39 protein-coding genes (1 of these 39 running past the window's edge) are annotated in these 57,671 nt (G+C 46.3%); 32 read left to right on the plus strand and 7 right to left on the minus strand.

Annotated features, from left to right (window positions below; translation table 11 throughout):
* Nucleotides 1-146: 146 nt before the first annotated feature.
* On the minus strand, nucleotides 147-2,183 hold the full coding sequence (locus PY479_RS00005) for an EAL domain-containing protein (protein WP_275482465.1): 2,037 nt from the start codon (nucleotides 2,181-2,183) through the stop codon (nucleotides 147-149).
* Between the two features lie 227 nt (nucleotides 2,184-2,410).
* Here PY479_RS00005 and pnp point away from each other — a divergent pair, with 227 nt between their 5' ends.
* From pnp to PY479_RS17570, 3 genes are all read left to right on the plus strand, one after another.
* Entirely contained in the window at nucleotides 2,411-4,516 is a 2,106-nt protein-coding gene (gene pnp, locus PY479_RS00010; RefSeq protein ID WP_212595644.1) for a polyribonucleotide nucleotidyltransferase, read from the plus strand.
* A gap of 147 nt (nucleotides 4,517-4,663) precedes the next feature.
* Entirely contained in the window at nucleotides 4,664-5,563 is a 900-nt protein-coding gene (gene nlpI / locus PY479_RS00015) for a lipoprotein NlpI (RefSeq protein WP_212595645.1), read from the plus strand.
* Between the two features lie 724 nt (nucleotides 5,564-6,287).
* Nucleotides 6,288-6,482 (plus strand): DNA-binding protein, encoded by a 195-nt coding sequence (locus PY479_RS17570; protein ID WP_040132766.1) that lies wholly within the window; start codon nucleotides 6,288-6,290, stop codon nucleotides 6,480-6,482.
* Nucleotides 6,483-6,533: 51 nt separating this feature from the next.
* Here the strand turns inward: PY479_RS17570 and PY479_RS00020 are convergent, their stop codons facing one another.
* The 4 genes from PY479_RS00020 to PY479_RS00035 all read right to left on the minus strand — a co-directional run bounded on the left by PY479_RS00020 (nucleotide 6,534) and on the right by PY479_RS00035 (nucleotide 9,522).
* On the minus strand, nucleotides 6,534-6,746 hold the full coding sequence (locus PY479_RS00020; RefSeq protein WP_040132767.1) for a hypothetical protein: 213 nt from the start codon (nucleotides 6,744-6,746) through the stop codon (nucleotides 6,534-6,536).
* Nucleotides 6,747-7,032: 286 nt separating this feature from the next.
* Nucleotides 7,033-8,274: an integrase family protein gene (locus tag PY479_RS00025; RefSeq protein ID WP_028870222.1), complete on the minus strand. Its 1,242-nt coding sequence runs from the start codon at nucleotides 8,272-8,274 to the stop codon at nucleotides 7,033-7,035.
* 1 nt (nucleotide 8,275) lies between these two features.
* Nucleotides 8,276-8,545, minus strand: coding sequence for a hypothetical protein (locus PY479_RS00030; protein WP_032479292.1), 270 nt, complete (start codon nucleotides 8,543-8,545; stop codon nucleotides 8,276-8,278).
* A 2-nt stretch (nucleotides 8,546-8,547) separates the two neighbouring features.
* Entirely contained in the window at nucleotides 8,548-9,522 is a 975-nt protein-coding gene (locus PY479_RS00035) for a ParM/StbA family protein (RefSeq protein WP_275482466.1), read from the minus strand.
* Between the two features lie 464 nt (nucleotides 9,523-9,986).
* Here PY479_RS00035 and mobI point away from each other — a divergent pair, with 464 nt between their 5' ends.
* On the plus strand, nucleotides 9,987-10,430 hold the full coding sequence (mobI, locus tag PY479_RS00040; protein ID WP_049544960.1) for a conjugative transfer protein MobI(A/C): 444 nt from the start codon (nucleotides 9,987-9,989) through the stop codon (nucleotides 10,428-10,430).
* Nucleotides 10,431-10,440: 10 nt separating this feature from the next.
* On the opposite strand, the gene umuC is transcribed toward mobI, so the two are convergent.
* Complete coding sequence (gene umuC / locus PY479_RS00045) at nucleotides 10,441-11,709, minus strand: translesion error-prone DNA polymerase V subunit UmuC (protein WP_022614396.1); 1,269 nt, start codon at nucleotides 11,707-11,709, stop codon at nucleotides 10,441-10,443.
* A 7-nt stretch (nucleotides 11,710-11,716) separates the two neighbouring features.
* Nucleotides 11,717-12,166, minus strand: coding sequence for a translesion error-prone DNA polymerase V autoproteolytic subunit (gene umuD, locus PY479_RS00050; protein ID WP_022614397.1), 450 nt, complete (start codon nucleotides 12,164-12,166; stop codon nucleotides 11,717-11,719).
* Nucleotides 12,167-12,820: 654 nt separating this feature from the next.
* Between umuD and PY479_RS00055 the strand changes: the two genes are divergently transcribed.
* The 28 genes from PY479_RS00055 to traD all read left to right on the plus strand — a co-directional run.
* On the plus strand, nucleotides 12,821-13,729 hold the full coding sequence (locus PY479_RS00055) for a 3'-5' exonuclease (protein ID WP_275482467.1): 909 nt from the start codon (nucleotides 12,821-12,823) through the stop codon (nucleotides 13,727-13,729).
* 73 nt (nucleotides 13,730-13,802) lie between these two features.
* Nucleotides 13,803-13,982: a hypothetical protein gene (locus PY479_RS00060; protein ID WP_275482704.1), complete on the plus strand. Its 180-nt coding sequence runs from the start codon at nucleotides 13,803-13,805 to the stop codon at nucleotides 13,980-13,982.
* 203 nt (nucleotides 13,983-14,185) lie between these two features.
* A complete protein-coding gene (locus PY479_RS00065; protein WP_275482468.1) occupies nucleotides 14,186-15,112 on the plus strand; it encodes a WYL domain-containing protein in 927 nt (308 codons plus the stop codon).
* A gap of 9 nt (nucleotides 15,113-15,121) precedes the next feature.
* On the plus strand, nucleotides 15,122-15,721 hold the full coding sequence (locus PY479_RS00070) for a DUF1819 family protein (RefSeq protein ID WP_006788198.1): 600 nt from the start codon (nucleotides 15,122-15,124) through the stop codon (nucleotides 15,719-15,721).
* Nucleotides 15,718-16,320, plus strand: coding sequence for a DUF1788 domain-containing protein (locus tag PY479_RS00075; RefSeq protein WP_275482469.1), 603 nt, complete (start codon nucleotides 15,718-15,720; stop codon nucleotides 16,318-16,320). Before PY479_RS00070 ends, PY479_RS00075 begins: the two co-directional genes overlap by 4 nt.
* Before the next feature lie 17 nt (nucleotides 16,321-16,337).
* Nucleotides 16,338-20,015, plus strand: coding sequence for a BREX system P-loop protein BrxC (gene brxC / locus PY479_RS00080; protein ID WP_275482470.1), 3,678 nt, complete (start codon nucleotides 16,338-16,340; stop codon nucleotides 20,013-20,015).
* A gap of 16 nt (nucleotides 20,016-20,031) precedes the next feature.
* Nucleotides 20,032-21,795, plus strand: a complete 1,764-nt coding sequence (locus PY479_RS00085; protein ID WP_140256558.1) for a DUF262 domain-containing protein — start codon at nucleotides 20,032-20,034, stop codon at nucleotides 21,793-21,795.
* A gap of 15 nt (nucleotides 21,796-21,810) precedes the next feature.
* Nucleotides 21,811-25,410 (plus strand): BREX-1 system adenine-specific DNA-methyltransferase PglX, encoded by a 3,600-nt coding sequence (gene pglX / locus PY479_RS00090; protein ID WP_275482471.1) that lies wholly within the window; start codon nucleotides 21,811-21,813, stop codon nucleotides 25,408-25,410.
* A complete protein-coding gene (gene pglZ, locus PY479_RS00095; protein WP_275482472.1) occupies nucleotides 25,410-28,115 on the plus strand; it encodes a BREX-1 system phosphatase PglZ type A in 2,706 nt (901 codons plus the stop codon). Before pglX ends, pglZ begins: the two co-directional genes overlap by 1 nt.
* A 12-nt stretch (nucleotides 28,116-28,127) precedes the next feature.
* Nucleotides 28,128-30,368: a protease Lon-related BREX system protein BrxL gene (brxL, locus tag PY479_RS00100; protein ID WP_275482473.1), complete on the plus strand. Its 2,241-nt coding sequence runs from the start codon at nucleotides 28,128-28,130 to the stop codon at nucleotides 30,366-30,368.
* An 18-nt stretch (nucleotides 30,369-30,386) separates the two neighbouring features.
* Complete coding sequence (locus PY479_RS00105) at nucleotides 30,387-31,877, plus strand: RNA repair transcriptional activator RtcR family protein (protein WP_275482474.1); 1,491 nt, start codon at nucleotides 30,387-30,389, stop codon at nucleotides 31,875-31,877.
* Nucleotides 31,878-31,970: 93 nt separating this feature from the next.
* Nucleotides 31,971-32,345 (plus strand): hypothetical protein, encoded by a 375-nt coding sequence (locus PY479_RS00110; protein WP_275482475.1) that lies wholly within the window; start codon nucleotides 31,971-31,973, stop codon nucleotides 32,343-32,345.
* A gap of 46 nt (nucleotides 32,346-32,391) precedes the next feature.
* Nucleotides 32,392-33,102, plus strand: a complete 711-nt coding sequence (locus tag PY479_RS00115) for a VWA domain-containing protein (protein ID WP_001963860.1) — start codon at nucleotides 32,392-32,394, stop codon at nucleotides 33,100-33,102.
* Nucleotides 33,103-33,123: 21 nt separating this feature from the next.
* A complete protein-coding gene (locus PY479_RS00120; RefSeq protein ID WP_001963861.1) occupies nucleotides 33,124-33,393 on the plus strand; it encodes a WXG100 family type VII secretion target in 270 nt (89 codons plus the stop codon).
* An 8-nt stretch (nucleotides 33,394-33,401) separates the two neighbouring features.
* Nucleotides 33,402-34,730 carry a hypothetical protein gene (locus PY479_RS00125; protein WP_275482476.1) on the plus strand — a complete coding sequence of 443 codons (1,329 nt, stop codon included), beginning with the start codon at nucleotides 33,402-33,404 and terminating at the stop codon, nucleotides 34,728-34,730.
* Nucleotides 34,720-35,097 (plus strand): hypothetical protein, encoded by a 378-nt coding sequence (locus tag PY479_RS00130; protein ID WP_202594622.1) that lies wholly within the window; start codon nucleotides 34,720-34,722, stop codon nucleotides 35,095-35,097. Before PY479_RS00125 ends, PY479_RS00130 begins: the two co-directional genes overlap by 11 nt.
* Complete coding sequence (locus tag PY479_RS00135; RefSeq protein WP_032475630.1) at nucleotides 35,090-35,311, plus strand: hypothetical protein; 222 nt, start codon at nucleotides 35,090-35,092, stop codon at nucleotides 35,309-35,311. Before PY479_RS00130 ends, PY479_RS00135 begins: the two co-directional genes overlap by 8 nt.
* Before the next feature lie 22 nt (nucleotides 35,312-35,333).
* Nucleotides 35,334-38,489 (plus strand): FtsK/SpoIIIE domain-containing protein, encoded by a 3,156-nt coding sequence (locus PY479_RS00140; protein WP_275482477.1) that lies wholly within the window; start codon nucleotides 35,334-35,336, stop codon nucleotides 38,487-38,489.
* Nucleotides 38,486-40,216 carry a DUF1887 family CARF protein gene (locus PY479_RS00145; RefSeq protein WP_275482478.1) on the plus strand — a complete coding sequence of 577 codons (1,731 nt, stop codon included), beginning with the start codon at nucleotides 38,486-38,488 and terminating at the stop codon, nucleotides 40,214-40,216. Before PY479_RS00140 ends, PY479_RS00145 begins: the two co-directional genes overlap by 4 nt.
* A 1-nt stretch (nucleotide 40,217) precedes the next feature.
* Nucleotides 40,218-40,799, plus strand: a complete 582-nt coding sequence (locus PY479_RS00150; RefSeq protein ID WP_108479644.1) for a hypothetical protein — start codon at nucleotides 40,218-40,220, stop codon at nucleotides 40,797-40,799.
* Nucleotides 40,792-41,520 carry a PP2C family serine/threonine-protein phosphatase gene (locus tag PY479_RS00155; protein WP_001963868.1) on the plus strand — a complete coding sequence of 243 codons (729 nt, stop codon included), beginning with the start codon at nucleotides 40,792-40,794 and terminating at the stop codon, nucleotides 41,518-41,520. The genes PY479_RS00150 and PY479_RS00155 overlap by 8 nt, the downstream gene beginning before the upstream one ends.
* Entirely contained in the window at nucleotides 41,517-43,010 is a 1,494-nt protein-coding gene (locus tag PY479_RS00160; protein ID WP_108479645.1) for a lipopolysaccharide kinase, read from the plus strand. Before PY479_RS00155 ends, PY479_RS00160 begins: the two co-directional genes overlap by 4 nt.
* On the plus strand, nucleotides 43,007-46,444 hold the full coding sequence (locus tag PY479_RS00165; protein ID WP_275482479.1) for an AAA domain-containing protein: 3,438 nt from the start codon (nucleotides 43,007-43,009) through the stop codon (nucleotides 46,442-46,444). The genes PY479_RS00160 and PY479_RS00165 overlap by 4 nt, the downstream gene beginning before the upstream one ends.
* Nucleotides 46,441-48,585, plus strand: coding sequence for a hypothetical protein (locus tag PY479_RS00170; protein WP_275482480.1), 2,145 nt, complete (start codon nucleotides 46,441-46,443; stop codon nucleotides 48,583-48,585). Before PY479_RS00165 ends, PY479_RS00170 begins: the two co-directional genes overlap by 4 nt.
* Nucleotides 48,585-51,290: a chromosome partitioning protein ParA gene (locus PY479_RS00175; protein ID WP_117090077.1), complete on the plus strand. Its 2,706-nt coding sequence runs from the start codon at nucleotides 48,585-48,587 to the stop codon at nucleotides 51,288-51,290. The genes PY479_RS00170 and PY479_RS00175 overlap by 1 nt, the downstream gene beginning before the upstream one ends.
* 3 nt (nucleotides 51,291-51,293) lie before the next feature.
* The gene (locus PY479_RS00180) at nucleotides 51,294-55,337 is read left to right on the plus strand and encodes a DUF2357 domain-containing protein (protein ID WP_001963874.1); all 4,044 of its coding nucleotides are present in this window, start codon (nucleotides 51,294-51,296) and stop codon (nucleotides 55,335-55,337) included.
* Nucleotides 55,338-55,427: 90 nt separating this feature from the next.
* Nucleotides 55,428-57,578: a MobH family relaxase gene (gene mobH / locus PY479_RS00185; protein WP_248347121.1), complete on the plus strand. Its 2,151-nt coding sequence runs from the start codon at nucleotides 55,428-55,430 to the stop codon at nucleotides 57,576-57,578.
* Nucleotides 57,579-57,626: 48 nt separating this feature from the next.
* A protein-coding gene (traD, locus tag PY479_RS00190) for a conjugative transfer system coupling protein TraD (protein ID WP_275482481.1) crosses the window boundary here: on the plus strand, nucleotides 57,627-57,671 show its start. 1,776 nt of this gene lie beyond the right edge of the window; the window shows 45 of its 1,821 coding nt (coding positions 1-45); the start codon lies at nucleotides 57,627-57,629; its stop codon lies beyond the right edge, outside the window.

A 57,671-nucleotide genomic window follows, 5' to 3' on the forward strand; every position in this document is an offset into this window, starting at 1 on the left:
CGTGCGCTTACGGCTTGAGTTAGTTGATGTCGCCATAAAGAAGTCCTCTTTATGTCAACGTATTTCAGGACGGGACACAGTTTCTCGTCAAAAAAGGAGGCATATGCCTCCTTTTTTGATCCAGCTCATTTTACCGTCGGATTTAATTACAGCCCTACCAAGCTGTGCTGGGCAACCACATAGCGCTTTTCAAATTCGTCGAGTGGCAAGGGTTCGCTGAAGTAATAGCCTTGACCTATCGAACACCCATTATTTTCTAACCACGCGAGTTGTTGACGATTTTCAATCCCCTCCGCAATAATTTGCAAATTAAGCTGTTTGCCTAAGGTGAGAATGGTCGAGGCAATTGCCCCGTTACCGGGCAATTCCGAGATAAAGGCGCGATCAATTTTGAGCGTTGTGAGTGGTAGTCTTCGCAGGTAAGACAGCGATGAATATCCGGTGCCAAAATCGTCTACCGCAATGCCAAACCCTGCGGTCTTCAATTGTTGTAGCTTTACGATGGCCTGTTCCACATCATTCATAAATGATGTTTCGGTAATTTCAATCTCCAGACACTCAGGCTTAACCTGATAACGCATTGCAGTCCGTTTGATATGGGGAATGAGGCCTGCATCCGTAAACTGCTTGGTTGAGACATTACAGGCAATCGTGGTTTGAAAATTATAATGTTTCTGCCAGTGATTGAGTGTCTTACAACTCTGTTCTATCACCCATTCGCCAATGGCGATAATAATGCCCGTTTCTTCCGCGATGGGAATAAAAGCCATCGGACTGACCAACTTGTCGCCCCGTTGCCAGCGGATGAGCGCTTCGCAGCCAATCAGTTGGCCGCTTTTTAAATCCAACTGCGGTTGGAAATACAGCAAAAACTCATTATTTTTGATGGCTTCATGTAATGAGGCTTCTGTACGTAGACGGGTCACCGCGCGTTCAGTCATCTGTTGTTTGAAAAATGCCCATTTATTCGAGCCGACCGCTTTGGCACTGTACATGGCGATATCAGCATGGCGGATCAGATCTTCTGCGGTTTCTCCATCGTCTGGGTAAAAGGAAATGCCGACCGAGGCCGCCGGATGAACAGAATGTTCACCCAATTTAATCGGGACTTTCAGCTGTTCTAACAATTTTTCTACGAAATCAGCGACCTGCGTGGGCGAATGTAGATCTTCAGTAACAATGACAAACTCATCACCCCCCAGGCGCACCACTAAGCCATTGTTAGCCACAATCTTTTTTAACAACATGGCTATCCGGATCAGAAATTGATCGCCTAGTGAGTGGCCAAGCGAATCATTGATATTTTTGAAACGGTCCAAGTCAATGAACAGCAGTGCCAGATTATTTTTCCGGATACTCGCGCGCTGAATTGCCACGGAGAGCGTTTCCAGTAATAAGGTCCGGTTTGGCAACCCTGTCAGGGCGTCCCGTGTGGCCAATTTTCGAAGTTTGGCCTGGGTTTTTCCGAACTGCACTAAGATCTGATTGAATTTCGAGGCAAGCAATCCAATTTCATCATCATTGTGATTACTGATCACTGGCAGTAGATTTTCTGAAGGTGACTCTGGATCGATGCGGTCTATCGCTTCACCGATCCTGGCAATCGGTTTGGTCAAAAATCGGTGAAACAATAACGAAAGCACTAGCGTAATGAATAATGAGCGGGCGAGGGTGGCCGTAAAACTGAGTTTCAGTTGAGCAATCAACCCGGCGGTTAGTGCGCGGGGGTTATAGTTAATTTGAATATTGCCAATCAACTGTGGCTTCTTGTCATTTTCCGGATACAGCGGTTGGTAGAGTGGGCGGCTGATTTGCCTGAACTCGCCAAATAATTTCAAACTGATTGCCGAAAAAAGATCATCGGGGAGTGATACGGTATTTCCAGCACTGACAAACGTTTTGCCATCTTCTAACGAGATAGTCGCTGAGCTGACATATTCGATTTTTAACAGACCTTCTAGTGTCTGCTTGGCAAGATTTTCATCTAATGACCACACCGCGTTTTCTAGCGGTTGTTCGACAGAATCAAGTACTTCTTTTTGACTGTGTGTAAGTGATTCTCTTTCGGAAGATGCCACCATGAGGATTTCAACGATGAAGATGGCAACGGCAAAAAATAGCGCAGTGAAAACGACTAGGTTCGTTTGTTTCCAAGTGAGTGACCTGAAACGTCTGGCCTGCATCCGCTTCTTCCTTTGCTCCCGAGTGCTTCTGCGAAGGCTACTTCGGTTGTCGGTGGTATAGTAATAGTGTTAGTTCACAACAGCATATTTTACGGAACGAACGCTAGTTTCCCTACTGTATGGAAAAGTTGTTGTTTTGTCATCCAGTTATGCTCTTTATCTGCACAACTGCTTTGCAGTATACTTACGCGCGAATTCAAGGTTATTGAAATTAAGGAATGGGTCACGTGAATCCAATAGTAAAAAGTTTTAAATATGGTCAACATACAGTCTCTCTGGAAACAGGCGTAATCGCTCGTCAGGCCGATGGTGCCGTTCTGGCTAGCATGGGCGATACCACCGTTCTGGTAACCGTAGTCGGTAAGAAAGAATCAGACCCAAGCCGTGACTTCTTTCCTCTTACTGTCAACTATCAGGAAAAAACTTATGCTGCCGGTAAAATCCCTGGCGGCTTTTTCAAGCGTGAAGGTCGTCCTTCTGAAGATGAAACCCTGATTGCCCGTCTGATTGACCGTCCTATCCGTCCACTGTTCCCTGATGGCTTCACTAATGAAGTGCAGGTCATCATCACAGTGGTTTCTGTCGATCCGCAGATTGATCCAGATATCATCTCTATGATTGGTACTTCTGCTGCATTGGCGATTTCCGGTATTCCATTCAATGGTCCCCTGGGCTCTGCTCGTGTGGGTTACATTAATGGTGAATACGTACTGAACCCAAGCGTTGCTGACTTGGATAACAGCGAACTGGATTTGGTGGTTGCCGGGACCAAAAATGCAGTATTGATGGTGGAATCTGAAGCGAAGATCCTGCCGGAAGAAGTGATGCTGGGGGCAGTTGTTTATGGTCATGAACAGCAGCAGGTAGTTATCGACGCGATTGCTGAATTCCAGAAGGAAGCCGGTAAGCCACGTTGGGACTGGACTGCACCAGTGAAGAATGAATCACTGGCTGATAAGGTCAAAGCCATTGCTGAAGCGGACTTTACTGAAGCCTACCAGATCACTGCTAAGCAGGAACGTTATCAAGCTGTTGCTGACATCAAGAAAGCCGCTGTAGAAAAACTGTTGGCGGAAGATCCGCAGTTAGATGCCACAGAAATTGATAATCTGTTGGGTAGTCTGGAAAAGCGCGTTGTACGTAGCCGTATTTTGAAAGGGTTGCCACGCATCGACGGTCGTGAACCAGATATGGTACGTGCCCTGAGTGTTATGGCTGGCGTTCTGCCACGTACTCACGGTAGCGCGTTGTTTACCCGTGGTGAAACTCAGGCGCTGGTCACTTGTACCCTCGGTACTGAACGTGATGCTCAGAAAGTGGATTCTCTGCTGGGTGAGCGTACTAAACGTTTCATGCTGCACTACAACTTCCCACCATTCTCTGTGGGTGAAACCGGTCTGGTTGGCTCACCAAAACGCCGCGAAATCGGTCATGGTAAGTTGGCTTGGCGTGGTGTCAATGCAGTGATGCCATCAGAAGCTGAATTCCCATACAGTGTTCGTGTGGTATCTGAAATTACCGAATCAAACGGTTCCAGCTCTATGGCCTCTGTCTGTGGTAGTTCTCTGGCGCTGATGGATGCGGGTGTACCAATCAAGACTTCTGTTGCCGGTATCGCTATGGGCTTGGTAAAAGAAGGTGATGACTTTGTGGTACTGTCTGACATTCTGGGTGATGAAGATCATCTGGGCGACATGGACTTCAAAGTGGCTGGTACTCGTGACGGTGTTACTGCACTGCAGATGGACATCAAAATTGAAGGTATCACCAAAGAGATCATGGAGATCGCTTTGCAGCAGGCCTATGGCGCTCGTGTGCACATTTTGAATGTTATGGATCAGGCGATTAATAAAGCTCGTCCAGATATTTCTGATCATGCGCCACGTATCACTACCATCAAGATCAACCCAGAGAAAATCCGTGAAGTTATCGGTAAAGGCGGCGCCACTATTCGTGCACTGACTGAAGAAACCGGTACCACCATTGAACTGGAAGATGACGGTACTGTTAAGATCGCCTCTACTAACGCTGACGCCACTAAAGAAGCTATCCGTCGTATTGAAGAGATCACCTCTGAAGTGGAAGTCGGTCGTATCTACAAGGGTAAAGTTATTCGCATCGTTGATTTCGGTGCCTTTGTAAACATCCTGCCTGGTAAAGATGGTCTGGTACACATTTCGCAAATCGCTGAAGAGCGCGTAGCGAATGTTTCTGATTATCTGCAACTGAATCAGGAAGTCACTGTCAAAGTGATGGAAGTAGATCGTCAGGGTCGTGTACGTCTGTCTATCAAAGAAGCACAGCAAGCTGCTGCCGCTGATTCTGCTGAATAATCGGCTAATGACAGTGTAAAGGAGATCTTCGGATCTCCTTTTTATTTGCCTGCAGTTTTTTTATACCGTAGGGTAAGTTGGCTGATGGCAGTGATTGACCTCTGTTGCTATGATGAACAGCGCATTGGAATAAAGAAGGACTTTTGCATGAAATTTAATTTGCGGGCTGCCGTATTCTGTATTGTGGCTGTTGGCAGTCTCATGAACGGTGGTTGTGCTACAACTTCAGCAGCGGATAACCAGGGACAGTTGCTCGTGGCGCCGTTATTACCCGATTACAAAATGGAAATAGCACTGGCTAAACTGAATGAGATTATTTCCAATGCCAAACTCACTCAGGAACAGCTGGCGCGCTTTCATTACGATCGCGGCGTGATTTACGATCGGTTGGGGCTGCGCATCATGGCGCGAATTGATTTTCATGAAGCATTGAAGCTGCAACCCGATTTGGCTGACGCCTATAACTTTATTGGGATTTATTACACCCAGGAAGGCGAGTTTGACTCGGCTTATGAGGCCTTTGATTCCGCGTTAGAACTCGCGCCTGACTACGATTATGCCTATCTTAACCGCGGCCTGGCACTGTATTACGGTGACCGACCTAAGCTGGCCGTGGATGATATGACTGCATTTTTGCAAAAAGATCCCACCGATGGTTATCGGGCATTATGGCTTTATTTGGCTCAATACCAGGTTGATCCCAAGCAGGCGCTGGCGTCACTACAGCTAAATCGCAGTAAATTGCACGACGAGGCCTGGTCCACCGTGTTAGTGGATTATGTGTTGGGTAAAGCTTCTGATAAACAAGTCTTTGCGTTGGCCAAACGTGGACTGAAAGGGCCTTCTGAATATGCTGAGCGGTTGTGTGAAGCTTATTTTTATCTGGCAAAAGTGGCCGAAGAACAGCAACAGAATGACAAAGCCGCCAACTATCTGCGCTTAGCGCTGGCAACCAATATCTATGATTTTGTCGAACACCGTTACGCCCGGGTTGAGTTGGCATTGTTGGCAAATAAGATGGACAGCCAAAAAGATACGTCTAAGTAATTTAACGCAGTCAGGCGGTAGAATTCGTTGCCGCCTATCACTCGTCTCACAGCTTTTGCCGGAGTTTCGGCTTTGCACGTTGTTTATCCTGTCAAGATCATAGAAAATAGCCGCCTTTAAGATTGGTTATCCGCGTCCGGCCCTACTTTTAATATGTGGTGAACCGGCGCTATTTACGCAGAAGATAGTTCCCATGTCGAATAAGCTTATCCAGCAGGAAGTCGGTAAACGCCGCACTTTCGCCATTATTTCGCACCCTGATGCCGTCCAGCCTTTCAACGCTTAAAATCACCTTTCATTGCACACCACAATCACATCTCTACGTACTGAATTTAAAGGCTTTTTGTCTTTTTCTCGTTTCTTTGCTTTTCAATGATGTTCAAGCGTAACCTCGGAAAGTGTGTACAAACTTGAGTACAAATCTCCATATTTACCGTTTTTAGCCAAATTCCATGACACAAACCTAGCTGTAGGCCTTGTGCCTACTGGGTTTTAGCCAAAACTTACCTATGTTTTTCATGCGAAAAATCGAGAAATGATGGTAAGACGTTCGCGATTATCTCTAATTGTTTACCGGTTGAGTTGGTTACCGGTTTTTTTCCTGCTGTCCTAAAAGTTCATTTGTATGGACCTGATCTTCTGAACAAATCATGCATCTTTCTAACCATCAACAAGTGATGAATCAGGCGATGATAGCTTTACATTGATTTTCAGGAGAATGCAGATGACAGCAGTAGCGCACCAGGTAACCCCTTTTCTCACGTCTTACGAAGTTATGGCTCGATACCACATTAGCTATACGACGCTCTGGCGAAGAATAAAAGATGGCAGCTTGCCGCAACCTCGTATCAACCGAAATACACGAAACAAGCTTTGGCACATTGAAGACTTGAAGGAGTATGAGAACAGTGAAGGTTGAGCAGGGTTTAAGTGTTAAGGGCAAAGTTCCGCCCTTAACCTCTTAACAATATTATTCGTTAATGTTGTCAGGCTTATCGTGATTTGGATTGTTTCGGGCGTACTCCACACCATTGCGCTTATAAATGTGCGTGTCTGGATGTTTACCTTCCTTAACTTCACGAACCAGTGTTTTTCGACTTACTTCGCCGCGCCCTGTAATTGTGTAGCTATCATTTCCACCATTTTTACCGCCATTGCCGTTGATACTTGAACCTTTCGCCATTTGGAATCCTCAATAAATTGAATCTAACTGGAGGTGCATTCAAGAACAGCAATGGAACCCAAGGTTTCACATCCTAAAGCACTACAAATTAAATGTGGTTTCAAACTGAGAAACTCAAGAGTTCAGGCTGAAAAATGACCAGGTTAAACCCTGATGATAGCTATGGGGCTTAAGCCTAGTTTTAAAGCGACCAGTCAAAAAACAACATTGAGAAGGTTTTTGACGTGGTCACAATAAGGAATCCCAATCTCCTGGTAGCGGTAGCGGTAGCGGTAGCGACAAATTCTTACTGTCCGAAACGCCAGTTGAATGGAAAGCCTGTCGGCTCGATGATGGTTTCTAGCTGTTGATACCAAACGTCGTAAGCATGACGCATTTCATCCAGGTACTGATATTGGTTGTAGATAGCATCCAACCCTTTTTTACTGTGGCCAATCATCAACTCGGCAACTTCTTGCGTCGTGATGGCAGACATTCGCGTTCGCATCGTTCTGCGAAGATCATGCATAGACCAATGTTCCATCTCAACACCAAGCGATCTGCGAGCCCAGATTTTCACATTGTTAGGAATAGTGGTATCAAAGCCATTTGTGGCAAGCTCTTCTTGTCCGTTCGCGGGAAACAAGTAAGTTGATTTGCTCATTTGCATCGCCAGTTCAATCAGCTCGATAGCTGGTTTAATTAATGGCCGCATGATCGGCGCTCCAATTTTCTCACCTTGTTTGCGGATCTCTATGGGCACTGTCCACATTGCAGATTGCAAGTCAAAGTGATGCTTTTCAGCTTGAATGAGTTCGCCCTTGCGACCGCCCAATAGCAGAAGCAGTTTTATGTAGATGCGGTTCTTCTCAGTGATTTTTGACTCGTGCAAATAGCGCCAAAGTATCCTGATCTCGTTGTCATTTAGCACCCGAGTTCGTTTGCCTTTCTTGCCGCCGACTTTCTTTGCAGTGATCCCTGCGGCAGCGTTAATTTCCAAAATTTGTTCATCAATCAGCCAGTCATAAAACTTATGCAGCACAGACACTAGGCGCTCTGTGTTCGAAGGGGACGACTCCGAAACCTCACGAAGACAGTTTCGCAAGGACAATTCATTGATGTCAGTTAATGGGTACTTGCCAAGTCGGGGCAGCAAATATATTTCACTGCTGCGTTTTTGGTAGTGCCACGTTTTCTCCTTTAGCCCTTGCTTACCGGCAGAGTCTATCCAGTCTCGAAAAATCGATTCGAAGCTTTGGTTGGCAGAATACTTGGCCCGTTCCTGCTGTAGGTAGAGCTTGGGGTTTCGGCCCTGATCAAGTACCGCCCTTAACCTATCCAGCTCATTCCTAGCTTCAGCAAGCTTCATAAGTGGGTAAGTACCAATGTCTACCCGCTGTTGCTTGCCATCGAAACGATAACGAAACTGAAAAACAATTTTGCCCTTGGGCGATACCCGAGCACTTAGCCCATCACGGTCGGCTTTTACTACGGTTTCTTTTGCTTCTTTATTTAACCTGGCATCGAGCCAGCTAACTGATAACGCCATGTTATAAGCCCAGCCCTAGTTTTGATTTTAATGATTGTTTACGTGATTCTGCTTTGGGTTCTAGCGCTGTACTCACAGAAGTAATTTCAACTTCTGGTGCATGGCCATCCACCGGTGCAGATGTAGTGGATAGATTGGGTTGGCTCATTTGAATTAACCCAAAGGTGGCCAGCATCCGCAGACGCTCAGCGCGTTCCCGTGGTGGCGTCTTTTCCAATTCTTTGAGCAGTTCAGGGTGGCTCCCTGGGGGAATGTTGACGACAACTCTCATAATCATGCCCCATAAAACCAGAAGCCTCGGACGTTCGCCAAAACAGATTGTTCCGGCACGATGATCTTGCTTCGTGAAAAAATCTCCTTGGCCGCTTCCTTATAAGCCATGGCTCCACCTCCGGCGATCAATACCAAGTCCGCATTAATGCTTTCGTCACGCATGGATTGGCGCATGGCTGTAAGAGCAACAGGCGCTACCTTTTTCATGGCAGCATTTAGATAAGGTGAAATATCGACTTTTTCTCCAAATAGCAGCACCTGCAAGTCGCCGGTTCTCATGGCTTTTTCAAGTCGATCCATACCCACTTTGGCACCATGATCTTCCGAAATCAGCTTATCAATGGTTTCCAGTAGCACGGACATTGCCTGAAGGCTGGTTCCTGAAGAGCTGTAACGAATTTCTCCGGCCTCAAGAGCAACCCAATCAACAGAAAAGAAGCCGGGGTCTATGACGACGACGCGACCTTCTTCAATTAAGCCCAAATCACCACCTGTTTGAACCAGATCCATATAGGCACCGGCAGGCTGCGGCAGCACTTTGACGTCATGAACGGTGATGCTGCGCTTAGGCGTCACTTGATGAACACCTTTTAAACGCTTCACAAGGTCAGACTTACGTTGTGGTTCATGAAACTGGGAAACCGGTAATCCAGTGACAACCAAATCGATGGACTCTGTTTCAGCCATTAACAAGGCGGCATGAAAAAGCGCCCTATAGGTTTTTGTGGTGGGATATTCCGGGTGGAGCTCTCGTTCCCAGCCTTGAAGGCGTCCAGCAGGAACACCAGCGGCCCAGCGCTCATTATCGACAGATACATACAAACAAGTGTCATCATCGCCTCCACCGATACGCTCTGGCATACGATCCGCAGGACCGGCACCCGCAGGTAGAATAATGGTTTTCGGTTCACTACCTGATTGGCCAATTGCCAGCTTCAGGTTTGAGTAACCGATATCTACGCCTAGTACAAACATACTTATCTCCTGTGCACTCAAAGTGCTCTAACGGTTTTCAATCAACCGCACTGGTCACGCTTGGGCTTTTCCAAGTGCTCTGGCGGTTCACTCAAATGTCATTATCAGGATTCGGTGCACTGGCGGTGGGCAGAAAGGTGACAAATCCTTTCATCTATCTGCCTATTGCATTTTCGCAAAAGTATGAGAATAGGCTCTGTTTGGCGGCTGGTGACCTAGCCAAAAAAATCGAGACGCCAAACGTCGTTTGCATTCTGGCCTGAACTTGCCAAACGGTTTGTATCTTCATGGCGATACGTCTTTTTAGGTGTTTTTAAGTGAAATCGGCCTGTATCCCTTGTCAGGTATGGGATTGCGCGAGTTGATTTATATCGAGACGCCAAACAGTGATTGTTACGGCAGTTTTACGTTTGGCGTTTCGATCCAAAAGCCAAACGGATAGTGGTTTTGGCTTTTGGGGTTAATTGGATGGGGAAATTGGTTTGGTAGAAATCGTCAATGAACAATGGAAAGCAGATGTATCAGATTTACTTCAGCAAGAAACGGACAGGCTAAAAGCACTGGCACGAGCTGAAGTTGATGACTTTTGGGTTACCCATTACAAGGTTCGTGAAAATGAGCCATTTAAAGATTGGGGGCTGCTTGGTGTCCGTATCAGAGACTTTAAGTATGGCTTTGGCATAGAGTGGTACATCAACAGTTTTCACGGTCAACGAGGCAAGCGCGTTGTCTTTAGCAAGGGTCTGCGTATTTCAAAGACGAAGCTGAGATACTCATTTTTGGACTGCCAAGGTCTAGCCAAAGAATGGGAGTTAGCGCTGGCCATGGAGAAAGAAGAATTCTTCAGTGATGTTCGACGCCAGGTTGATAAGCTCAACATGCTGCGTCGCAGAGTGAATGCCTACTGAATTATCGGCGCTACTTCACTCGCGGTAACTGGTCCCAGCGTGTTGTGTAAGCGGGAGACAAATGCTCTCGCTTCATTGACCAATCTTTCTTCGTACCTTGTCCAGCAAAGAAAACCTTTCCGGCACCGCTTTGATTAATAGTGTCCAATACAGACATCAGCTGCTGGCTATTAGAGCGGGTCGATACGTCATCGAATAGTCCTGGTTGAAACATGCCAGGATCGTAAAAGTCAGACAGCATGACGCCCGCTTTGGCATAACGAAAACCATCCTTCCAAATCCGCTTGAGTAAGTGATTGGCCAGCTCGATAAAATCCCGCGTATCGCAACTGGGGATCAGCAACTCACCCGATGCAGAGTTGCTGTACTGCGGCTCGTTGTCCTTAAAGGGGCTGGTTCGTATAAACACGGTCAGCACTTTGGCTTGCTGCTGTTCTTTGCGAAGCTTCTCAGTGGCACGGGTTGCGTATTCGCATACGGCTTCACGTAACAATTCAAAGTGCGTCACTTTTACGCCAAATGAACGGCTACAGACGATTTGTTTCTTAATTGGCGGGATCTCTTCAAGTTCAATGCACGACTCACCATTGAGCTCTCTGACGGTTCTCTCTAAAACCACCGAAAACTGGTCTCTGATGGCTCTAGGTGAGGCATTGGCTAGATCTAAGGCTGTGGTGATACCTAACGCATTTAAACGCTTAGAAAGTCGTCTACCAACGCCCCAAACATCATCAACCGGAACTAATGCGAGCAATCGACGTTGCCGATCTAGATTGGTCAGGTCTACAACCCCCTGAGTGGCAGGATATTTCTTGGCGGCATGGTTAGCCAGCTTGGCGAGTGTTTTAGTCGGTGCAATGCCTACACAGACGGTGATCCCAATCCAGTGGCCTATGCGCTCTCGCACTTGTTGTCCGAACTCGACAAGGGATAGGGCAGACTCAATACCGGTTAAGTCCAAAAACGCTTCGTCAATGGAGTAAACCTCTACTCGTGGTGCCATCTCCTCCAAAGTGCGCATCACTCGACTGCTTAAATCTGCATACAGCGCATAGTTAGACGAGAATGCCAAAATGCCATGGCGCTGCATTTCAGATTTGATTTGAAAGACGGGTACGCCCATTTTAATACCGAGTAACTTAGCTTCACGCGACCGTGCAACCACGCAGCCGTCATTGTTGGACAGCACCACAACCGGCGTATCTTTTAAATCAGGACGAAACAGCTTCTCACAACTGGCGTAAAAGTTGTTGCAGTCCACCAAGGCAAATACAGGCATGGGATAGTCACGACTTACGGCGCATGTTTCGCACCACACTGATGACCACACCAAATATCTCTAGCTCTGTCCCTTCGGGAATATGAATGGGTTCATACGCCCGGTTTCTTGGGATCAGCATGACGCACGGCCTTAGTTGAAGCTCCTTTACCGTGAGTTCTCCATGGATACCCGCGATGACAATGTCACCGTGTTCGGCTTGGACAGAGCGATCAACCACCAAAATATCATCTGGGTGAATCCCGGCATCAATCATTGAATCACCTTCAACACGTACAAAGAACGTTGCAGCCGGTCGCTTGATGCACAGCTCGTTAAGGTCGAGCGTTTGCTCAACATAATCCTGCGCTGGTGAGGGAAAACCAGCAGAAACACGTTCCATGAACAATGGGATACGAAGGCGCTTGGCTTTGATGAAGGCAAGTGCGCCGCTACGGCCTATCAGCGAGACACTCATGACGAACCTCGAAAAATCATAACTAATACTGTTTGTTTATACAGTATCTAATGCTATGCTGATTTCTACAAGTAAAATTGTAGGTAAAACTGTAGTTGTTCGAGTAAGACGTTGTGTCGTGGGTGATTTATTTCTTGTGTTGAAAAGCTTGATGTGGGGATTGCTCGCCCTCGTCAAAGCCTGCAAGGCTTGGACAATACTGCTTCTGCCTACTGCTCTTGTTTCTGTTACTGATCCTGTTACTGCTACTGGTTAACGCATGGGTCAAGTAACCGTCAGACAAGGCTTGTTGAACCCTTCGCAAAGGGTTTCAAAACAGTTAGTAAAATTCTGTTTCGTATTGAATTTACTGGCTTAAAGGGAAGTCAGGAGCATCATTAAAATGCTCAGTCGAACTCAGTTAAAGCCTTTTTCAACCGTTTGAAAAGGGGTTGGCTAAGCCATACGTAAAGGGTATTGGTAAGGGTTACCTAAAGGGTTTAGCTAAGGCTTTCTGAAAGGCTTAGCCAAAGCCTTCATACATGGGTTCACCCAGTAGAAAGATTAAAAAAACGCTGAGGTATCCAAGGTGCATTTTGTACAAATGCGTTTATAAACGGACAGGGCACAGTGAAATCACCCAAAGCGAACAATAGAATTGAAGAGGAACCATCAATGACAAGAGCCCCTGCGCCATTTCCGCTAGAGCGCCTCGCGGAGATCCCAGAAAGACCAGAAGATTTTAGATTGCTGGAGCGCATTCCATTAACGCGTGAACCGCAGTCCTGGCCACTTGAACTTTCTCCTGTGGTCGGTGATGAACAGCCAATGGTGCTGCTCGATACAGAGACAACCGGACTGTCTGCCGATGACGAGTCCATTATTGAGCTTGGTATGGTTAAGGTGCTTTACAGCCCATCAGCTATGCGGATTGTGTCGATTGTTGATGTGATCAGCCTGTATGAAGATCCCGGCAAGCCAATCCCCGAGCTGATCACCGAGTTAACCGGTATCACCGATGATATGGTGCAAGGCCAGCGCATTGATGATGCAATTGTAGCGAGTTGGTTATCCGATGATCCGCTGGTGGTTGCACACAATGCACAGTTTGATCGTCCTTTCTTTGAAAAGCGGTTTGCTGCATTAGGCCATCTATCTTGGGCCTGTTCAGCCAGTGGCATAGATTGGAAGGCACTGGGCTTTGAAAGTCGGAAACTTGAGTACCTACTGCTTCGCTTAGGTTGGTTTTATGAAGGACACCGAGCTGCAACCGATTGTTTGGCGATGGCCTGGTTGTTCCATTTGTTGCCCGAGTCCGTTGCAAACTTGTTGTCTGAAGCAGACAGGCGAACTGTGTTAGTTCGTGCGTTTGGTGCGCCGTTTGACGTAAAGGACTATTTAAAAGAGCGTGGTTACCGCTGGCATGACGGCGTTAAAGGTGCCAACAAACATTGGTGGCGCGAAATCAGCGAAGACGAGTTGCCGCAGGAACAAACTTACCTGGATGATTTGTATCATCGTGGCTCAGAACATGCCCACTATGACTACAAAGATGCCCGCAATCGATTTAAAGCCTTGTCATAGACCCTTGCATATTTGAAAACCTCTGGAAAATGGAAAGTGAACTCATGGTTTAACCAACAAGAGGAATCTTTCCATGTACCAAGACACCTACATTGAATACTGGGGCGAAATCTTCGTCTCTGCCCGCATCATTGAATTTGGCATCACGTTCGAGCGCTTTCTTAAAGATCCATGGAAGCATTTGATGTCCTGTGGCCAAGAGTCTGCCCCAGACGCGATTGCTGAAGGGATGCTGCCATTGCTACCAGCCTAGGCAGAAGTTGCTAGACGTGTTCGAGAGAATGAATTGCGTCAGTTGGCATTCCAGCGTGAGCTTCTATCAAGGCCAGAAAAGAAACATTCGAACAATGTCAAGCCAATTTTTATAGCCAACAAGACGACTTGTTGATACTATGAGACCTAATGAAAAAAAGTAGGTTGCTTGATGGCATTCAATCGATGGCTTCCTAGTTTTAAATGATTAGGGCTTGTCCCAGATGGATTGAGAGGCTGACAGTGCAAGACAACACTGGACTTGAAGAGCTTAGCCAAGCACAGAGAGAACGACTCGCTCATATTGATTTCACTTTGTTATTTAAAGGTGAAGCTGGGCGTAGTTATTTAACCGAGCGCTTTAGCGTAGCGCCGTCTGTGGCAACACAAGATTTTGCGCGGTACAAAGAGTTGGCTCCTAACAACGTTATGTATGACGAAAAGCGCAGAGTGCACTTGAAGACGAGCGCATTCCAGCCGTTGTTTGATTATGACGTTGTTCGAACTCTTGCGACGATAAGCCAAGGGTTCGGTGATGGCTTTCTTGGCAAGGTCAGGCCACCTATGGCTTGTGAAGCACCATTTCATCTCAATAAGCCGAAATTGGAAGTGGTAGCGGCTATTAGTGAAGCCATACATAAGCGCGCTGTGATTAATATTGAGTACACCTCATTGTCGAGTGGTCATGGGAGCAGGCAAATAGTTCCTCATACCTTGATTGACAATGGCTTGAGATGGCATGTCCGAGCATTCGATAGAAAGCATAGAGAATTTAGGGATTTTGTTTTAACCAGAATAAGTGAAGTTGAGTTGTTAGAGGATGAGGTTAACGACGAAGTTGAGACTCTTCAGTGGGATAAGCAATGGAACCGAATCGTTGAACTAGAGCTGATACCTCATCCAAAACTAGCACATCCAGAAGCTGTATCGATGGACTACGCAATGGAAAACAATAGGTTGCGTGTAGAGATAAGAGCTGCGTTCGCTGGATATTTACTGCGTTTATGGAATATCGATTGTTCAAAGAATAGTAAGGGCAATGGGCGAGAGTTCCATTTAGCACTTAAAAATCCAGAAGCACTATACGGCGTTGACAATGCTGCACTCGCTCCTGGATATAGCGAATCGTGAGATGAATTTATGAATATAAAAGAATATTTAGGCGATCTTATCGGAGGCAGTTTATTGATAACTGAATCTAGAATAATCGCAGAATCGCTACTGAAAAAACTTCCAGAAGATGAGTGGAAGTCGCTGATCGTTGAGCAAAATGTTCTTCAGAAAAAATCCGGTCAGACTGCTATTCGTTATGCCAGAACAATCCGTTGGCGTATTGAAGGCCTGGGTGATGAGTTTATGACTGATCTTTTAGTCGCGAGTGAACGCGCCTATGTCCAAATGCTGATGATGTCATTACTCATTCATTCTCCGGTTGTCGCTGATTTTATGCGACTTACCTTAGCCGAAGCTCGTCGCACCTATAAACCCTCTTTAACCGCTGATGCATGGTCTGAGTTTTATGACACGAGAGTGCGGGCATATGCCGAGCTTGGCGGTTTTTCTGACTCAACTGTCAAAAAAATGGGTAACAACGCAATTAAGGCACTGGTTGATAGTGGCTACCTGAGTGATAGCAGGACAAAGAAAATACAACCTGTTTACCTAATGCCAGAAGTTAAAGACTGGTTAGTTCGTCTGGGCCGGGAAGATTTGATTGAGGTAATGGAGTGCACAATATGAAGGCTCTTCAGACCAGGCTTGATCTGATACTGGAACGAATTGAAAGCCCTAAGTTTTTGAAAAACGATGGCTTGGGCAATGAAATTGGATTTTGGGTATTTGACTATCCAGCCAAGTATGAACTGCTTGTACGAGAGCACATTAAGCACGTTGACGAAAAACTCAACAAGCGTGGTTACCGGTTTGTCCATCTCAATATTTTTGAAGTCTTGATAGATATGCTTGAGGAGCGAGGCCTTTTCGACCGAGCTTGCCAGCGTGAACTGCAAGTCGGTGTTGATGGCCTTCGAAAAACACTAGCCGGGCCTCTGAGTCAAGAGAAAGTGGCAAGGTATATCGCGGACAAATATAAGCCATCAGAACTTGAGTTTGTGTTGCTGTCAGGCTTAGGCAGTGCGTGGCCTCTTGTCCGAGGACATGAGTTACTTAGTGCTCTGCAAGACGTGATGGGTAGCACGCCATTAGTGCTTTTCTATCCGGGTGAATATAGCGGAAGGGATTTGCATCCTTTTGGCATGATCGAATCTAAAAACTACTATCGCGCCTTCAAACTTGTGCCTGAAGACGGTAAAAAACCTTTTTCTGAAAATAAGAAGTAGAGCAGGGAGCCTCCCGAATGAAAATTGAACAGATTTTTTCCAAGAAGTTGACGCGTGATATTAACGGCGTTGTTAAAGCGGAACAGAAAGACAATGACAGTGTGTATGTCGAGCTTGATGAGTATGTTGTAACCCGAGAGTTAGATAGACACTTTCGTGCATTCTTTGAAGCTTATGTACCCTCTGTTGAGAAAAGCCACGGTGATATGTCAGGTAAAATTGGCGTATGGATTTCTGGCTTCTTTGGCTCGGGTAAATCGCACTTCCTGAAAATTTTATCTTATTTGCTTGAGAATAAATCTGTTGAAAAAGATGGCCAAGGCCGACAAGCGTTTGAGTTTTTCAAAGACAAAATCAACGACGCTATGCTGTTGGCGGACATCCAAAAAGCGGTTACCAAAGACACTGATGTTATTCTTTTTAACATCGATTCGCGAGCCAATACGGACGACCGAGAAAATGCCATTCTTAAGGTTTTCCTCAAAGTCTTTAATGAGCGTGTAGGATACTGCGCTGACTTTCCTCATATTGCGCACTTAGAACGCGAGCTTGATAAGCGTAATCAATACATGTCTTTCAAGGACAAATTTGCTGAGTTGACTCAATCAACTTGGGAAAAGGAGCGTGACGCCTATGACTTCTATCGAGACGAACTTTCAGAAGCACTCGCTCATGCCAGTGAGCAATCATTAGAGTCTGCCAAAGCGTGGGTTGAACAGGTTGAAAACAATTTCCCGCTAGATATCCGAAACTTCTGTAAGTGGGTTAATGAATACTTAGATCGAACTGGGGATCGTAACCTTCTTTTCTTAGTTGATGAAGTCGGTCAGTTTATCGGTAAGAACACACAAATGATGTTGAAGCTTCAGACCATTACTGAAGATCTTGGCACATATTGTGGTGGCAGAGCTTGGGTCGTTGTTACCTCTCAGGCAGACATTGATGCTGCCATTGGTGGTATGGATAAGCGCGATGGCGAGGACTTCTCTAAAATTCAAGGGCGTTTTAGTACCCGCTTACAGCTGTCGAGCTCGAATACCTCGGAAGTTATTCAAAAGCGTTTGTTGTCCAAAACGGAAGAAGCTCGTACACACCTCATCGATGTCTTTGCTGAAAAGGGCGACATTCTTCGTAACCAGCTGACATTTGATAAAACGACAACCGCCTCTCTAAAAGGTTACACCGACGCTCCGTCTTTCGTGGACAACTATCCGTTTGTGCCTTACCACTACACGCTGGTTCAAAAAGTGTTTGAGTCAATTCGAACAAAAGGCGCGACGGGTAAGCACTTAGCCATGGGTGAGCGTTCATTACTTGATGCTTTCCAATCAGCTGCAAAACAGATGAAGGACTCTGGCCTTGATGTGTTAATCCCGTTTTACAGTTTCTATGCACCGATTGAAAGCTTTTTGGAGCCAGCGGTTAAGCGAACGATTGACCAAGCCTGTGAGTTGGATTCCTTAACAGAATTCGATGGCAAGATTCTAAAAACTCTTTTCTTGATCCGTTATGTGGACGTTGTCAAAAGCACACTAGACAACCTTGTGACGCTGTCAATTGATCGAATCGATGCAGATAAAATTGCTCTGCGTAAACAAATTGAAGAGAGCTTGAATCGTCTTGAACGCCAATTGCTGATTGCGCGTAATGGTGATGAGTTTATCTTCCTGACCAACGAAGAAAAAGAGATCGAAAACGAGATCCGCCACACTGACGTTGAAATGTCAGAGGTCTCTAACAAGCTTTCAGCAATCGTATTTGACGGTATTTTGAAAGGTAATCGTGCCTATCGTTACCCGATTAATAAGCAAGACTTTGCGGTGAGCCGTTTTTGCAATGGTCATCCAAAAGATGGCACCACGCTGGAAGACCTAGTCATTAAAGTCATTTCACCTTTGGATTCGCACTTTGAAAATTACTCCCACGATCAAGCGTGTATCAATCATACGCTTGAGGCTGATGGGTGCGTGCTCGTCAAGCTGGGCGAACATAAGCGTCTTTGGGATGACCTGACAACCTTTATTAAAACTGACCGATTCTTAAAACAAAATTCAGGACAGCGACCAGAGCAAGAACACCTTCTCCGCGAAAAGCAGATGGAAAATATTGAGCGTGAAAAACGCTTAAGAACGGATTTTGAAGCTTTATTTGCTGAGGCTGACGTTTACGCTATCGGCACAAAACTACCGAAGAAATCAGCAACGCCAAGTGCCATCGTCGAAGAAGCATACAAATACGTTATCGAAAACACCTTCGCTAAATTGAATATGCTCAAGGCAACGCCTGGTGAAGTTTTGCGTGAGCTACAGGCCGTACTTGTTGCTGATGATATTGCTCAGATTGGACTGGATCTTCAAGCGGATGAATGTAACCCAGAAGCTACGCGTGAGGTTGAGCAGTACGTAACGCTAAAAGTCGAGCGTAATGAGCCTGTGTACTTACGTGACATCGTTGCCCGTTTCGGCAAACGCCCGTATGGCTGGCCAGACAATGAAATCTTATTGCTCACTGCAAGGCTGGGCTTGGCTGGAAAGGTATCTTTTAGTACCCAGGGCACAGATCTGGCGTTGAAAAAAGCTTACGAGCCGTTTACCAGTGTGCGTAAACGCGGCGAGATCCGTGTACATAAGATCAGGCAACATGACGAGCGCCAAATTAAAAAGACTGCTGGTCTTGTTAAAGAGATCTTTTCTAAAACCTTTACCGGCTCTGGTGAGAAGGAGCTCTACGAATTAGTGCGCGATGAATTACTGACTTGGAATGAAGAGCTTAAATCATTCAGAACCAAGTCACAGACAGGCCATTTCCCAGGTAAATCTCAAATTGACGATGGTCTTGCATTGGTCGCGGGTATTCTTGAGCAAACTTCAAGCTTCGCCCTTATCGCCCGATTCTTAGAAGACGCTGATGCCCTTGAAGAGTTTGCTGAGGACTTTGAGGATCTTGATGACTTCTACAATAGCCAATTTCAAACTTGGCAAGCCCTTACTGGCGCATTGAACGAGAAGTTTAAGGCCAATAGACCTGCGTTAGAAAAAGACAATGAAGCATTAAAAGCGCTCACTGAATTAGAACGCATTTACAATATGCCGTCACCGTATGAGCAGCTGCGCCACATTAATCCGCTTATCGAGCAGGTGGCAAAAGTTAACTCAACATTGGTTGAAGAAAAACGCACTCATGCCTTAGAGCGTGTTGATCTGCGCATCGGACGTGTAAAAGAAGCGCTAGCTGAAGCTCATGCACCGTCTGAACTACAGAACCAAGCACTGCGCCCGTTACAAATGTGCAGACAGCGCATTGAAGCAACCTCTTCAATACCACAAATTATCAGTGAGCAAACTGAAGCGGAAGGTTACGAGGACGAAGCTTATGAGTTGCTGAATGGCTTTATCGAAGATCAACGCAAAAAAGCTGAAGCTGAGCATAGACGTCGTGAACTCGAACAGAAGAAACGCGAAGAGGAAGCAGCGAAAGCCGGTAAGGCAGCTCCAGCACCTGAGCCAGCCCCTGAACCAGTGCAGCCACAGCCGGTTGCAAAACGTACCGTAACGATTAACCCAACCGATGCCATGGCTAAGTCAGTAACAACCGGATTCATTGAAAGTGAAGCCGAAGTTGATGCCTATCTTGCCGCTTTAAGAGAGCAGCTGATTGCTGCGGTCAAAGCTGGCGACCGAGTAAGAATTAAATAAGAGGCAACGGATAGCTATGTATCAAGCGGGTGGAACAATAAGATCATTACTCGACAAGGTTGCTGAGCAGGAATACCTGTTACCGGCCATCCAGCGAGAGTTTGTATGGCGACCAGAACAGATCTGTCGTCTATTTGATAGCCTGTTGCAAGGTTACCCGTTTGGGACCTTTCTATTCTGGAAGATAAAACCAGAGAACCGGGATAGCTATCAGTTTTATCAGTTCATGCAGCATTACCATGAGCGAGATAACTACCATTGTGAAAATGTCACTCAGTTACCGGAACGTGAGTTCATTGCCGTCCTAGATGGACAGCAGCGGATTACTGCTTTGAATATCGGCTTACGCGGCTCATTTGCGTGGAAGCTGACAGGTAAATGGTGGAGTAATGATGACGCCTTCCCTGTGCGCAGGCTTCACTTAAATCTGTTAAGCCAGCCCGACTTAGAAACTGGGTCGATGTATGACTTTGAGTTCCTTACCGACGATAAAGCTTCTCTGGATGCTTCTGAACAATACTGGTTCCGTGTAGGCCGGATCATGGAAGAGGAAGAAGATGCACTTATCGATGAAGTTGCTGATGATGCTAGGTTGAGTTCGGAGCAACGCAAAGAGGCTCGCTCAACTCTTCGTCACTTGTATCGAACCATCCATGACAAAGACAAGATTTCGTTTTACGAAGAAAGTGATCAGAGCCTAGAACGTGTTCTGAATATCTTTATCCGCATGAATAGCGGCGGTACTACCTTGTCCTACTCAGACTTACTACTTTCAATAGCAGTAGCCCAGTGGAGCTCGTTAGATGCCCGTGAAGAAATTCATGCATTAGTGGATGAGATGAACCGTGTTGGTGATGGATTCAACGTATCAAAAGATCTCGTCTTAAAAGCAGGCTTAATGCTCTCTGACATCGGTAGCGTGGGCTTTAAGGTTGAGAACTTTAACAAGGAAAACATGGCGATTCTGGAAAAGAACTGGACGCCAATTCGTGATGCGTTATTGCTCTCAATGCAGTTGCTGGCAAGTTTTGGTTTTAATGCACAAAACCTCAGAGCAACAAGTGCCATCCTCCCGTTGGCCTATTACCTGCACCACCGAAAGTTAACGGCAAGCTACCTTTCTAGGGTTGAATATGCGGTCGATAGAGAATGCATCAGAAACTGGCTCATTAGGTCGTTGTTGAAAGCGTCAGGAATCTGGGGAAGTGGTTTGGATACCCTGCTTACTATGCTTCGCTCAGACATCAAACAATCGGGTGATACGGGTTTCCCGCTAGCTAAAATTGAAGCGACCATGCAACAGCGTGGTAAATCGTTGCGCTTTGACCCAGAGGAAATTAGTGAACTAGCCCAGTTGGATTATGGTAATCCGCGTACCTTTGCCTTGTTGACATTGTTGTTCCCTGGATTCGATTTTTCACGACACTTTCATGTGGACCACATTTACCCCAAAGGTTTGTTTACACGTAACAAGCTTGCAAAAGTTGGTGTCCCAGCAGAACAGCTAGATGAACTCATCGAAGCATCTAACAAGCTGCCAAACCTTCAGCTGATGGAAGGGACTATCAATAATCAGAAGCGGCAAAAAATGCCCCATGAATGGTATGCGCAGCAGTGGCCTGATGTGAATGCAAGACAAGCACATTTGCAATCGCAAGCCATAACATCATTACCTGAACAACTAAACCAGTTTATGGATTTTTACCGCGAGCGTCAGGAAACACTGCTTGCCCGCATTAGAACTGCATTACAACCCGCAAGCAGCGTAGAGACAGAATAAGAGGCGCAAGATCATATGAATACGAACAACATTAAAAAATACGCACCAAAAGCGCGCCGCGAATTTATGGATGCGGTAGCTAAACGATTAAATACCTTTGGTATCACCGCGAATAAAAAGGGCGAGCTACAAATTGCAGAAGCGAATCTACAAGGTTCTGTGCTTCAAATCGCCGGTAACAGTTTTGACGGTAAACTGGCCGAGCCCAGAAAACGCATAGTAGCCAGAAGCCAGAAACTTGGGTATGCACAACTTATTGAACAAGTAGCTTATACCTGGTTCAACCGTCTGTGTGCTATTCGCTATATGGAAATCCATGACTATCTAGGCCACGGTTTTCGTGTTTTGTCGCACCCAGACAACCCTAAAGGCTTTGAAATTATCGACCATGCCCAAGACGCTGCGGATGAACTCGGGTTAGATAGAGCTCGCATTATTGAACTCAAGCTTGCGGGCAACAAAGACGAAGAGCTGTATCGTGAACTGCTGTTGGGCCAGTGCCATAAGCTTCATGAAGCGATGCCTTTTTTATTCGACGCTTTGGACGATGAAACTGAGCTTCTTCTACCAGACAATCTAACACGTACCGACTCAATACTGCGTGGATTGGTAGACAGCATTCCTGAAGAGGACTGGCAACAGGTAGAAGTTATCGGTTGGCTTTACCAGTTCTACATTTCTGAAAAGAAAGATCAGGTAATGGGTAAGGTGGTCAAGAGTGAAGACATCCCTGCCGCCACCCAGCTATTTACACCCAACTGGATTGTAAAGTACCTGGTACAAAACTCAGTCGGTCGTCAATGGCTGCAAACCTACCCAGACTCTACCATTAAAACGCAGATGGAATACTACATTGAGCCTGCTGAACAATCTGACGAAGTTAACCAACAGCTAAAAGCTATTACGCCTGAATCCATCGAGCCTGAAACCATCAAAGTACTTGATCCCGCTTGTGGCTCGGGCCATATATTGATTGAAGCTTACAACGTACTAAAAGCCATCTACGAAGAACGTGGTTTCCGCTCTCGTGACATTCCAAAGATGATTTTGGAGAACAACCTCTACGGCCTAGACATAGATGATCGTGCAGCACAGCTATCTGGCTTTGCGCTGATGATGATGGCTAGAGATGACGATAAGCGTATTTTTACCCGTAATGTGCGACTCAATGTACTGTCATTGCAGGAAAGTAACCATATTGACCTGCCGACCGTATGGAGAGCACTCAACCTATCGGGAAGTTGGCAAAGCGGCACATCACAAGGCTTGTTCTCAGATGATGAGCAAGATTTAAGCTCGTTCAATGCAGACAACCGCTACCAACTGCTGACGCGAACATTGGCAAGATTCACCCAAGCTAAGACCTTTGGTTCATTGATTGATGTACCAAGCAACGAGCATGACCAGCTAAAAGAGCTGTTGAGCACGCTTGTCGAGCTACAAGAGTCAGGTGACTCAATGCAAAAACCTGCGGCGAAGCAATTGATTGAAATTGTGCATCAGGCTTTGGTTTTATCTATTCGTTATGATGCCGTTATTGCTAACCCACCGTATATGGGGAGCAAGGGTATGAATGCAGACCTTAAAGATTTTGCTAAGGAAAACTATCCAAATAGTAAATCTGATTTGTTTGCTATTTTTATGGAGCGAGTATTTAAATTGCTATCGCAATATGGATTTAATGCTCAAATAAACATGCAGTCGTGGATGTTCTTGTCTAGCTATGAGCAACTAAGAGGCAATTTATTAGGAGACCATTCATTTGTTACCATGGCTCACTTGGGGGCCCGTGCTTTTGGTCAAATCAGTGGTGAGGTTGTACAGACTATAGCATGGATTATTCGAAATCAGCATATTAATAGATACCAGCCTACTTTTTATAGGCTGATTGATGGGAATGAAGAAGAAAAGCAAAAAGCATTGCTTAATAGAGAGAATGAATTTGCAGCGACAGCTCAGGATGACTTCAAAAAAATTCCAGGGAGTCCAATAGCGTACTGGGCTGATAGAAACCAGATAGAGGCATTTGAAAAAAATGTGAACCTAGGGAGCATTTCTTCATTCAAACGTGGAATGGCTACAGGTGACAATGATAAGTTCGTTAGATATTGGCCTGAGGTTAGCTTTCATGACATAAAGCTTTCAAAAGACGATGCTAATAAATGGGCTTTATATAATAAGGGAGGAGAAGAGTGTAAGTGGTTCGGAAATCGTGAACATGTTGTCTACTGGGAAAATGATGGATATGAAATTAAGAATTTTTTCGATAGTCGAGGAAAACTAAGATCTAGACCTCAAAATACTAATCTTTTCTTTGCTCCGTCCTTAGTTTATAGCTCTTTAGCATCTGGTATACCTTCAATTAGACTATTTGATGGTTATGCACATGATCAGGCTGGCAACTTCATGCCAGTTCAAGACGAGTATAAATTTATACTTTTGGGGTATTTAAATTCAACAGTTGTTAAGGAGCAACTTGATCTGCTGAACCCAACCCTGAATAAACTAACATCTGATTTTAATAATTTAATATACAATAATCGACTAAAAGATATAGATGATAGTATCTTTAAAGAACTTTATGATTTAGCTAAGATGAAGTGGGATGAAAATGAAATTTCAATAAATTTTAATCCCTATTTCTTAGTCAAGAACGAAACCAAGAGCATTAAGTCTGCTTTTCTCAAGTACTCTCATAATTTGTTAGAGCGTTCTAAAAAGATATTAGATTTAGAAATCGAATCAGATCGTCTTTTTTCCGAAATCTTTGGTTTTCCGGTTGTGGAGCCGTCGATACAACTTACAAAATCCTGTTCCGATAAAGTTGAACCATCGATTTTCGTCGAAAAGTTAATAAGTTATACATTTGGTGTAATGATGGGGCGCTATTCCCTCGATCGTGAAGGCTTAGTTTATGCCCACTCAGGCAACGAAGGCTTTGATAAACTCGTTGCCGAAGGTGTTTACCAGTCTTTCGGTGCCGACGAAGACGGCATTATTCCACTAACTGACCAAGAATGGTTCAAAGATGATGCCACCAACCGCTTCCGTGAGTTTGTCCAAGTTGTTTGGGGTGAAGAACACTTGCAAGAAAACCTGGATTTTGTTGCCGAATCACTATGCCTAAATGCCATTAAACCGAAAAAATCTGAATCAGCTCTTGAGACGATCCGCCGCTATTTATCGACTCAGTTCTATAAAGACCACCTGAAGACTTACAAAAAACGCCCTATTTATTGGCTGTTTAGCTCAGGTAAACAGAAGGCTTTTGAGTGCTTGGTGTATTTGCACCGTTACAATGAGGGCACGCTTTCTCGTATGCGTACCGAGTATGTCACCCCGTTACTAGGCAAATACGACGCTTATGCAGAGCAGCTTGAGAAGCAGATCGAAACGGCAGACTCGACCAGTGAAGCGAACCGCTTCAAGAAAGAGTTGGATGCTTTAATCAAGAAACAGGTCGAGCTACGAGAGTTTGATGACAAGCTAAAACACTACGCCGATATGCGTATTTCACTGGATCTCGATGATGGTGTGAAAGTGAATTACGGCAAGTTTGGTGATCTGTTGGCTGATGTTAAGGCCATTACCGGTTCGGCCCCGGAGGTTAACTAATGCAGATTAGCGAACTGGCACAAGGTGTCGCTGCCAAGCTCGAACAAAGCCGCATTGTGTTTTGGTACGACCCAGAGCAAAGCTTTACTGAAGAGCTTGAGCATTTAGCTAATTCTTTATCGCTTACAAAAGAATCAGGTGATAAAGCGGCAGATATAACTGCTAGGGTACTGCCAAATGATTTGACCATCCTCAATATGGGCAATGAGTCTGTATTGGCAGTGAAAAAACGCATTGAAGTAGATGAGCGTGAAGCTAAATTCCTTATCTATTTTCCAAGCGCTGAGCCAGAGCCTGATCGTGATTGGTTGCTAGACGTGCGTTTGTATAGCGAGCAGTTTTTTGCTGATCACAGCTCAATGCTGCTTAATGAATTAGGTATCCCGAAAATGGCGCTTCGTACGCACATTCGTAAGCGCCAAAGCTTTTTTGCTAATAAACAGCGCATAGCCGGTTTAAAGAAGTGGGTGACTGAAAACGAAGACGAACTGTCGTTAGACAGGAAGATGATGGCAGTGGTTGTAAAAGCTGATTCTGCGTCTTTGTCGGACATTCTGCTTGGGTTACTACGCGCTTACTCTACGGCGCTAGACGCGCCCGCCGCAGGCGCTGACGGCTCATATGAAGATGAAAGCCTTGGCCAACCCGATGCCTTTAAACAAGTGTGGAGCCAGCTAAGTAAGTTTGATCTTGAGACCTCACTCTGGGCATATCTGAGTGAGGGTTTTGGCTATACAGTCGAAGAGCCAACCTTCTCAGACTTCGTGTTGAAATTATTCTGTACTGAATTCTGGAGCCAAATTGAAGGTGTTGAACGCGATTGGTTGCTTAACAATGTTCTAAAAAGCGCATCAGGCCGGGCGACAGCCTTGGCGTTTATGGTGAGCTGGCGCGACAGCCGCTCTTTCGCCGCTTACTACGAAAGCATCTCTAAGGTGCTTAGCCAACAGTTGGAAATTTCGACTCGTGCTGGCCAGTACCATCCGGTTGAGCTTATCGAATGCGAAACGTTCGAAGCTGTGGAACAGGCCATAATCCGTGGTTTAGTTCGTGATTTGCTCGATAGCAGTAAAGCGTTAGACCGGGTTCAGTTTGATACGGTCTTATCAAGACGTCTTGCTAGCCACTGGACATTATCACGCAAAGAATACTTCGCAATTTATGAAGCTATCCGCAACGCTGAAGAGTTAATGCACTTGCGAAATCGCTATGTGGACGGGTTCCACTTTGATAACGCGAAAGCAATGTACGACGCCTATACCACAGACATTTATCGTTTTGACCAAGCTTACCGTTTGTTCAATGAGCATGTGCACTCTGTATTGAGTAAAGGTGCAGACATACTGCGTCAGCTCGACGACGAAGTCGAAAGCATTTATACCAACTGGTACTTATATGAGCTTGGTCTTGCATGGGATCGTCACTTGGCCAATGAAAAATTACTTGAAAAGTGGCAGATTTCTGGCGTACCGCACCAGTATGACTTCTATGAAAAAGAAGTTCGCACACGACTGAGTCTGAAACAGACAAAACGAGTGTTTGTGATCATCTCTGATGCCCTGCGTTTTGAAATTGCGAATGAGCTTGGCGCTATCATTAACAACGAGAAGCGATTTAAGGCTGAGGTGTCTACGCAGTTGGGCGTTTTGCCGAGTTATACCCAACTTGGGATGGCGGCATTATTGCCTCATAAGGCGCTCAGTTACCAGCCAGAACAAGGCACGGCTGTTTATGTGGATGGTATTTCTTCACAGGGTTTAGACAATCGTAATACCATCCTACAGAAGGTAGGTGGCATGGCGGTGAGTTCTAAGGAACTGATGAGCTGGAGTAACCAGGAGGGGCGTGACAAGGTTCGAGACGTAGAAGTAGTTTATATCTATCACGATACCATTGATGCGATTGGTGATAAGGCTGCAACTGAAGAGAAAACGTTTGAAGCCTGTCGTAGTGCCATTGAAGAGCTAAAAGACCTTGTTGGCAGGGTCATCAACCGTCTAAACGGCAGCCGAGTTGTGATCACCGCTGACCATGGCTTCCTCTTCCAACAAAAAGCACTTGTAGCGGCTGACAAAACCTCGTTGAAAACCAAACCTGCTGGCGCGATAGAAGCCAAGAAGCGTTATATCGTTGGTAATAACTTACCTTCTGATGAAGCCTGTTGGAAAGGCTCAATTAACGATACCGCTCATGGCTCTAGTGATACAGAGTTCCTGCTTCCAAAAGCGGCTCAACGCTTCCACTTCGTTGGTGGTGCCAAGTTTGTGCACGGCGGAGCGATGCTACAGGAAGTCTGCGTACCGGTACTGCATGTGCGCGAGCTGCAAAAAGAACAAGCAGCAAAACATGAGAAACAACCGGTAGGTGTTGTTGCAGCCACTCAGCCCATCAAATTAGTAAACAATATCGACAAGGTCAGATTTATTCAGACAGACCCTGTAGGCGAGCGTTTTGTCGCACGGTTGTTGGATGTCTATATCGTCGATGCACAAGGTAATGAAGTATCCAGTCGTGAAACGATTAACTTTGATAGCGTGAGTAAAGTGATGGATGAGCGTACTCGCGAAGCTAGGTTAAAGCTTATTGGCTCTCAGTTCGACAGGAACGCTCAATACACATTAGTTCTTGAGAATGCGGAAATGAGAACGCGCTATAGCCAATACGCGGTAACCATTGATTTGGCATTCCAAGATGATTTTTTCTAAGGGTAAATATATATGAACGGTAACAACGACAAAGATTTGATTGACCATCAAGGCCAATCCGGAGAGTGGATTGGTGCAGAGCATGAAATTCCCGCAAATGTTACGCAGAACATATATGTTGCCAATATGCAAGTGAACGTAGATGGGGCTGGTGTCGAACCAGAAGCGCCTAGTGAGGTTATTCCCTCAGATATTTCCATGTCTGAAAGGGAGATTCGTGACATGAAAAGTTCAGATCTCGATGGGTTGCTAAATCTGCACTTTAAAGGCCGTGTCGTTCGAAAAGATCTGACAAAGCAATTGAAGGAAGGCGCTAACGTCCCTGTATACGTGCTGGAGTATTTGCTAGGCATGTATTGTGCGTCGGATGACGACGAAGTCGTAATGCAAGGCCTTGAGAATGTAAAAAAAATCTTGGCTGAGAACTATGTCAGGCCAGATGAAGCGGAGAAAGTGAAGTCACTGATCCGTGAGCGCGGTACGTTTAAAATCATCGACAAAGTAAGCGTTAAGCTCAATCAGAAAAAGGACGTCTATGAGGCTGCCTTGTCGAACCTTGGTATCAAGGATGCCCTTGTACCGACCAAAATTGTACAAGACAACGAAAAATTATTAACTGGCGGTATCTGGTGCATTATTACCGTGCAGTATTTCTTTGAGGAAGGTCAGAAGACATCACCTTTCTCCATTATGAGTTTAAAACCGATACAAATGCCGTCCATGAACATGGATGAGGTGTTTTCAACCAGAAGACATTTTAGTACCGATCAGTGGATGGATGTGTTGCTTCGTTCCGTGGGTATGGAGCCAACCAACTTAGAGCATCGGGTGAAATGGCATCTTATCACTCGCATGATCCCATTCGTTGAAAACAACTACAACGTTTGTGAGCTCGGACCAAGAGGGACAGGTAAAAGCCATGTCTACAAGGAGTGCTCACCAAACTCATTGCTTGTCTCGGGCGGACAAACAACTGTGGCGAACTTGTTCTATAACATGAGCTCGCGCCAAGTTGGGTTGGTCGGAATGTGGGATGTTGTCGCCTTTGATGAAGTAGCGGGTATTAACTTTAAAGACAAAGACGGCGTCCAAATAATGAAAGATTATATGGCGTCAGGGTCTTTTGCCCGTGGTCGTGATTCAATCGAAGCGAAGGCTTCCATGGTATTCGTCGGTAACATCAATCAAAGCGTTGAGACACTGGTGAAGACCAGTCATCTGTTGGCACCTTTTCCTGATGCCATGATTGACACTGCTTTTTTTGACCGTTTCCATTCCTATATTCCTGGATGGGAAATACCGAAGATGCGTCCTGAGTTTTTCACCAATAGTTACGGATTAATCACAGACTATCTTGCTGAATACATGCGTGAAATGCGCAAAAGAAGTTTTGCGGATGCTATCGATAAGTTCTTCAAACTCGGTAATAACCTTAATCAGCGTGATGTAATTGCTGTACGCAGAACTGTTTCGGGCTTGTTAAAGCTACTACACCCCGACGCACAGTACACAAAAGATGATGTAAGAGCCTGCCTGACCTATGCGCTGGAAACTAGACGTAGAGTCAAAGAGCAATTGAAAAAGCTTGGCGGAATGGAATTTTTTGATGTGCACTTTAGCTACATCGATAACGAGTCATTAGAAGAGTTCTTCGTTAATGTACCGGAACAAGGTGGCAGCAAGCTAATTCCTGAGGGCTTACCTCGCGCTGGTGTCGTGCACTTGGTTACTCAGGGAAGCACTGGGCAGCTTGGGTTATATCGCTATGAAACCCAGATGATGGCTGGTTCTGGTAAACACTCAGTGTCTGGCCTTGGTTCGAATACCGCAGCGAAAGAAGCTGTGCGTGTTGGCTTTGATTATTTCAAAGGTAACCTGAATAGAATCAGTGCGTCGGCGAAGTTTTCTGATCATGAGTATCACCTCCATGTTGTTGAACTCCACAATACGGGGCCAAGTACAAAGTCATCGCTCGCTGCATTAATTGCGTTCTGTTCAATTCTGATGAACCGACCGATTCAAGAGCAGATGGTTGTTTTGGGTGAGATGACTTTAGGTGGTGTCGTCAATCCTGTTCAAGATCTTGCAGGCAGTCTTCAGTTAGCTATGGACAGTGGCGCAAAGCGTATTTTGCTCCCAATGGCCTCAGCCTCAGATATTCCAACGGTTCCTGCTGAGTTGTTCTCAAAATTCCAGATCAGCTTTTATGCAGATCCCGTCGATGCTGTGTTTAAAGCGCTTGGGGTTAATTGAGAAAGGCAAGGATGCATAATGAATATTCTTTTAAGTTTTACGGGGTTTAATGACCCTTTTAGTAAAGGTCTAGTGGAGCAAGAAGAGCAACCAGGCCCAATACTTAGTGTGTTAAAAGCCAGAACCTTCCAGATCGTTTACTTGTTTGACACTCCAACTACTCGTGAGGCCAGTAGTAATACAAAAGAAGCTATCAAGAATTTGTATCCTCAATGTATTGTGCATGTCTTGGACATGAAGTTATCAGATCCGACTAACTATCATGATATTTTCAGAGGATTGAAAGAGTTCGCTCTCACCATTCAAGAAGAGCATAAACATGCAAAGTTCTATATATCGGTAGCGTCGGGAACACCGCAAATGCATGCTTGTTGGGTGCTGCTGGCGGCATCAGGTGAAATTCCTGCCAAGATTCTTCACGTAAGGCCTCCACGGTTTGTAACTAAGGACCGACCACTGCTCAGTGAGATAGAGCTATCATCCGATGAGTTTCCTTCGGTCAGATTCAAATCCTCCAGCTTCACAATTGATGAACATGAGATGGATGTGGATTCGGTCAGAGCACAGCTCGGGATTGTCGGAGATCATCCGGCTATGCTCAAAGCCCTTGAGATGGGTGCCATGCTGGCCTCATCGCTAGCTCCAATTTTGATCACAGGTGAAACCGGCACCGGAAAAGAATTGTTTGCCCGCTATGTCCATGCATTGAGTGGTCGTCCACAGGAAACCTTTGTCGCTGTAAACTGCGCTGCAATCCCTGAGGATCTTGTTGAAAGCATTCTTTTTGGACACAAAAAAGGTGCCTTCACCGGAGCGGTTAACGACCAGACCGGAAAATTTGATGCGGCTGACAAGGGGACGCTGTTTCTCGACGAGCTTGGAGAATTGCCTCTGCCTGCTCAGGCTAAACTTTTGAGGGTGCTTCAGGATGGTATCGTCGAACCGATCGGACATAGTAAGGGGCATGCCGTTGACGTTCGGATTGTTGCGGCCACCAACCGAGAGCTTCGTAAGCAAATCCGCCAAGGCAGCTTCCGGGAGGACCTCTATTACCGGCTGAATGTCGGTGAGATCAAACTGCCTTCTTTGCGTGAGCGACGTTCAGATATTCCCAAACTGGTACTCAATATCCTAGATCGTTTGAATACTTCTTTGAAAAGACATCGCCGACTAACTACCGATGCACTTAGTCGTCTGCAGGCCCACAATTGGGAGGGGAATATTCGAGATCTTGAGAATGTCATCGAGCGCTCTGTGAGGCTGAGCCGTCTGGAAGTGCTGGACGCCTCGGACCTGCTTATTACCGAACCGATCACCTATGCCGATCCATTGGATGCTTTGCCTGAGCCTTACGAGGGATTTTCTTTGGATGAGTTTCTCGGCAGTGCCCGCAAGCAGATGATTTTGAGAGCGCTTGAGGCCGCGAACGGCAACCAGAGTCAGGCAGCGAGAATGTTAGGTGTAACCCCTCAGGCGGTGCACAAGTTTTTGAATAATACTAAGCGATAAATTTAAACCACGGTTGAAATTGTATCAACCTTAGTTGAAATACAGCCAATACCTGTCCCTTGCTGATGATTGCGTAAATGCAGCAATAACAGCATGTTGCGCTGTTTTGAATTATTTGGCACACCGGTTGCTAAAGACCATATGCAGAAAGAAACGCAATTGGTTGAAAAAGCAAAAGGAGCAACGATGCCAGTATTCAGTGTCACTTCAATTATCGACGGTGATACCTTCGCGGTGTCACCAGAGTGGAAATGGAACGGTGAGACGGGAACCAGAGTCCGTCCAGCTGGATACAATGCGCCTGAGTTGCATATGGCCAAAGGACAGAAAGTGAAGGATGCTTTGTCAAAGCTTATCAATGGGCAGCAGGTTGAACTCAGGGCCGCTTACAAAGTGGATCGTGGTCGACTTGTCTGTGACGTGTTTGTCGGAGGCAGAAACCTCGCTGAGTTTTTCCCCGAGTATTGAGAATTGTTTGAAATTGAAACCAGCAAATTAATCATGAGGATGATCCATGTTTGATCCTAAAAAGTTTACCACCCCAACCGCCAAACCACTTCCCGTTGTTCTGCTTCTGGATGTCAGCTCCAGTATGTCCGGAGATAAAATCGAGAACCTGAACAAGGCCGTCGAGGATATGCTGGATACCTTTGCTCAGGAAGAAAAGATGGAAACGGAGATTCTTGTTTCCGTCATCACTTTCGGCAATCAGGTTGAGCTTCAGGTTCCCTACACCAAGGCTTCTCAGGTGCAGTGGCAAGGTCTGCAGGCAAACGGTATGACCCCGATGGGAACCGCCCTCAAGATGGCCAAGGCCATGATCGAGGACAAGGAGACCACTCCGTCCCGTGCCTACCGTCCGACGATCGTTCTTGTTTCAGACGGGCAGCCTAATGACAGCTGGGAAAGGCCGCTGGAGGATTTTATCTCCGAAGGACGCTCTTCCAAATGTGACCGCATGGCAATGGCTATCGGACGTGATGCAGATGAGACGGTTCTTAAGCGTTTTATCGAGGGCACGCCCCATGACCTTTTCTATGCGGAAAACGCCGGGCAGCTGCATGAGTTTTTTCAGCGAGTAACCATGTCGGTGACCATGCGTACCCAGTCCAAGAACCCTAACGTGGTGCCGGCCCCGTCGGAGATCAAACTGGACGGTGGCAGTGTGAAGTCGGCTACAGCCGGAAATGCAACCGCTTCATCCGATGATGAAGGTTACTGGTAAACAAAAATTTGGAGGTGAATCATGCCACAGGCAATTGGCGACCCTGATGAACTTGACTGTTTCGCGCAGTCTCTGACGCAGTTCATCGACACGTTGAATGAAGCGGTTAACGGTTTGAATCATAGCTTTGGTGCCCTTGGGGATACCTGGCAGGATGAAAAGCGAGCGAGTTTTGAAGAGGACTATAACGCGCTGGTGCAGCAGCTTTCTCATTTTGAGGCGAACGCATCGGAACAGGTTCCATATCTTCACGCTCTGGCTTCACGTTTAAGAGATTATTTACAGAGTTAAGGTGGGGAATGGCGTACGTATCCGTTGGACAAGTTGAGAATCTCGAGGAGGCAATTGCCGGACTTCAGTCGGCCTATGACTCCATGGAGAGTGCCTGTCAGGCCCAGATTGCTGCGGCAGAAGCCAAGTTGGCTGAAGCACAGCAGGAGGCCGACAACAGCGCTCAACTGCTGGATGCTGCGATGGAAGCCGAAATGGAGGCCGGGAAGCAGCTGGAACAGGCTAATGAGCAGCTTGTTTCAGCCAATGAGCAGTTGAGTTCCGCTTGTTCATCTCTTTCCGCCTGCGAAGCGAGTGGCAGCTATGATGAGGACGGCAACTATGAACCGCCCAACTGTTCATCTGAAGAGGGAGATGTAGCCGCCGCAGAATCAGCCGTTGCAGAAGCGGAATCCGCTGTTGCGGCTGCTGAGGAAGCTTTGGAAGCTGCGAAAGACCATCGCATGCAGATGGAGCAGCGAAATGAAATGGCCCGGCAGTGTCTTGATATGGCAACTCAGCTGGCGGAAACAGTGCAAACGGAGTGTGCAGTCCGGCTTGCCAGTGCGGCGGCTCACCTTGAAACAGGAAAAGCACGACTTGAAAGCGCCAAGGCAGCGCTCAACGCCTATCTCGATACGCACCCGCCAGCGGCGGAATTTTATTCATGGCTGAAATGGACTCCGGACCCAAGTAAGCCGGTTACGCCAAAGGAGCTGCATTCTCGGCTGAATCTATCTGTCGAACAGCAGCGCTACTATTTCGAGTATCTCGCCGATCGTGACCCGGCATTCAGAGCCAAGGTTGCCGACTACAGAAGCCAGCTCGAAGCCGCCAACGGTCCTGCTGAAAGGCATGCGGTTCAGCTTAAGATCCGCCGAAACCTAAGTGGCTACTGTGGCGAAAAAATTGTGGAACAGGCGCTGAGTCCGCTCGGACATAAAGCGGACACGCAGGCCCGGACCACGTTTGAGGACGGCAGATTCACAAAAACCGACCTGATCATCGAAGATCTGAAAGTGCCGGTTATTCTCGGTCGTGGTGAAGGCATGAGTGCTCCGGCTGGAGGCTCTATCGCCATTGAAGTGAAATGCGGCCGGGCTTCGTATCTCTATTCTCAGAAAGACCACATGGTATTCCAGTCCGGTGGACATCAGGAAGCCAATGCGTCGATGACGATATGTTCACGCGACATCAAGGATTTAACTCCAGAACAGGAAGAAGAGCTGCGTGAAGCCCTTCGGAGTGCCGGATCGCCATTAATAGGAATGCTCCCGACAAAAGCCGAGATCGACAAAGCCTGCTGGGACATGGTGACCGGTTCCAATGCAAATAACGGAGGAGCTCATGAAAATTAAAATCGCTCTGATACCAAGTGAACACACCAGCAAAGCTCAGGATCTTTCCTCCAAGCTCCAGAACGCTATGGAGGCAGGTGAGATGAGTGCTGTTGACCAACTCACGGAAGAACTGGTCTCGCTAACAGATAGCGAGTATTCCCTGTCCTTACCGGAAGAATACTGGCACCAGCTGATTGAAAAGGTCAGAAACTCTGATAACGATTTCAAGTCCGACTACATCATGGCCAAGCCGCAACTCGAAACGATTATTACAGCAGGTGTGGCTGAATCATTTGCGGATGTTTTAGGGGTTATTGAGCAGGCATTAAAGGCTGATGGAGTCGTCCTCCAACTACCGTTTGAACAGGAGGATGTCGATGTTTGATGATCTATTTAATGTGACTTCACAGCAGATGGGCAAATTTTCCGACACCGTCAGAGACGAGTTTGGTCAGTCTATTGTCTCAGACGTTTTCGAGCCCCTTTTGCAGGACATCTCCGGCCTTCAACAAATGGGAGAATTGTTTCAGACCCGAGCCGCCGAGATTGATCAGCTAACTGGAGAACTGCAATCAATAGGAAGCATGGGTCATGAGTAATAGCCGGAAAAACAGGGATTCCATGCCTAAACGTCTGTTCGATGCGGTTGGCGCAATGAATAAGGCGATTCTAAGGAAGGAAGATACCTACCGCCAACTTCAAACTGAACTGAAGCAATCGGAGCAGGACTGCGACAGAACTGTGGGAAATCTCAGGGCTGTCAGCGACTCTGCGGAAAGAGGCGAACTGGCTGCGCTGCATGATAAAGAGACAGGGTTGCAGAAGGATCTGCAATCGCTAAGCAATGAGATCCGCAGCGTAGAGGATCATATAAAGCAGATTGAAAAAGCCATTTCCGATCTCGCGAGTGATAAGGACAGGCTTGACCGTGAGATCAGCCAGCGCCCCATCTTAATTTCAATCGTAAAATATGTATTCGGTGATGCTGAACGTGAGGAATCTGAAAGAATCCAGAGAGAGATTCAAAAGAATGAGCTTGGCAAAGATGATTTAATCAAAACCAAATCCAAACTCAGCTCTCGAAAGGCTGGTTTGGAGAATCGCCAGAATGACCTGAAAGTTGAGCTTGCCGGTATCCAGACCAAAATTAAGCGATTGAGTGATTCCAAACTCGCTGGAGCCAGAAAAAGAAACGACGCGCTGAATGCTTTCAAGTCAAAAAAAGAGCAGATTCGCGAGAGAAAACATCGGGTGCACGAGGAGTTTGAGAAGGAATGGGTTTCGGCCCTGAAAAATCTTGATGATCTGTGTAAAAGGGTCCGCCTGCGTCAGCCGCATCTGAATGAGTTAACAGCCGAAAATATCAACACGGGCATCCATTTCCCTGACGCTCTGGCGTTCGGGCGCATGTACCTTACCTATCAGAACTGGAAAGGTTATATCCCACGGTTGATCCCTTTTCCTTTTAAGAAATCGCTCTGGCTTCCTGATCAGACTACAGGACACCGGTTGATTCACCAGCTGATGCTTCGGCTGATGCACTGCATGCCGGTCGGCAATGTTGAAATTACCGCTGCAGATCCGCTGAGATTGGGCACTTCTCTGGACCCGTTTCTTTCCCTGTTGAAAGTAAAACGGCTCTTTCCCGAGCAGCGATTGCTGACCCGGTCGGACGAACTGGAAAATGCGTTGGCCCGGTTAACGGACTATGTTGAGGATCTGCTTCAGAATAAATTCAAGGGAGAGATCAAGAGCTGGTCCGCCTACAACGAGGCAAACAGCAGCAATCCCATACCATATAAACTGTTGCTCATTTTCGGAGTGCCGGAACAGTTGACGGACAAAAGCCTCTGGTTCCTTGGCCTCCTTCTGGAACACGGCCCTGTCTGCGGCGTGCTTCCGGTTTTGACCATTGATGAAAGTCGGCTGGAGGACCGCAAGTTTACGGGGCTGCGCACCGCGATAGACAAATATTCCAAGAGAATGGATTCCATTGTTCCGGCAGAGATACTGACCAAGCATGTCTCTGAAATCAGTGTTGTGGAGGAACAGGAGTTCTGGCCCGGACGTTCTGAGCTGACCGATTTTCTGGCATCCATATCGGACCGATATGAACAGAGCGCGAAATTCAGCAAGAGCCTGACTGACCTCTGGTGCAATTCGGACTACTGGGGATACGACGCTGTTCAGGGCGTACAGGTGCCGATCGGCTGGACTGCGGATGGCGAGATCGTTCCTTTCTCTATCGGCGGGGTGAATACAGAGCACCATGTTCTTCTGGCCGGGCGTTCAGGCTCCGGAAAATCGAACCTGCTTCATGTTCTGATTCATAGCCTCTGCCACACGTATTCACCCTCGGAGTTAAATATCTACCTGCTGGATTACAAGCAGGGCACGGAATTCAGTGTTTATGCTTCGCCTCCGCTTCCTCAGGCAAAACTGGTGGCTACAGAGAGTGATCCCGAATACGGGGTAACTGTTCTGGCGCATTTGACCGAGGAGCTTGAAAAACGAGCTCAGGAGTTCAAAAGCCGGGCTGTCCGCGACTTTTATGAATACAGGGAATCTTCAGCGGCCGAACTCCCGCGTATCCTGCTGATTATCGATGAGTTTCAGATCCTGTTTTCTGAGGGGCGGCAAGTGGCCGAACCCGCAGAGAAAATGTTGAACCAGCTGCTGAGGCAAGGACGGGCCTACGGCATACATGTGCTGCTGGCCACCCAGACACTGAAAGGAATCCAGTCTCTTTCAATGGGCCAGCTGATAAGCCAGATCGGCTGCCGGATTGCTCTTGCCTGCAGCGAGGAAGATTCCGCGATGATTCTTGGCAACAGTAACTGGGAGGCTTCCAAATTGAGCAGCCCTCCGGAGGGGATCATTAACAATTCCAACGGGGCAAAATCGGCAAATCAACGGTTTCTGATTCCATTTGCCGATCGTGGGCTGTGCAAGGATCACATTACCAAGATTACTCAGATCGCAGACCAACGTGGTTACTGCGGCTCAACAAGAATATTCAACGGCTCGCGTCTGCCGGAAATGCCTGCAGCTGATTGGTTCAACTCAAAAAGCCATGAGGCGGTGCAACTGCACCTTGGTGAGCGTTTGAGTTTTGAAGCTGAGCCGCTCTCACTGACACTGGTTAACCGACCGTCATCGAATTTACTGATATCCGGCTATAACGATGTAATCCACGACGGTCTGCTCGCCTCCATCCTTCAAAGCTTGGATGCTCAGAATGGCATCAATGAAATCATCTACTTTAACGGGCGCTCCATAGTGCCGGTGGGGGCATCAAAATATCTCGATGGTTCCGGAAGTAGACCTGTTTCAAAGCACGAGAGTGTTCCCGCGCTGAATCTGGCCGAGATCTCCGGGGAATTACAACAATCAAAAAGAATTGTGATTATTGACGGACTGGATTCGACCAAGGAATTTCACTCCGGTCCGGCGAGTTTTAGACCAGTGAAGAAAGATGAGCCACCTTCACCACAAGAGAGTCTGAAGAAAATTCTGGAAGACGGCCCGCTGCAAGGGACATTTGTGATTGCCTTTGCGGATAACTGGAGGCGCTGCAATTCATCGTGCAAGGACCTTCTTGGGTTCTTTGAGATGCGCGTCGGATTCTGCATGAATGAAGATGATGCTGGCTCGTTCGTCAGTGGAGCAATAGGAAAATTTAAAGGACTTGAAACAGACAATCGCGCTGTCTTTGCCGATCGCTTGAAAAATCAGGTTAGTTGGTTCCGTCCATACATAAATGGGGAAAGTTTATGAAGAAATATTTAATGACATGGTACGGAATGACTGATTTCAGGGCCTCACTAGGACTGGAACAGACAACCGGCCCCGTTCTGGGAGCTTTGCTGGCGGAAGATTACACCGATGTGATCATCCTCGGCTTTACGCACCCGGATAAATCCGAAAACAAAGCTGATGAATTTCAGCAAAAAATTGCAGGTGTTGAAGGCTCTGACCCGGCTGCTGCGAGACAGTTTGTCGACCTGTTTTCAAATACAGGGGCTGCGCACCATCATTTTAATGAATGGCTAAAGAAACAGCTTCGGGATGCCGGTAAAAAGGTCGATGTGCGTTTCCACTCTGTGGAGCTGACGCATCTCAATGACACGGAGGGCATCTATGAGGCTGCGACTCAATCCCTGCATGCGGTTGCAGCATCTGAAGGTGAAAAGCTCGTTACGCTCTACCTGAGTCCGGGGACTCCGGTTATGGCTTTCGTCTGGGCTTTTGCGGCCCTGAGGCACCCAACGCTAAAAAAACGCCTTATCGCATCTTCTCACCCAGGAAGGCCTCCAGAAAGCATCGTTCTGCCAAATGAGTGGCTGGAATGGCATGGAATACAGGTTCGAACAGCTAATACGGAATCTGACCAATATGATGCCATTTTTCACCTGTTCGGCGAACAGCGGATGCCGAACCTGCTTGGCGTGCTCCAGTTTTCAAGCAGTAAGCATATCTTTGTGAATTCCGCACAGTTTCCAGCCGATGTCATGAAACAGTTTATTGGAGAAGCTGAATACGATGAAATTGCGGTGGACCCATATGACCCTGAGAATGTCCGAACCACGATTTTGGATCTGATTGAGAAAATGCCTGTTGATTCGAAGATCGGCTTTAACTTAACGGGTGGAACCAAGTTGATGTATGCAGGGGCGCTTGCCGCCTGTCGTAAGGTAAATGCAACGCCATTTTATTTCGATTTTTCAAAGAAACAGGTTATCAATCTTAATAGTTTTACTAAAAGTGAGATTGTTTCAATAGATTCGGTTGAAACATTTCTGAAGTTGAACGGTGATGGATTAACAGTATCGAAGCCTGGTCTTACAGAACAAGAACTTTCTCGAGAAATTATTAATGCCTCTCAGATAATCTGGGAAAATCGTAACTTGATCGCGTCAAAGTATCGTGAGCTGAAAAGTTATATTTCTGATGAATCATTCAAGAGTTGGGGCGATGATTTCTACGCTGAACTGACAATTGATAAACAAGCAAAGCTAACAATTGGCGGTAAGTCATTTGTGTTTAATGAATTCCCTGATTTTCTTGAGTTTCTGATGGGTAAGTGGCTAGAGGTGTATGTTTTTAGTGTGTTACTTCCCTTAAAAGAATCTGCTGTTCTAAAAGATTTACGCCTTGGGTTAGAGGTGTCTGTTGTGGACGTCGACTCCAACGATAACTTTAAGTATTACCATGATGGGTTTAAAGAAAATATAGGTTATCAAGAGTTTGATGTTATTTGTACCGATGGATATCGCTTATTCATTATTGAGTGTAAAAGTGGAAAGGTTGAAGCGAACCATGTTTTGAAGCTGAGTGAAACTGCCAAACATTTTGGTGGTGTGAAAGGGCACGGAATAATGATTTCGTCGTTTCGTCCCCCACATCCTGTGATAAAGCAAAAATCAGATGATCTTATAAATGTGGAATGGTTTTTTGGTAGTGGTGCCTCTGAGCATTTGCTAAATTTTTTCGGGAAAATTTGAGATGGAACTTTTTGTTTTTGTAGATGTTTCCGGCAGTATGAATGAAATGGGCAAAATCCATCTTCAGCGGAATCTTTGCCGATATGCGGCTCAGTTAAGGCTCATAGATAAGGAAAAATATTCGGGCTTAGACATCCGTTTTTATCAATGGGCGCAGAGTGTTGCCGTGGCCGTTTTGCAAAGCGACGGGGATATCCCTGACTTAAACGCTGAAGGCTCATCGAACCTATGTGTTATCTCCGAATTTCTGTCCCAGTATCAGAGTGATACCGGGAGATTAATGGTTCTCATTCTTTCTGACGGCAATTTCCCCAATTCAGACATCGTAAGTTTTCAGAAACAACTGGGCACATTTAGCAACCTGATCATCCGGACAGTTGCCGTCGGCGCAGATGCTGACCTGTTGAAGTTGAAGAAAATTTCCACAAATAACACTGTTTACCTTTCGGAGAACATAGCTTCAGCGATTGACAGCACAATCTTTGGTTCTGATGAGCCGTTGACCGCGCCAGTATCCACAGCCGGGATTCTGGAATCCGCACCGGCTGAAACAGAAGAACAAGAGGAGGATTGGGATGCTTGATCAACTCTGGAATAGCTGGGGGGGCTCAGTAATCGGCCCCCTACATGTTAAAGCCGGGATTCCCAATCAGGATTCTTGGATGGCACGCCGGTATAAATGGGGAAATGTCGTTGTTGTATCGGACGGACTGGGCAGCAAGGCACATTCAGATCACGGTTCAAAAGCCGCCTGTCTGGCTGTATTTGAGGCAGCCAAGAGCTACCAGAATACCCCTGATGCCAATATCGTTGATATTTTAAGGCTGATTCATGCCAACTGGCTCGTGAAAATAGCTCCGTACTCTTCAACAGATTGTTCGGCCACATGCCTTTTCGCCATCCAGATTGAAGGCATTATCACTCTTGGCCGCCTTGGTGACGGAATGATTGCCGCCCTTGGAGAAACTGGCGAAAACCACCTTATTCTCAGTGATAACAAACAGGATTCCTTCTCAAACTACACAAACAGTCTTCAGCAGGAGTTTAAGCCAGATCATTGGGAAACCGCTACGATTGAAAGCGCGGTATGCAATGCAGTTGTGCTATGTACGGATGGCATATCCGATGACCTGTTACCTGAAAAGCAGATGACTTTTGCACAGGAACTCTACTCCACTTATGCAGACCTGGAGTCGGAGGAAAGAAAGAGGGATCTTAAACGTTGGCTCAATGAATGGCCGGTTCCGGGACACTCCGATGACAAGACGATTGCTTGTCTGTTTAAGAAAGGAGGTTCCCAATGAGTCAAAGATTCAACGAGTATGTGGATGAATATCAGAATGTACACATTCAGGACAAGGTGCTCGGGCAAGGAGGCCAAGGGGTTGTTTTCCGTACCAAGGACCCTGATCTGGCGATCAAGCTTGTTACAGATGAAAGCGGAACTCCGATCACCGATGAGGAGTCGGTGGAACGGTATTCAAAGCGCTTTAAGCGCGTCCGGCTCCTACCTCTGCCAGAAAACCTGAATATATCCGTACCGGCAGCTCTTCTTCAAAACAATGCCGGTTATGTGATGCAGCTTTTGAGTGAAATGGTTCCGTTCAGTCATTTCTGGCTCGATGGCAAGTCCGCAGAAAAAATTGGTCCCGACGATATCCCAACATGGCTTTCGGCAATGCCGGAGAACGAAGCTAAAAAGATTGTTCATTATTATAGAACCGGTGGGCTCAGACGCAGGCTTCATGCGCTCTACAAATGCGCATCATTGCTGGCACGCCTTCACGGCAATGGTATGGTTTATGGTGACATTTCTCCCAACAATATCTTTATTTCAGAAGGGCTTGATGATTCAGCAGTCTGGCTGATTGATGCCGACAATATTCGATTTGAAATCACCGCAGGCGGAAGTGTTGTTTATACACCAAAGTACGGAGCTCCCGAGCTGGTGCAGGGCAAAGACGGTGGAAGACCTTCAAGCGATTGTCATGCGTTCGCGGTCGTGGCTTTCTACCTTCTTTCGTTGATTCACCCTTTTGTCGGAAAAAAGGTGGATGGAACGGATGAAGGCGACTGGGCTGATGAGGAAAATGATGGCGAGGATGTTGAAGATAAAGCCTATGCAGGGCTGTTCCCTTGGGTTGACGAACAAGATGATGATTCAAACTCTTCCGACAGCGGTCTGCCCAGATCCCTTCTCCTTACAGAAAAACTGATCTCTTTATTTGAGGGCACATTCGGCCCAGGTAGGACATCCCCATTGCTGCGGCCGACCATCTATCACTGGCCTGAGGCTCTCGCTCAGGCAGCGGATATGACTGTCACGTGCCCAGGCTGCTCGATGAACTATTACTATGATTTCATTCACCCGGAAACAGAGGCTCACAATTGCCCTTACTGTAAAAAGCAGAGGCCGCAGGTGCTCATTCTTGAGTCTTATCGATGGTGTGGACCGGACAAACCCATAAACTCACCATGCTGGCGGTATGTACGTGAGATCCCTCAGGGTACCGAACTCACGATACCAAGACGAATTTTTGATGAGTTTGCAATGCTTGATTCGGATACAGCAGAGGTGCTCATCTCTTCGAGCAATAATGGCATTTTGATTAAGAAGTCAGACCATGGCAAAGCCGATTTGTCCGTTGCTGCTGACAGTCCGCAAAGTGGTTTTCAGAAGCTGTATTCACAGATGAAAATTGACCGGGTAACGCCGGATGCTCAGTTCTGGATGTTCGCACATTTGAATAGTCCTCGGCTGGTTAAATGCATGATCAGCGGAGGTGGCAAATGAGACTGAAAGACATAAATGCTGAAATTAATTTTGAATTATGGTTGATACCTGAGCTGTCCGGAGAGACTCCAAACATTGGTATTGGATATATCGCACCCAACAATACCGGGCAGGCATACAGATTGAGAATCGATGGCCAGCAGTGGAGCGTGCAGCTTCGTGATCCTTCGGCCGGAAAGGATCTGAATTTTCATCTTAAAAGAGGTTGTGCGCATCTTGCCGAGGTAATGCAGGTTGCCAAGGACGGCAGTGCGCTTGTTAAAATCATCTTTTTCAATGGTGAAATCGTTGAAATTGGCGACGTGGAGATCGGCATTGATGAGCGCATAGAATCAACGGCTAAAAGAAATGGCATTCGCTTCAATGGAGCTGAAGAGCTGGGGAGCGTATTAAACGATAAATGCAAAATCAGCGTTGGCGGCGAAGATTTCTTTCTGCTCATGAGCGGCCCATCCGCTAAGGCTGATTTTGAAGCGGATATTCCTGAGGATGAAGACTCGCCCAACTCCAAAGCCGTTGTGCAGGAGAAGTACCGGGAATTCTCTATCTATGGAGAGAGAGTTCGTATCCCAGTTGAAAGGCGCAATGTCGATAAGTCAAAGGACATCTATTTTGCGACTAAAGCGGTCTTTAAGGACAACCAGAAGAGTGAAGGAGCATTGCGTCTGGCAAGGGGTACGGTCCTGTTTTCTGACTACACCAAGACAGGTCGCATTCGGGCTTTAGCCGCTGGAGCGATGAGTCAACTTACCAAGGAGACTGGGAGCTACCTGAAACAGTGGGACGAGTACGGTGCAATTGAAGGTGAAATGCTGCTGGCAAGGGCCAAAGCTGTTGGCAGAATAGACTATCATGGTACTGAGCAGACAACTAAAGGTGTTAAGTTCTTTGTGTCGTCCATCCCGGCTCAGCTCACCGAAGGTGATGAGATAGAGATCACCTCCGAGGAGCCTTTATATCTCCAGAATCCTGATCTTACATGGGAAGCATACAGCAAGGCTCTGGAAGAAGAATTCACATCCAAAAAGGATCAGAAGAAGAACGAAGCTGAAATGCCAGCTTCTGTTTATGCCCCGATCCTTAAACTTTCAAAAACCAGCATCGAATTGGACCTGCCGTCAATTCCGTCTGGTCAAATGTTTTTGATTCTGTCCATCAATGGCGACAAAATTCAGATTGAAAGACGAATGCGGGCACGGTCAGCCATTCTGGAAGGACGCTGCGCTAACCCGCTTCTCGGCCTGCTGATTGAAGAAGGTGGAACGCTCCCGGACATACAGCGAGTCACCAAACTAAAGCCTTTGACGTCCTTTGTGAAAGAGAAGATTTTTAAGCATCCACCCACAGACAGGCAGGTGGAAGCCATCGACGTCGCATTAAACACCCCGGACATCGCCCTTATTCAGGGGCCGCCGGGTACAGGAAAAACAACTGTAGTTACAGCAATTCTTGAAAGGCTCAACGAGGAATATGACAAAACCAAGTCGATAAGAGGTCAGATACTTGTCTCCGGTTTTCAGCATGATGCAGTTGAGAATATCGTTGCGAGGCTGAGTGTTAATGCCCTTCCGGCCGTTAAGTTCGGTAGAAGGTCCGGTGATTCGGAATTTACGGAAGATGCCGTCACTGAAAAAATTAACAAATGGTGCTCCAATGTCGCCGAGAACATTCGAAACAAGAATCCTCAAATTGCTCAGACGGAAGATCAGGTAAGACTGGCAGAGCTGTTTGTCGCATATTCATTGTGTCCCTCGAAGAACAACACAGTTAGTTTAATGAAGCGTATTCTGGATTTGCCCAGAGACGTGATTTCTGAGGATATCACCAGTGAAGCTGAAGAAATCATCAATTCCCTGCAAACGGAACTGAAGCCGAATGATCCTTCCACCTTGCGGCTCGTTCGAGCCCTGCGTGTCAGTGAAGCAGCCTTTGAAGACGACGGTGCCGCAAGAGCGATCGATTTGCTGGATAAGATTGAAGACGAACCTGCTAATCCGGATTTAAGCGTCCTTGAAAAAGCGGCCCGTTGGCGCAGCGGTAAGCCGCTGAGTTTTCTTCCAGAGCTTAGAGAACTGAAAGAATCGCTGCTCTATAAATATCTGCCTTCTCCCGATTTCAGGACTGAAAAACCAAGAGAGGATGTTTTGAGATTGGTGGTAACGGTATCTCAGCTTCTGGAGAAAAAACTCAATTCAACCAATAAACGGGATGCAATTCTGGCTGAGTTTTTACATGAGCTTGAAGACAATCCTGATGGCGTTCGTGAGGCCATAGAGGATTACAACTTTGTGTATGCTGCAACCACTCAACAGGCGGTCGGGAAAGATATCATCCGCTCAAAGAATAAAAACGTCCGATATGATCAGCGAACAGAAATGGTCAAGTACGATACGGTGATCATAGATGAGGCAGCGAGAACCAGCCCGCGAGACCTGCTTATTCCGATGTCTCAGGCTGAAAAAAGAATAATCCTTGTCGGGGACCACAGGCAGTTGCCTCATTTGATTGATGAGGAGGTCGCGAGAGCCTTGGAAGGTGGCGATTCATCCGGTCCGTCGGTTGATGTCGATTTTGTCAAAAAAAGTATGTTTGAGTATCTGTTCAACCGCCTGAAGAAACTGGAGGAGAAAGATGACATCAAACGAACAGTGACCCTGGATGCTCAGTACCGAACACATCCGATTTTGGGGGATTTTGCAAGCCGCAACTTTTATAACCAATACAATGAAGGTTATCGATCTCCTTTAGCTGCTAAGTATTTTTCCCAGAAGTTAAAAGGCATCGAAGATAAAGCAGCAGTATGGTTTGATGTACCTAATAGTAGAGGGCCAGAAGGTTACAACAAAGATGGTGGGAAGAGATGGCGAAGTATAGAGGCAGAAGTTATCGCTGAAAAAACTAATACTTGGATCAAATCGAGAGAATCCAGTGCAGAATTTATGCAGGAACTGACTGGTGATTCAAAACATGCAGGCCTTAGTTTTGGAATTATTAGTTTTTATAAACCTCAAGTATTTGAAGTCTACAGAGAATTAGAAAAATATGGTATCACGGAGCGGGCACAGGATGGTACATGGCAGATATGTCAGGAATACCGCTTTCTTGAAAATGGCGAAGAGCGGCTCCGCATCGGTACTGTTGATGCCTTTCAGGGCATGGAGTTCGATATTGTGTTTCTTTCCATGGTGAGGTCTCAGGACATGAACGCCTTGCCGCCTAATATACGCAACGAGCTGGATTACAAAAAGAAGCAACAAAAACTATTCGGCCATCTCATGTCGGAAAACCGCTTATGTGTGAGCATGAGTCGTCAGAAGAGGGTCTTAGCCATTGTGGGAGACGGCGTCCTTACAAACACCCAGATTGCTGTGGATGCAGTTCCGGCGCTGAAAAACTTCTATGATTTGTGCCACGAAAAGGGGGTGATCCTATGAGTGCGCCCTCTACAAAAAAATCAGCAAAAGACCATCGTCCTAAAGTAATCAGTTTTCGCACAGCATTGGATGGATTGAACATCGCCGCCAGGCAAAGTGTTCTTTGGCCATGTCACGCTTTCAACATCTCTATTCCGCAAAAGAAAAAGAGTGGCCTCAATGTTTTTGAAGAAACTGTCTTGAAAATAACCGAGATAGAATCCGGCGACACAGAAAAGATTGCGCTGCTCACTTGTCTGGAAAAGGAACTGGTGGCCTTCATTCAGAATCGCCTCAACCAGCTCGGCCTTTTAAATGACCGCTATGAGTTGTCTGAGCATGGGCAGGAGCTTCTGAATGAGTGGCAGAATAAATCAGACGGAAATCTGGAATACACCGTGGCCACAGTGTTTGTAGATCTACTGTCCGGGAAGCTTCTTCCCTATGTCAGCACGGAGCAGCTGAGCTATAAAAAAATATCAAGGATTGGTGACAACGGATTTATTGATTTTCTAATCAATCCAACCAATGAGAAGTCGAGGGTCAGTGCAAGACAGATACGCCCTGCAAAAGACTCTTTCTGGAAAGCAGTTCCTGACTCCAACGATATTATCAGAGCCATAAGGGAGTTTAAGAAGAAATATAAACGGCATGCCCTGTTGAACCAAGGTGTCGATCAGTACCCGCCTCCGGTGCCAATGGCTGAAGCCATATCCTTACATGAGAATCCAGAACTGGTTTACTTGCATTGCAATGTCCTTATCCAGATAGGCAATTCTGACCTTTTGGTGACGGATGGATGCGGCTTTGGCTTCTCTGAAAGCTTTGCCAATTACCTTACTTCTCAGGACTGGAAGTGGGTCATAGATTTGAAGAATAAAGGGGTTATCGACAGACTGAATTCCAATCAAAGCAATGAAGAGGCTGAGGATGAGTCTTCAGCGGCGGACGGGTTGAAGAACTATCCACGGATAGCACGCCCACTTCGACGCGCACAAGAGTATCTTTCAGACGCTGAAAAGATCGAGGTTGATTCATCCAATGATGAGCAGGAATTCGCCCGTTTGACCGGCTTGGCGGTAGTCGCCTTGTATGAAGCCATAGAATGGGCGCTGCGATTTGTTGTATCTGACAACCCTGTGACTCACTGGGAACGCTTGTTCTCGTCACAGTCCTACCGGGAAAATGACAAGATACTGCGCTCGTTTGCTACCAAGATTGGGTTTGATGTTTCGGACAGTGTGAAGGCCCTTCTTCAAGTGAAACCCGGCAAAATCAGAGCCGTTGACCGTGGTGTTTCCGAGATGCAGCCACTACTGGCTCTGGCAATAGCCGGGGCGATAAATGATCCCAACCATCCGCTGAATCATCTGGCCATTGAAGACTCTGGATGTCTCTCCTTTATAAATGCGCTGAAAGAAGTCAGGGACCCGGTATCCCATGGAAGTTCAACCAATGTTGAACTTTCACCAGAAATACTTGAGGGCTATCGCGATAGAACCACTCGGCTCATCCAGTCGCTAATACCGGATTTAACCGAAGATGCCTACACAGCCAAAACAAAGCAGGAAAGAGATAATGATCAGGTCAGATTGAAGGCCAGGATCGAACTAGACAAGTCCTTAGGGCTTGGATTTGTTCAAGCTGTTTCACCGTCATTACGGGAAGAGTTGGTCAAAGCAACGATATTAAGTCAGAAAGCGACTCTAGATAACGAACAGATTCAGCGCTACATAAATTTGTTGGCGTCCATTGTGCAGTTGTCGTTGTTGGAAGTAGCGAAGGACCGGAAAAAAATAGTCAAAAATCGAAATAACCTGAGGGATGAGGCGATTGAAAAAATCGTTCAATCTGGTTTGGCTCCAGCGTCTGATGCAATACCAGTGCAGATTAGTACTGTAAATGCAGATCGACTATATCGTGCTACTCAAGGCTCAAGCACAACTCTTGGGGCTCAACTTCTTGCGATCTGCTTACTCGCATCAGAAGGTGAATTGCTAGTTCTAAAAAGGTGTTTTCCGAACTGCTTTGAGCTTATCGCCAAGTTGATAAAACTTCGTGGTCACGGTAATCATCATCAACTTGACTTTACAAGGGAAAACTTGGAGTCATTAAAAATAAATGTATTCAAACTAGTCAAAATAATTATGGAAGTATTTTAATGGACTCTAATAGAAATAATAACACTCAGATAAGCGCAGATAATGGAAAAGGAGGTCAGACTGATAGAACTATATACGCTAAAGAGGAAGTCCTCCTGAAAAAACAGCAGGAACTGAAAGAATTAGAATATTCTCTTGGCCAAAAAGAGACCTCTATCGTTCAAAAGGAACATGAGCTAAAAGCCGCTAAAGACGCGATAGCTAAAAAAGAAGCGGAGCTGAATGACAAACGTGTTCAGCTTGAAGAGATGGAGCTTCAGGCCAAAAACAGCTTTCCGCAACTCTTTGAGGAAAAGTTCGCAGCATTCAAAAAACAATTGGAGCAGCGGGAAGCTCAATGCGTAAGTGAGCTGGAGTCTCTTGAATCCGAAAAGGAAAAATTGCGGCAGAGAGAGGTGGCGATACAAAAGGCTGAAATCCAAAGAGACAATGGGTATGCAGATGCCCGGGCAAAGCTTGATGACGAGCTCTTCAATCTTCGGAAAGAACATGAAAAGGAGCAGGAGTCAAAACGGGCAAACGCTCTGACTGCCATTGAAAAAGAACTTTCGGAGGAGAGGACATCCAGAATAGCAAGCTTGGAGAAAGAGATAGCTGATAGACTGAAAGTTCATGAGGCTGCGATTCAACAGGAAAAGGATGAGCTCGAACAAAAAAGAAAGACTCTCCTGAAGGATCAGGCTGCGCTTGATGAACTCAAGGATGAGCTTGAGTATCAAAAGCAGCGCCTTCAATCCAGCAAAGAGCGCCTTGAGGAACGAGAAGCTAATTTGAACATTGAGGTGGATGCCAAGGTTGTTGAACGGAAGCAATCTTTCGAGAATGAGAAGTCTGCGCTTAATGATGAAATTGCACGTTTGAGAGAATCTATCAAAACGAGCAGTGCTCTAATTTCAAACTTTGAAGAATTGAAGTATAAGCTCGGTGATGAAGACCCAGCCGCTGTTCTACTGAAACTGAAAACCTATGAAGAGGAAATTAAAAAGCTGCGCGATGACCTTGCCACACGCCCAACACAGGAGATGCGGGAAGCTTTTGATCGCTTGAAATCCGAACAGGGCGAACTGCAGCTGGCCTGTGAGCGACTCTCTGAAGAAAATGAGGCTCTCAGAAGTTCAGCACGCGCTCAGTCGGATCTTGAAATGCAGGTAGCGGAACTGACCAATAAAAACAAATCTCTGCTGAGACGGTTTGAATCAGTGGATGCCGACAATAATCGATTGATGGAAGAACTGAAACGTTTACAGTCTTCTTACGAGCGTGAACAGGACCGAGAAGCAAGGGTTCGGGACATTGAAACTCCATACATTCATAAGAGTCTGCCTCGTGCGCAGGAGCAAATTAGTGAAATTCAATGGCTTGATAGGATTAGGGCATCTTGCACAAATTATGGTTTGAGATTTCCACGACGAATACTGTATGCGTTTCATACAGCTTTAAAAACTGCTGAGTGGTCACCCATGACCGTTCTATCTGGGGTTAGTGGTACAGGTAAATCTGAACTACCCAGACTTTACTCCCATTTTGGCGGTATCAATTTTCTGAGCCTGTCTGTACAGCCAAATTGGGACAGTCAGGAATCGATGCTTGGCTTCTTCAATTCCATCGATAACAAATTTGATGCTCAGCCAGTTCTGCGTTTATTGGCACAAAGTCAAAAGGCACAGGCTGATGACTATCCAGGCTTAGAAGATGTAATGAGTCTCATATTAATGGATGAGATGAACCTCGCTCACGTTGAGCTCTATTTTGCTGAATTTCTAAGTAAGCTTGAGCTGCGACGCGGTCGCAAAGGCAACGAGGTGCCGTGTCTTGAAGTGAAGCTTGGCGCAGGTATTCAACAATATGATCTGCCTCTTGGAAGAAATGTGCTCTGGGCAGGAACTATGAATCAGGACGAAACAACTAAATCTCTTTCGGATAAGGTTCTCGATAGAGGAATAGTAATCAATTTCCCCCGGCCGGCCACTCTTGAAAGACGCCGTCAGCTGAAACCGTTGGGCGAACAGGCTCCTCTGCTGTCCCGCAAACTGTGGGAGGGTTGGTGGTGCAAAGAAAGCAAATTCAATGACGATCAGATTTTACCATTCAAGGGATTCATTGAAGAAATGAATACCTCGTTGTCCAAGGTTGGTAGAGCTCTGGGGCACAGGGTGTGGCAGTCTATCGAGTATTACATGGCTAATTATCCAGATGTGTTGGAAGCCCAGAGAAACAACGATGACGCAAGCTTGGGCAAAGCAATGAAAGTTGCCTTTGAAGACCAGCTTGTTCAAAAGGTTATGCCAAAACTTCGAGGAATTGAAACCCGAGGGAAATCAAAATTAGACTGCCTAGATAAAATACGAACTCAACTAGTCAATGACGATTATAACATCGTAGAGGACTTCGATCTTGCTTGTGAGTTTGGCTACGGGCAGTTTATCTGGAATAGTGCTAATTATCTAAAAGATGATGCACCTTTGAATGAGAGTAATATTAACGATTCCAGAGAGTCCATAGTTGCCTCACCTGAACAATCAAATTTTCATAGTAGTTCAGAAGTAGGGGATAGTCTTATCCCTAGTGAGCTCAAAAGATTTGCAAGTGATAATCAAAAAAAGCTATGGCAGCTAACCACAAACGAAATAATGAGAGCTATGTCATGTGACGTAAAAGAAGCGAAATCACTCAAGGATTTATGTAATAAGACAAAGGAGTCATAGATAATGGAAAGAACCATTGAATTTGACTCGATTGAATCTCTTTATAGGGGGCTAAACGATAAAGATGAGGTAAAGACCCAAGCCAATTGGATACTAATAGTTCGCAAGTGGCTGACGGAAGTCTCGGGCTTCGATCCTGTTTCAGGGCATGCCCTGCATACTGGCATTGTCGATTTTTTGAGTACCGTGGAGAGATCGGTGCAGGATGAGTCACCAGAGGGCGAGATAAAGGACCGTATCTATCGAATTGTGTCGCATTCAAAGGAATCAGTTCTGGCAATCATGGAGCATACTCGGGATAAGATATTACGGGAACATGCCATGCTGCCAATACATGCGGCAAGAGAGGTTGACAGCAAAAGTGTGCAATGGCTCAGCCGTCAGCCGGGAAGAACACTCCGCGAGAAACTTTCCGGTAAACCTTATATGAAGGCTGTCAGGCGGAGGTCCAGTGTTGATACGGCAGAAAACCGACTATTAAAAGCTTTTCTACTCCGGCTGGAGCAGATTCTGATTGAAAGACAGCATGCTTTGTCTGCAGCGGCAGAAGAAACCTGTGAAGAACTGCTTGTTTCCCTCCAGCGCTGGCTTAGAACAGAAGATGCTGCTGAAATTGGCAATTGGGGCAATCTTCCGCCCAACAACACACTTCTTCAGGATAAGCGTTATCGAAAAGTCTGGGATGGTTGGCTCTGGCTCCAAACCATCGACGATCAGATCACTGGGGACAGCAAAAGAGTCCATAGCGATATCCTCAGTGTTATTTATTGGAATACCCTTTCCTTACTCAACTATAGTGGTCGTTTTCGAACCGTTCAGCAGCCGGTCGGTCTCGACTATGATAATTTTTCTATCTCCCCAGAATTGCCGGTCAGGGGATATTTATTTCCTGTTGCTGACTCAAAGATCAAAGGAAAAATCAAAACAATAAACTATGAGAAGAAGTTTGGCTTTGTAACACAAGAAAGCGGTGTTGATTTATTTTTTCATCAAAACAATCTTTCAAGCAAGCTCAAGCTCGATTCATTATCTACTGGAGATGAAGTTTCTTTTGTTATCGGCATCAACCGACAGGGCGAATGTGCTGACGACATAACCCTTCCAGCAGGAATCATTCCCATTGATTTCAATTTGATGGGTGATAAATGGAAGATACAAGTCGGTGAGGATAAGTATTTATTAAAGATCGTTTCCGAGAGTCTGGTTATAGAGCAATCTCAGGGCGCAAAAAAGAAATTAAAAATAGAGCCAACAACTCTCAAAGAGATACCGAAGATGATACTGTCATTAGTCGCGGATGCCCCGTTTGAATTCTCTGTGCCGACAAATAATCAAAGTGGTCCAATACGGATGGATAGCTCTGTTGTTGACCTGTGTTCTATCCGTCCGACCTTCACGAATAATACAGGTTCTCAGGCGCACCTGCCGTTCAGGTTGCTTCAGCAGCACTGGCCTTTAAATATTAATGGAGGGGTGGTAATAGACTGCGGTTACGCAAAATCAATCGCCCTGCATTCCGATATTGAAACGGTCAGCATGAGGAGCCTCTTTTCACATAGCTCAACACTGCCCGATGCCACCAAAAGCAGTGCATCGATGTTTTTTACTAAAAAGTTGAGTGACTATATCAAGGCAGACAAGCTGACCTATCTTGTCCCTGATTGGGGCAATGACTTCGATCTGGAGGGAATAAGAAAAAGCGTCAATTTTTATTTTGATGAATCGACACCGCTTCCCAAAAGCATAGCTGCTATCTTTGCATGGCAATCATCGAAGAAATTTGTACAGGACAGAGTCCGAGAGAATGATTTTGTGCTGGTGGTTGATTCATTTGACGACGGCATTTCAATAACCCCAGTTCAGGCAATATACCAAAAAGAGCTGGACGAAATATTGCCTGAGACACAAGGAATGAGCTGGGAAAGACATCCTACGGTTATTGTGCCAAACAGAGGCATTCATGCTGCCATGGCCCGCAATCTTGACCGTAATGGCTGCCAGACATCTGAAGAACTCCTCCATTTGTTCGGCTTCGATGGTTTAGCCAGTGATTCAGGAGAAGTGTCCTTTGTGAAAGATGACCACTGGTATCACTTACCAGGTTCTATTCGGGAGGCTCTGACTCAGGATTTAGATCTCAACATATTATCAAACTACTCTATCAGTGACTGCCTGAACTCTACAAACAGGGATTGTCGTGGAGTTGGTGTCTTTATCCTGCCGCTTGAGGATACAATCAGGAAACCTGATGTGCGAATGGATTACAAGTGGCTGGGGTCTGCATGGTCACCAATTAAAGGCTGCCAGACTTTAAACAGATGGCAGGAGGAAGTTGATGACATTGCCCTTTGGCGTGATCATCTTCCAGAGCTGTCGATCAGAATTGTACGTGATGGGCACTTTGAAAATTTCTATTTGGTAAAAGATGCGACAGTAACACCGCAACGTGGCAGAACTGTGAATATACCAGTAGAAGAGTCATTTACTCTTCCAGCCGGACAAACGCATTACAGTTTTCCTCTGCAGCAGGGAGAAGGCAATAAAGAGCTGCAGTTTGTTGCATACCTAAAATCGCCAGCATTCCCTTTGAAGAAGGCCACGGCCTGCAAGCTGAAGATGACCTACACCTATGGAGCGGATGATCCATACGAATTGAAATTCATTCCGTTGGATTCAGCGGAAGCAGGTTTTAAATCTATACGGGTTGAATGGCGCTCAGCATCAGAGGGTGAGGCAGCCGATCTTGAGAACTTGCCGGTTCCAGATTTTCCAGCCCGTAAAAGCTGGTCCGATTTTCAGCAATTCCCGAAAGAAGATGGCAAAAGCTTCTCTGACCTTCTGGACTGGTGTTGCTCCAAAATTGCAGGCTTGAATGATCTGATCTCGTTCGATTATGAACAGGAATATAAATCTATCCTGAATAAAAGAAAAGTCGGCTATTTGGAATGGGGAGCCACTGACCGTACCGGGAAATACTATTGCCGGGTCAATGTTGATGGAGAGAGTGTGTTTTGCCACAGTTCTCAATTTATTGAGGCTGTTGATGAAAATTCCCTATATGAAGGATGCCCGGTTTATCTGGATGTTTTTACTAATGAAAAAGGTCCTTCCGGGTCAAATATATCATTTTCAGAGAGCTTACCCTCACTGCTCCAGGAGAAGGCACAGGATACCATCAATCGGAAGCTTTCCAGAACCATGGAGTATGCTGAAAAAGGAATCTTCAGCCTCCGATTTCCAGCATTAACCATCTGGAATCATGGCCACTCCCTTTCAGAGTCAGATGTGCCTGACCATTTTAGAAACGCGATATTCGAAGGTACTCAAAAAATCATATCAATAATTGAGTCAGAAAATATGCCGGACACCCTTAAAGAGGAGCTTTTCTTCTTTCTGTGTTGTCTACATAAGGATGCCCCCGGGATTGTTGGTTCCCGGCTCCTTGATGCTGTGAAGGATAAAAAGCTTTTGCGGAGGTACTACAAGAATATTGCTTTCGCCATCGGTAATGCCGAACTTCCATACCAACAAAAGCTGTTGGAGAATGTCATCGACCCCATTGATAATGAGGGCCTGACCAGATCCATTACCATGGAGGTTTTGTCGATTGCTTTTTGGCGTTCCAAAACACTGATCAACAAATTGACTAAAGAGGAACTCGTAGCTTTATCTAGAGGCTTATATGGCTGCCTTGAGTTCGACATCCAGAAGGTTGTTAATGATGGGAAAGGATATCAGATCGCGACTCTCTGTAAGCACTTGGAACTTCTTCTTGCACTCCTAAGAAGCCGACGGATTGAAGACGAAGAGTTCAAAATGATTTTCGCCCCAGATAATGACCTGACTAAAAAATATGTGGCATTGGTAGATGATGTTTCCAAAATAGTTATCGAAAGTGACATCGAGCTTAATTCCCGAATCAGCCTTCAAATTGAAAAGCCTGAAATGTTCCGCAACACTCCCGATCTGTTATACGCATTGCGGATGTATCTAACGGGAGACGCTGGTGCAAGCTCGATAGGAATTACATCTGTTTCGGATGACTAGATTGTCAAGTTAACTAAGTTCTATTTCTTATTACCTATCTTGTTATCGTCTTCTTAGTGAACCTTCACACTATCGTGTCGGAGGTTCACTATGTTCAAAAACCTATTTTTTCAAGCCAAAGCACTACCAGAACTGTCATCGCAACTGGATGCAGAAATTCCACGCTACCCGCCATTCCTGAAGGGGTTGCCAGCTGCGTCACCCGAGGATTTGCAGTCCACACAAGACGAGCTAATTGCCAAACTGCGCCAGGTACTTGGCTTTAACCAGCGTGATTTTCAACGTCTGATTCAGCCCTGCATTGACCATCTTGCTGCTTATGTTCATTTGTTGCCAGCTTCTGAGCATCATCATCACAGTGGTGCTGGCGGTTTATTACGTCATTCGTTGGAAGTTGCTTTCTGGGCGGCACAAGCAGCTGAAGGGATCATCTTTGTTGCCAGTGGCACTCCAGTTGAGAAAAAAGAGCTAGAGCCAAGGTGGCGTGTTGCGGCGGCTCTTGGCGGTTTGTTCCATGATATTGGTAAGCCTGTTTCAGACTTGTCTATTACAGACGAAGATGGACTCTATCAGTGGAACCCTTTTTTAGAAACATTATCCCAGTGGACCACAAATAGCAGCATTGAACGCTATTTTATTCGCTGGCGCGACGGACGGTGCAAGCGGCACGAGCAATTTTCAATTCTGGTTTTAAACCGGGTGATGACACCAGAGTTGCTCGCCTGGTTAACACAACCTGGCCCTGAAATTTTGCAAGCCATGCTGGAAGCAATTGGCAATACCGATCCAGAGCATGTCCTGTCTAAACTGGTCATTGAAGCCGACCAAACCAGTGTCCAGCGAGACCTTAAAGCTCAACGAATTTCCGTTGACGACAATGCCCTTGGTGTCCCAGTTGAACGCTATCTACTTGATGCCATGAGGCGATTACTTGCCAGTTCCCAGTGGTTGGTCAATCAGCGAGACGCCAGAGTCTGGGTACGAAAATCGAATCAATCAACGCATCTTTACCTGGTTTGGAAAAGCGCGGCTAAGGACATCATTGAGCTTTTGGCCAAAGACAAGATACCCGGCATCCCAAGAGATCCCGATACCCTTGCGGACATCCTCATTGAGCGAGGATTGGCCACTAAATCCGCTTCAAATGAGCGATATGAAAGCCTTGCCCCTGAAGTGCTGATCAAAGACGACAAGCCAATCTGGTTACCTATGCTGCATATATCTGAGGCCGATTTATTGTTCAGCTCGAATGTACCAAGTGGTGTGACACTGATTAGTAAACCTGAGTGGGAAGCAACACAGCAAACACAAGAAGATCCTCAGGGTCGCTCCAGTGAGCATTCAGACTTGCCTGAAGCGTCATCATCAATCGAACTCAGTAATTCGGCTGAGTCGCCATCGATAAAATCGTCCGAACAAGATGATGAACTTCGTCTTGCTAGTGATGTTAATAACCCCAAGGCAACTGAAAATGCTCCGGGTGATGAATGCGAAAAGCCAAACGATGCAAGCGCTGCTGCTATCGCAAATAACGCAAACCAGCACGATGCAGAAGCATTGAATCTGCCTGAATCTTTGGCGTGGCTCCCAAAGGCCAACAGTGCGTTGGTCATGGTTGGTGAACAGATACTGATCCGCTATCCCGATGCAGTAAGACCTTGGTGTGCCCCTCGAAAACTGCTTGCTGAACTCAGTCAATTAGATTGGCTTGAACTAGATCCGGCAAACCCGACGCGTAAAGCCAGAACAGTGACTACAAATGATGGCGTTCAGGAGCAAGGGTTGCTGCTGAAAGTATCGATTTCTAAAGGGCTTACTGCACTGATTGACCTTCCCAAACAAGATGCAGAATCAGCGGCAGCAATTCAGAACGAAGAGGCTTCACCGCGACCGAGTCGAACTAAGACAACCAATGCCCAAGCAAAAGAGCCCGCCACAAGAGCGGAGCGTAAGCAAAAGCCGATTGCGCCCAATGCGCAGTCAAGTACTGACCCCAAACACGCGCAGCGCCAACAGATGGTTAATTTTGTGAAAGATTTGCCCATCTTACTGACCGATGGCGATTACCCAGACGTGGATCATAGTGCCGATGGTATTCGCGTCACGATACAAACCTTACGCCAAGTCGCCAATGAGCATGGCATTCCAGCCGGACAGCTGCTTCGGGGGATCTCGGCCAGTGACCAATGCCAGTTTGATGAGGGGGAAACGGTTCTGTTTACCGCTCACGCTGAACGTTAATCCATTTGAAGTTAAGCGGATTGTAAACGGTTATTTTGCGGAGCATGAATGAAAGAAAACGCATATGAGATGCCCTGGCGCACGAACTATGAA

The organism is Shewanella sp. A32, from assembly GCF_029167175.1.
GTDB lineage: Bacteria > Pseudomonadota > Gammaproteobacteria > Enterobacterales > Shewanellaceae > Shewanella > Shewanella yunxiaonensis.

Coding starts and splice junctions, on each gene's coding strand:
- PY479_RS00005 (WP_275482465.1), bottom strand. CDS start 2,183: ATGCAGGCCAGACGTTTCAGGTCACTCACTTGGAAACAAACGAACCTA.
- nlpI (WP_212595645.1), top strand. CDS start 4,664: ATGAAATTTAATTTGCGGGCTGCCGTATTCTGTATTGTGGCTGTTGGC.
- PY479_RS17570 (WP_040132766.1), top strand. CDS start 6,288: ATGACAGCAGTAGCGCACCAGGTAACCCCTTTTCTCACGTCTTACGAA.
- PY479_RS00020 (WP_040132767.1), bottom strand. CDS start 6,746: ATGGCGAAAGGTTCAAGTATCAACGGCAATGGCGGTAAAAATGGTGGA.
- PY479_RS00025 (WP_028870222.1), bottom strand. CDS start 8,274: ATGGCGTTATCAGTTAGCTGGCTCGATGCCAGGTTAAATAAAGAAGCA.
- PY479_RS00030 (WP_032479292.1), bottom strand. CDS start 8,545: ATGAGAGTTGTCGTCAACATTCCCCCAGGGAGCCACCCTGAACTGCTC.
- PY479_RS00035 (WP_275482466.1), bottom strand. CDS start 9,522: ATGTTTGTACTAGGCGTAGATATCGGTTACTCAAACCTGAAGCTGGCA.
- umuC (WP_022614396.1), bottom strand. CDS start 11,709: ATGCCTGTATTTGCCTTGGTGGACTGCAACAACTTTTACGCCAGTTGT.
- umuD (WP_022614397.1), bottom strand. CDS start 12,166: ATGAGTGTCTCGCTGATAGGCCGTAGCGGCGCACTTGCCTTCATCAAA.
- PY479_RS00055 (WP_275482467.1), top strand. CDS start 12,821: ATGACAAGAGCCCCTGCGCCATTTCCGCTAGAGCGCCTCGCGGAGATC.
- PY479_RS00060 (WP_275482704.1), top strand. CDS start 13,803: ATGTACCAAGACACCTACATTGAATACTGGGGCGAAATCTTCGTCTCT.
- PY479_RS00065 (WP_275482468.1), top strand. CDS start 14,186: ATGATTAGGGCTTGTCCCAGATGGATTGAGAGGCTGACAGTGCAAGAC.
- PY479_RS00070 (WP_006788198.1), top strand. CDS start 15,122: ATGAATATAAAAGAATATTTAGGCGATCTTATCGGAGGCAGTTTATTG.
- PY479_RS00075 (WP_275482469.1), top strand. CDS start 15,718: ATGAAGGCTCTTCAGACCAGGCTTGATCTGATACTGGAACGAATTGAA.
- brxC (WP_275482470.1), top strand. CDS start 16,338: ATGAAAATTGAACAGATTTTTTCCAAGAAGTTGACGCGTGATATTAAC.
- PY479_RS00085 (WP_140256558.1), top strand. CDS start 20,032: ATGTATCAAGCGGGTGGAACAATAAGATCATTACTCGACAAGGTTGCT.
- pglX (WP_275482471.1), top strand. CDS start 21,811: ATGAATACGAACAACATTAAAAAATACGCACCAAAAGCGCGCCGCGAA.
- pglZ (WP_275482472.1), top strand. CDS start 25,410: ATGCAGATTAGCGAACTGGCACAAGGTGTCGCTGCCAAGCTCGAACAA.
- brxL (WP_275482473.1), top strand. CDS start 28,128: ATGAACGGTAACAACGACAAAGATTTGATTGACCATCAAGGCCAATCC.
- PY479_RS00105 (WP_275482474.1), top strand. CDS start 30,387: ATGAATATTCTTTTAAGTTTTACGGGGTTTAATGACCCTTTTAGTAAA.
- PY479_RS00110 (WP_275482475.1), top strand. CDS start 31,971: ATGTTGCGCTGTTTTGAATTATTTGGCACACCGGTTGCTAAAGACCAT.
- PY479_RS00115 (WP_001963860.1), top strand. CDS start 32,392: ATGTTTGATCCTAAAAAGTTTACCACCCCAACCGCCAAACCACTTCCC.
- PY479_RS00120 (WP_001963861.1), top strand. CDS start 33,124: ATGCCACAGGCAATTGGCGACCCTGATGAACTTGACTGTTTCGCGCAG.
- PY479_RS00125 (WP_275482476.1), top strand. CDS start 33,402: ATGGCGTACGTATCCGTTGGACAAGTTGAGAATCTCGAGGAGGCAATT.
- PY479_RS00130 (WP_202594622.1), top strand. CDS start 34,720: ATGAAAATTAAAATCGCTCTGATACCAAGTGAACACACCAGCAAAGCT.
- PY479_RS00135 (WP_032475630.1), top strand. CDS start 35,090: ATGTTTGATGATCTATTTAATGTGACTTCACAGCAGATGGGCAAATTT.
- PY479_RS00140 (WP_275482477.1), top strand. CDS start 35,334: ATGCCTAAACGTCTGTTCGATGCGGTTGGCGCAATGAATAAGGCGATT.
- PY479_RS00145 (WP_275482478.1), top strand. CDS start 38,486: ATGAAGAAATATTTAATGACATGGTACGGAATGACTGATTTCAGGGCC.
- PY479_RS00150 (WP_108479644.1), top strand. CDS start 40,218: ATGGAACTTTTTGTTTTTGTAGATGTTTCCGGCAGTATGAATGAAATG.
- PY479_RS00155 (WP_001963868.1), top strand. CDS start 40,792: ATGCTTGATCAACTCTGGAATAGCTGGGGGGGCTCAGTAATCGGCCCC.
- PY479_RS00160 (WP_108479645.1), top strand. CDS start 41,517: ATGAGTCAAAGATTCAACGAGTATGTGGATGAATATCAGAATGTACAC.
- PY479_RS00165 (WP_275482479.1), top strand. CDS start 43,007: ATGAGACTGAAAGACATAAATGCTGAAATTAATTTTGAATTATGGTTG.
- PY479_RS00170 (WP_275482480.1), top strand. CDS start 46,441: ATGAGTGCGCCCTCTACAAAAAAATCAGCAAAAGACCATCGTCCTAAA.
- PY479_RS00175 (WP_117090077.1), top strand. CDS start 48,585: ATGGACTCTAATAGAAATAATAACACTCAGATAAGCGCAGATAATGGA.
- PY479_RS00180 (WP_001963874.1), top strand. CDS start 51,294: ATGGAAAGAACCATTGAATTTGACTCGATTGAATCTCTTTATAGGGGG.
- mobH (WP_248347121.1), top strand. CDS start 55,428: ATGTTCAAAAACCTATTTTTTCAAGCCAAAGCACTACCAGAACTGTCA.